Raw genomic sequence first — 51,049 nt, 5'->3', positions numbered from 1 at the left:
AGGCAGGCGCCTCACCCTTGTCGGTCTTCTTCACCGGTGCCGCCGCATTGAGCTGCGTGCGCAGCGAAAGCAGCGCGTCGAGCTCGCAGTCGAGCGTCAGGTAGAAATGCGGGATGGTGGTCTTGGCCTCGACCAGGCGCCGCGCAATGGTCTTGCGCATATTGTCGTGCGGGACGAGTTCGTAAGAGCCTTGCTCGAACAGCTTCAGCACCTGATCGTCCGACATTGCCTTAACAGCTGGAGCAGATGCGGCAGGAGCTTCGGGAGCGACCGCCGGAGCCTCCCTGGCGCCGCCCTTGGCAATCGCCGCATCGATGTCCGCCTTGACCACACGGCCATGCGGGCCGGTGCCTGATATGGCTGAAAGGATGAGACCCGCCTCGCGCGCCAAGCGGCGAGCCAACGGTGTCGCGCGTGCGCCCGACGGCGATTGGCCGATCTCCCCCCTTGTGGGGGAGATGCCCGGCAGGGCGGAGGGGGGCGCCTCGCTCCCGGCAGTTGAAAGGACATCGTGCTTCGTCGCGAGGGGGGAGACTGGCGCCGCGTCCTGCTTGGTCCCATAAGCCTCGCCGTCGGCATAGATCCAGGCGACCGGCGCGCCGACCGGAATATCGACGCCTTCCTTGCCGGTCACGTCGCGAAGCACGCCACTGGCAGGCGCATCGATCTCCATCGCGGCCTTGTCGGTCTCGATCTCGAACAGCACGTCGCCCTTCTTGACCTGAGCGCCTTCCTCGGCGAACCAGCGCGAAATCTGTCCGGTCGCCATGTCCATGTCGACCTTGGGAAGAATGACTTCGGTCGGCATGTCTCAGCGAACCCCTTTCACGAGGTCGCGCGCGGCGATGATGATGTCGGGAACCTGCGGCACCGTGGCCTTTTCCAGCTCCGGATTGTAGGGGATCGGCGTTTCCGCGCCGCCCAGTCGCACGATCGGCGCATCGAGATAATCGAACGCCTCGCTCTCGGCGATCATGGCGCTGACCTCGGCGCCGATGCCCAGCGTCTTGACGGCTTCGTAGACGCACATCAGCCGCGACGTCTTCTTGACGCTGTCGATGACGGTCTGCTTGTCCATCGGCCGGATGGTCCGGAGGTCGACGACTTCGACGTCGATGCCTTCGGCCTCCAGCGTGGCGGCGGCGTCAAGCGCCTTCTGCACCATGATCGAGGTGGCGACGATGGTGAGGTCGCGGCCCTCGCGGCGGATGTCGGCCTTGCCGATCGGCACGGTGTAATAGCCTTCCGGCACCAGCCCCTTCATCTTGTAGAGCAGCTTGTGCTCGAAGATCATGACCGGATCGGGATCGGCGACAGCAGCCAGAAGCATGCCCTTGGCATCATAGGGTGTCGCCGGCTGGATGACCTTCAGTCCCGGCACATGGCCGAGCCAGGCTTCCAGGCTCTGGCTGTGCTGCGCGGCGGCCCCCGTGCCGGAGCCGGCAGGGAAGCGCATGACGACAGGCACTGAAACCTCGCCGCCCAGCATGAAGCGCATCTTGGCGGCCTGGTTGACGATCTGCTCCATGGCGAGCGTGGCGAAATCCGAAAACTGGAATTCGAAGATCGGCCGCATGCCGGTGACGGCAGCGCCGACTGCGACGCCAGCACCACCCAGTTCCGAGATTGGCGTGTCCAGCACCCGGTCCGCGCCGTAACGATCGACCAGGTCGCCAGTGACCTGGAAGGCGCCGCCATAGACGCCGATATCCTCGCCCATCAGGAAGACGCGCTCGTCCATGTCCATGGCGATCGCCATAGCTTCCTGGATCGCCTGGGCGTAGCTCAGTTCACGCACCATCGCGTCCATCACGCCTGCTCCGTATACACGTAATTTCCGGTCTCGCTGACGTCGGGCGAGGGGCTCGCCTTGGCGAACTCGATGCCGTTGGCGATCTCTTGCGCCACCGCGTCGCGGATGGCTTCGATGCCCTTGTCGTCGATGAAACCGAATTCCCGCAACTCGTTCTCGAACAGCGTGATCGGGTCGCGGTTCGACATCCAGTCCTCGATCTCTTCCTTGGTGCGGTAGCGGTTGCGGTCGCTCTTGGAGTGACCGCGATGGCGGTAGGTCTTGGACTCGATCAGCGTCGGCCCCTCGCCCGCGCGTGCCCGCTCGACCGCCTTGTACGAAGCCTCGGCGACTTCGGAGAAGATATTGCCGTTGACGATGACGCCGGGCATCGAATAGGCGGCGGCACGGTCGGCGATGTTCTTGACGGCAGTGGACCGGGCCGTCGATGTCGACATGCCGTAGCCATTGTTCTCGCAGACGAAAATGACAGGCAGCTTCCAGACCGCCGCCATATTGAGCGCCTCGTGGAAGGCGCCCTCATTGTTGGCGCCGTCGCCGAAGAAGGAGACGACCACCTTGCCGGTCTTCATCATCTTGGAGGACAGCGCGGCGCCAACCGCGATCGGAATGCCGCCGCCGACAATGCCGTTGGCGCCGAGATTGCCCTTGGCGACATCGGCGATGTGCATCGAACCGCCGCGGCCCTTGCAGTAGCCCGTGGTCTTGCCGAAGAACTCGGCGAACATGCGCTTCACTTCCGCGCCCTTGGCGATGCAATGGCCATGGCCTCGATGCGTCGAGGTGATCTGGTCATCCTCGCCAAGCGGCATGCAGATGCCCATGGCGCTGGCCTCCTGGCCGATCGATAGATGCATGGTGCCGTGGATGAGGCCGCGCGTGTAGCTTTCCTCCGCGCCCTCTTCAAAGCGGCGGATGAGGTACATCTTGTAGAGCACCTGCTTCAACTGCTCGGCGCTGTACTGGCGATAGACGAAAGGCAGGTTGGCGCGGCTGTCCGCGACGGCTTTGCTGGCTCCGGCCATGATCACGCCTCCACGGTTCCGTAGACGAGCTTGTCCTGGCGGGCGCGCAGTTCGGCGATCTTCGAGCCCGGAGCCGGGGTGGCATTGGCGTAGGTGATCAACTCACCCTTCTTGATCGGCGCCGTCACCGAACCGCCCTGCAGCAGGCCGCAGGGAATGGCCCTGACGGCATGCGCTTCCGGCGCTGTCATGATCCAGGCGCGATAGCAATATTCGCCGATCGCATCGAGCTTCTCGCCTGGCTGCATGTCCTTCTTGGCAACCGCGGCCACTTCGGCCACCGGCTTGTCCAGCGGCACCATGTCGGCCTTGCCGTAGAGCACGACGCGGGCGCAGGTCAGAGGCACTTCGAGCGAGGTCAGGTGATAGGGGCGGTGGAAGGTGAAGTACGGGCCCTTGCCCATCTTCAGGTCTTCCATGCGCTCCGAGATGCGCGGGTGGGACATGTCGGCGACGACGAAGACGCCCGGCGCGACGCCCTTGCCGATCGAATAGTCGACGACGCCGACCCTGGACAGCACGCCGCCATCCTTCTGCGGCACCAGGACCTTGTTCAACTCGCCAAGCGTCGCCGCAGGGCCATGCATGCCAGCCTTGTCCGGCACCAGTCCGGTGGCATTGGCGATCGCCGCCATCTCGACCATGGTCTTCGAGCCGTCGACGAACTCGACCAGCATGCGCACGTTCATGTGCCGGCGCCTGGCCTCTTCCTCATAGGCGGGCGGCGTGGCGTCGATGTTGAGCGGATTGTTCTTGCCCTTGCCGGCGGCGACGATCGGATGGCCCATCGCCGAGACGAATTCGATCAGCTCCATGCAGGAGGACGGCTCGTCGCCGGCGCCCAGCGAATAGGTGACGCCGAGCCGGTCGGCTTCGCTCCTCAGATAGGCGCCGATGGTGACGTCGGCCTCGACATTCATCATCACCAGATGCTTGCCATGCTCCATGGCGCGCAAACCGATCTCGGCGCCGACGGCGGGAACGCCGGTGGCATCGATGACGACGTCGATAAGATCATTGTTGATGACCAGGCTGGCGTCATTGGTGACCGCCACCTTGCCGGCTTCCATGGCAGCCGTCATCGCCGAAGCGTTCGACACTTCGCGCGCATGGCCGGTTTCCTGGAAGGCAATGTCCACCGCCTTGCTGGCGGCAGGCAGGTTCAGCTCGGAGATCGCGCCGATCTCGATGCCCGACATGTGGGCGACACGGGTGACGATGTCGGTTCCCATCTCGCCCGACCCGATCAGGCCGATGCGGATCGGCTTGCCCGATTTGCCGCGTTCCTCGAGATCGCGAGCAAGGCCCGTCAACGAAACATTGGAAGCCATACCGCTCATCCTCCCATAATGCAGGCTTGTTCAATTGCCTGACGGGTATTGAACATCTGTATTTCTGTCAAGACTAATGTCCAAAATCTGCGTGTTTTTGCAGCACTTTCACAATGCGTGCAGCACAGCAGAAAAAGCCGGTGGAGAGCCGGCAAACCGCGTAATTCCACATTGCCGTGACGAGACTGCACGCAATGGCGGCGCGCGTGCGTCCCGTCCCATGGCGCACAGGATACTTGTTAGGAGCCGTTACCCTGCGTAAAAGCGTTGGCAGTGAACATGCATCGGTTAGGGGCTTCCGATGAACGTGCAACAACGGGTTGGACCTGTGGCAGTGCCAGGCGATGGCCCGGCCCATGCGATTGCCGGCATCTTCGCCACGGAGTTGGGCGTACCGGCAGTCGGCTCCGACGACAATTTCTTCGATCTCGGCGGCGATTCGCTGATGGCGGAGACTTTGGTGCTTGCCGTGCAGAAGCGGTTCGGCGTCAAATTGCAGACCTCGGTCCTGCTCGAAGCCCAGACACCGCGCGAATTCGGCCGCTTGATCGCGTCGCTGGTACCGGAGCATCCGGCCCGCGAACTGATCGTGCCGGTGTCCGGCAGCGTCGGCCAGGAGCCGATCGCGATGATCCACGGCATCACCGGCTCGGCCTTGTTCGCCAATCGCTTCAGCAGGCGTCTGAAAGACAGATACGCGTCCGGCACGACGGGCGATCCAGAGGCCTACACGCAGTCGCATGAGGCGCTCGCCAGGCGCATCGCGGCGCGCCGCGGGGTGGTGGAGGGAACCGCCAAGCGATTCCTGACGCCGATGGCCCTGTCATACTCGGCAATGCGCCACCAGGTCCTGGGCTATCTGCTTTACGGCGCAATACTTGCAGCAATGAAGGGAATGGCGTGCAATGCGCGAAAGATCGCAACAAACATATCAACCCCGTGCAGAACCCGGATGGCGTTTTAGCGCTACGATGTCGCGATTGATAGCGGCCGCGACCAGATCAGGTTGAAATACAGCATGCGTGTACGGACCAGCCGGTGGTCGCGAATTCTCGCGGTTCAAGACCAGGGTTGTGGGAAGATGGGCTTCGTCTTATGAGCAGGCATCCGATTTTGGAGCAATGGCGAAGTTTGCATGAGCTGGAAGCCGGCCAAGGGCCTTGTTGATCTGCTGAACCACAACTGGCCTGTCAGAAAGGTCAAGGCTTTTCGCAACGCATTGATTGAGCGTGATTTTCGCGCGCGCGGCATTCCCAAAGGCCTGAAATTCGCCGAGGAGTTGCGGCAAACCGGCTCCCAGCGCTTCTGCTTTGTCATTGCCTTCAATACGCCCTGGGTCATCGATGCGCTCACCCGCGCCTGGCATTTGTATTCCTCGGGAATGACGCTGGTCGTCGTTGACAATTCATCCGATCGATCAGCCAGGGTGCGTATTGCGGACATCTGCCGGGAGCGAAAAGTCACTTATTTCGGTTTGCCTCGGAATCGGGAAGGCCATCCCAACCGGTCGCACGGGATTTCCATGAACTGGATCTTCCACAACGTCGTTCGGCCATTGCGGCCGGAGCTTTTCGGATTTCTGGATCACGACTGCTTTCCGATCGCCCGCGTGGACATTCCCGCAATGATGGAGGGAAAAGTCGTCTACGGCTCAAAGCGCCCAGCGCAAGCGGACCCTGAAGCCTGGTTCATGTGGGCTGGGTTCTGCTTCTTCCGCTTCAGCGCCGTGCAAGGACTGGACCTGGACTTCACACCGCGTTTTGTCAGCGGAATGGACACCGGCGGCGGAAACTGGACGCTGCTGTATCGCGGGCTTGCTGAGAACGATGTTTCGGATGCGCAGAAGACGGCAGCCGATCTCGACTTTGGTGGGATAGAGGCGGACCATCGCATGCTGGGCGGCGCTTTTTTTCACATCGGCGGCGCCTCGCACAGAAAACTGGTCATGACCCGGGAGTACCGGCGGCTGATCTCGGACCATGTGTGGGAGACCCACCTCGGCGGCGGCGAAAGCCGCCTCGTCAAGGACCCTTGACCGGCTCGGGCTGGCCGGCCCCAAAATCGTGGAAATGCACCACCACCCCATCCGCGTCGATGAAGATGACGGCATAGGCTGGCGGCTCATGGCCCAGCCGCCAGCTGTCCGAAAAATCCAGTGCGCTCTGGTGGTTGGTGCTGCGCAGTGTGCTGACTGGTATGCCGCGCCAACTGCCGGCGATCAGCCGATGGACATGGCCGGCGAAGATGTGGCCGACATTGCCGTGGCGCCGGAGAATGTCATGCAAGGCATCGGCGTCGGCGAGCCTGACCTCGTCAAGCACCGGCATGTGGATCCGGAACGGCGGATGGTGCATGAAGAGGAAAACCGGCCGGTCGCGCGCTTCCTGCAGCTTCTCGTCGAGCCAGTCGAGACGGGCCGCGCACAGCCTGCCCTCGACATGTCCGGCGTCCAGCGTGTCGAGCAGGATCAGGCGGCCATCGCTGCCATCGAAGACGCTCTGGACGAACCCGCGTCCGGCCGGCGCTTCCGGGAACATCTCGAGAAAAAGCGCCCTGTCGTCGTGGTTGCCGAGCATCAACCGGCAAGGCGGCACGAACCCCGCCAGCGTCTGCCTCAATGCCGCATAGGCGGCGCGCTCGCCATCATTGGTCAGGTCGCCTGATACCACCACCAGATCGACATCGGCATGACTTCTGCCGATATCGGCCAGGCAAGCCTCCAGCCGGGCGAGCGGATCGGAGCCATGGAGACGGCCACCCGGCGCCATCAGATGCGGATCGGAGAGCTGGATGATTTTCATTGGCCCGCGCACTGCCTTCCTGCCGCCGCCTGGCGTCGGCCTGAAGCCGGTATGTTTCGACCAGCTCTACTGTGCCGTCCAGCCACCGTCCATCGGCAAGGTCGTGCCGGTGATCTGCTTGGCCGCATCCGAACACAGGAACAATGCCAGTGCCGCAAGCTCTTCCACGGTGACGAATTCCTTGGTCGGCTGTGCGGCCAGCAGCACGTCGTGCTTGACCTGCTCCTCGGTCATGCCGCGCGCCTTCATCGTATCGGGGATCTGCTTTTCGACCAGCGGCGTCCAGACATAGCCGGGCGCGATCGCGTTCACGGTGATGCCGTTCTGGGCGACTTCCAGGGCCACCGTCTTGGTCAGGCCCGATATGCCATGCTTGGCCGAGACATAGGCCGACTTGAACGGCGAGGCGACCAGTGCGTGCGCCGAGGCCGTGTTGATGATGCGGCCCCATTTGCGGCTTTTCATGCCCGGCACCACCGCCTTGATGGCGTAGAAGGCGGCAAGCAGGTTGATGCGGATGATGGCTTCCCACTTGTCGTCGGGGAACTCCTCGATCGGCGCCACATGCTGGATGCCGGCATTGTTGACCAGGATGTCGAGGCTGCCGAACGCCTCTTCCGCGTCGTGGATCATGGCGGTGACCGCGGCGCCATCCATCATGTTGGCGTCGGAATAGCGGCACCTGACGCCGAAATCCTTCTCGATGCCGACTCGCTCCTGCTCGATGGCAGCGGCGTCGCCAAGGCCATTGATGGTGACGTTGGCACCCTCGGCGGCAAAGGCGCGGGCGATCGCGAGGCCGATGCCGCTGGTCGAGCCGGTGACAAGCGCATTCTTCGAAGACAGGGAACCCATGGGGAGATCTCGCAAGAGGTGGGAGGGAGTGGTGTTGAGGCAGATAGTTTGTGCGGCGCAACAAGACAATGCCACGGCCATGTGTCGGCTCGATTACAGCCCCGCGACCGCCTTTGCCGGCTTCGTGAAAGGGCGTCTTGGCGATGACACGGCATTGTCATGCTGCCATGCAACATATTTCCCAGCGCATTCGCGCGGGGTCATTTTCGAACGTTGGGGGCACCTGGATGGAAATCGCCGATGTCGTGAAGCGCGCCTATGCGATGCCGCTCACCAATCCCTCCTTCCCGCCCGGCCCTTATCGTTTCTTCGACCGCGAATACATCATCATCACCTACCGCACGACACGCGAGGCGCTTGAGGCCGTCGTGCCGGCGCCATTGGAGATCGATGAGCCGCTGGTCAAATACGAATTCATCCGCATGCCGGACTCGACCGGCTTCGGCGACTACACCGAGACCGGTCAGGTCATTCCCGTACGCCATAAGGGCCAGCACGGCGGCTATGTCCATTCCATGTATCTCGACGACGACGCGCCGATCGCCGGGGGCCGTGAGCTGTGGGGGTTTCCGAAAAAGCTCGCCAACCCCAAGATCGTCCATGAAGGCGAGGTGATCGTCGGCACGCTGCACTATGGCAGCGTTCTGTGCGCCACCGGCACGATGGGCTACAAACATCGGGAAGCCGATCACGATTCCGTGCTCGCTTCGCTCGCCGCCCCCAATTTCCTGATCAAGATCATCCCGCATGTCGACGGCACGCCGCGCATCTGCGAACTGGTCCGCTACTACCTTACCGACATCACGCTGAAGGAAGCCTGGACCGCGCCGGCCGCGCTCGATCTGCGGCCCCATGTCATGGCCGACGTGGCGAAGCTGCCCGTGATCGACATCGTGTCGGCGGTTCACTTCAAGGCGGACCTCACGCTCGGCCTGGGCGAAGCCGTACATGATTACCTCGCTGACCACAGCCGATCCGCTGCCAGCGCAACCCAGCTGGAGAAAGTCCGTGCTTGAGCGTACCCGCAACAAGGCAGCAGCCGCCACCATCGAGGAAATCACGGCGCAGTATGACCGTATCGCGCTGGTCTTCCAAGGCGGCGGTGCGCTCGGCGCCTATCAGGCAGGGGTCTATCAGGCGCTGGCCGATGCCGGCTGCGAACCGAGCTGGCTATCCGGCGTCTCGATCGGCGCCATCAACGCCGCGATCATCGCCGGCAATGAACCGAGCCGCCGGTTGCAGCGGCTGGAACAGTTCTGGCAGACGATTTCTGGCCGCAAGATCTGGTCCTACACGCCCGAAGGCGACATCTACCGCGACATCCGCAACCAAACCTCGTCGTTGATGACGATGACAATGGGCCAGCCCGGTTTCTTCAAGCCGCGCAATCCCAATCCCTGGTTCCAGCTGTCGGGGGCAGAAGGCGCCACCAGCTTCTACGACACCGCCGAGTTGAAGGACACGCTGGAGAGCCTGATCGATTTCGATGTGCTGAACGACGGCAAGAAGCGGCTGAGTGTCGGCGCGGTCAATGTCAGGACCGGTAACTTCGTCTATTTCGACACCGAGAAGGTGCGGATCGCGCCGGAGCACATCATGGCCAGCGGCGCGCTGCCACCGGCCTTCCCCTCGATCCGCATCGAGGGCGAATATTACTGGGATGGCGGCATCGTCTCCAACACGCCGCTGCAATATCTGCTCGACCAGGAAGAGGACCGTTCCTCGCTGGTGTTCCAGGTCGATCTGTTCAGCGCTCGCGGCGTGCTGCCGCGCGGCATGGCCGACGTGCTGTCGCGCCACAAGGACATCATGTATTCGAGCCGCACGCGGCAGAACACCGACAATTTCGAGCGCATCCATGCGCTGAAGATGAAGCTGCTCGATGCGCTGAAGCGCGTGCCGCCGGAGCAGCTCAAGGAAGGCGAGAAGGAGCTGATCGCCGACTATTCCAACGCCGGCGTCGTCAACATCGTCCACCTGATCTACCAGCACAAGGGCTACGAGGGTCACGCCAAGGACTATGAGTTTTCAGGCACCTCGATGCGCGAGCATTGGGAGATGGGCCTCGAGGACACCGAGCGCACGCTGCGTCACAAGAAATGGCTGATGCTGCCGACCAATGCCGATGGCGTCACCATCCACGACCTGCATCGCGAAGATCCGACTTGATACTTGCACCCGCCACAAGCTGAGCAATCTCGGGAAAATGCATAGCGGTCGCTCGGCTGGAAGCCCGTAAACTGTGAAGCTCTGCTTCATAGGCCATCAACATTATCGCGGATAGCCGCTCGCGGAGAGCGGGCTTACATCTGGGCGCCAGCAGAATGCGCTGGGCTCAATGGAGTACCGCCGATGGCCGCCGAAGCCGTTTCCCCTGCTGTCGTTCCATCGCGTGACGCCTGGCGCGGCCTGCTGTGGTTTGTGCCGCTCACGGCGCTGTGGCTACTCTTGATCTATCGTTGGCCGGCGATCCCGGACAGCGGCGTTCCGACCACGTTCCACCAGCTCGCGGCTCACGGGCTCGTCGCTCTGGGATTGTGGCTCGGCCTCGAACATACGAGCCTGACGCCCGGTCAACGTCGCGCGACCTGGTTGGCGATCATGATCGCGGACACGCTGTGGTTCGCCGTCGCTTGGAGCGCCGCGATCAATGGCGTCTTCCAACAGGACGCCACGGCTTTGCCGGCGTTGCCATCGGCCATCTTCCTGCCGGTGGTCATCGGCGCGCCGCTGTTGCTGTTCTCTGGGCGGATCGGGCAGGTGCTCGATGCGATGCCAGCGAGCTGGCTCGTCGCGGTTCAGCTCTACCGCGTATTCGGCAGTTGGGCTCTCGCGGCGTGGCTGCATGGTGCGCTGCCCGGCGTGTTCGCAGTGCCAGCAGGCATCGGAGACATGCTGACAGGACTGCTCGCGTTGCCGGCGGCGATCGCGGTGGCGACCGGCACAGCCGGAGGCGGGAGGGCGGCAACTCTCTGGAACGTCCTTGGCCTTGCCGATTTCGCTGTCGCGATCACCATGGGCATAATCACCTCGCCCGGCCCGTGGCAGTTGATCGTTCCGGATGTGCTGAGCATCGGCGCTGGCGATTATCCGGGGGTGCTAACCCCTGCTTTCGTGGTGCCGAGTTCAATCCTGCTGCATGTGTTGTCGCTGCGCCAGCTGCGCCGCCGTAGCCGGGCGGAAGTTGCGCGGCGGCAGGAGTGAGGCTGGAGCCGGCCAACGATTCCATCGAAAGCTGAACCGTTCGAAGCGGCGCGTTCGCTTGGGAAGGCGCACGCTCTGACTCTTCGCAGGATGGGCCGACAAAGAGAAACGGCGCCGCAGGTGGCGCCGTTCTTTTGAGGGTCTGGCGCTCAGAACACCTGACGGAAGACGATGAACAGCGCGAAGGCGAGCGCGATCGAGCACGGCAGGGTCAGCACCCAGGCGAGCAGCAGATTGCGCACCGTCGACCATTGCAGGCCCGAGCCGTTCGCCGCCATCGTGCCGGCGACGCCCGATGACAGCACATGGGTCGTCGACACCGGCAGACCCAGACGGTCGGCCATGCCGATGGTGACCATGGCGACGAGTTCCGCGGCAGCGCCCTGGCCATAGGTCAGGTGGCTCTTGCCGATCTTCTCGCCGACCGTGACGACAATGCGTTTCCAGCCGACCATCGTGCCCAGGCCGAGCGCCAAGGCGACCGCGACCTTCACCCAGATCGGGATGAACTTCGTCGCGTTGTCGACGGCCTTGTGATAGTCGGTGACCGCCTTGAGATCGGCGGCCTCCATCGGCAGCAACTGCTTCTTGTCGATCAGTTTCAGCGCCTCGCCGATCAGATAGATGTCGTTGCGGGCGTTGCTGACCAGATCGGTCGGCACATTGTCGACCGAAGCGTAAGGCTGCAGCTCGGCCGTTGTGCTGTGGATGTAGGTCTGCAACGCAACCGTCGTCTTGTCGCTCCAGGTCCGGGTGCGCACGGCATCCTGCACCGCTGCCTTGGCGTCCTTCGCATCGGCGACGGTGACACCGGGCTTCACATATTTGCCCAGCGCGGTCTCCACGTTAACCGAAGCCGACTTGTAGGCTTCGAGATAGTTGATGTCAGGCGTACGGTTCAGCGCATAGGCCGTCGGCACGACGCCGATCAGGATCCGCATGATCAGGCCCATGCCCTTCTGGCCGTCATTGGAGCCATGCGCGAAGCTGACGCCGGTGCAGGTGAAGATCAGCAGCGCCCGGATCCACCAGGGCGGCGGGGCATTGCCCTTCGGCGCCTCATAGAGCGCCGGATTGCGGACGAGAAGCTTCATCGCATAGAGCAGGATGGCGGCGGCGAAGAAGCCGATGATCGGTGATACCAGCAAGGTCACGCCAACATTGGTTGCCTGCGACCAGTCGACGCCGCTGGTGGCGCTGCCGGCGGGTGCCATGAACTGGTTGGCGAGGCCGACGCCGATGATCGAGCCGACCATCGTGTGCGAGCTGGACGCCGGCAGGCCGAGGAACCAGGTGCCGAGGTTCCACAGGATCGCGGCCACCAGCAATGCGAACACCATGGCGAAGCCGGAGGAGGAGCCGACCTGCAGGATCAGCTCGACCGGCAGCAGCGACAGGATGCCGAAGGCAACCGCGCCGCTGGAGGTGAGAACGCCGAGAAAATTGAAGGCGCCGGACCAGATGACGGCGAATTCCGCCGGCAGCGAGCGCGTGTAGATGACGGTCGCAACCGCATTGGCGGTGTCATGGAAACCGTTGACGAATTCGAAGCCGAGCGCGATCAGCAAGGCGATGCCGAGCAGGATCCACGGCACCGTCTTGGCCACCGCCAGGTCCTGGCTCAGCGCGTAGCCAACATAGACCACGCCGACCAGCACCAGCACCCCGAAGGCCGGCAGGAACCACTTCGCGCCGCCAGAACTATCCAGCGGATGATCTGGTCTCGGAATGCCCGCCTCACTAGAAACTATGTCCACCATGTCCCACTCCTATTGCATTGCAGCAAAGAACTGGAAAAGACGCTATGTCCGGACGATGAACCCTGTGTGACGTGGGGCGAGGCTCTGCCTTCGACGCACGGTCCCTTTCAAGCGGGCCCGGAGCGTGTCTTCAGGATCGCCGAGAACAGCGGATCGAAGGCACGGCTGATCGGCGCCGCCGCCGCGCCCAGCGCGATCGACCAGGGGTCGGTGGTGCCGAGTTGCAGCCGCGGCAAGGTCCGGCCTGGCCGGTCGGCGATCGACGGCAGCAGCGGATGCATCGCCTCGACAAGCCGGCGCGCCAGCGCTTCCGGCGCGCCGCTGGTCAGGATCACTGTCTGTGGGTCGAAGATGGTTTCGATCAGATGCACGCTCCAGCGCAGGTCGTGCGCCGCCCCGTCGATCCAGCGCATGATCTTCACGTCACCCGACGCGGCCAGCGCGCCGATCTTTCCGTAGAGGTCCTCGTCAGCGGGATCGAGACCAAGATGCTGGTAAAGCGAGGCCAGCGACGCGCGATGTTCGAGCGGTGTCGAGCCCGGACCGGCCGGCGACAGCAAGGCCATGCCGATTTCGCCGGCGTTGCCATGGCCGCCGCTGTACAACTCGCCGTTGAGGATCAGTCCGGCGCCGATCCCATAGCCGACATAGAGGCACACCGCGTGGTCGACGCCATGCGCGGCACCCACGATGCGCTCCGCCGTCGCGCAGGCCGCGGCGTCGTTCTGCAGGCCGACATTCAGGCCCGTGCCCTTGGCCAGCGTGTCCAGCAGCGGAAACTTCTGCCAGGCCGGCATCATCCATTTGTCATCCGAATTCTTCAGGCCGAACGGGCCGGGCATGGCGACGCCGAGACCGACGAGGCGTTTCTCCGACTGCGAGGAGATGCCGGCCAGCTCGCGCCGGACGCCATCGATCAGGCCCAGGATCACCTCGACGCCCTTTGACGGCTCATCAAAGGGCAGGTTCGCCTCGGCGCGCGCCAGCACACTGCCCATCAGGTCGACCGCGACCGCCCGCGTCAGGTAACGGTCGATCTGCAGGCCGATGGCGAAGGCGCCTTCGGGCACCAGCCTGTAGGGGGTCGACGGCTGGCCCCTGCCCTTGCGCACCGCATCGAGCGCCACGACAAGTCCATCGCTTTCCAGGTCCTCGACGATGTTGGATACCGCCTGCTTGGTGAGCTGCGTCGCCCGCGCCAGATCGGCCCGCGACAGCGCGCCATTGAGACGCAGCGCCTCGATCATGACGCGGCGATTATGCGCGCTGGTGCCCTCCTGGTTGGTGCCGCTTTTGGCGCGGATCGGGCTGATGTCGTCCATCGGCGTTTCCCCTCTTGACTCCATTAGAATATTGATCGACTAATTAAGTCAAGCGAGTTGACTTAATGTAAGCCGGGCGCCGCAAAACAAGATGGTCAGGCTCCCAGCCTGTCGCCACGGGCAGCCGGTGATGATCAGGTCGCGCGACATGGATCCGGGAAGACGATGCCAAACGCATGCACCGCCGACCCGTCAACGCCGGAATGGGAGAAGAAAATGCTTAAGACAATCACCAAGACACTGGTCGGCGCCGTCTTTGCCGGAGGACTGTTCGTCCCCCACGCATTCGCCGAAACGACGCTCAACGCGCTGTTCATGGCGCAGGCCGCCTACAGCGAGGCCGACGTGCGCGCCATGACGGATGCCTTCACCAAGGCCAATCCGGACGTCAAGGTCAATCTCGAATTCGTCCCCTATGAGGGCCTGCACGACAAGACCGTGCTCGCTCAAGGGTCGGGCGGCGGTTATGACGTCGTCCTGTTCGACGTCATCTGGCCGGCCGAATACGCCACCAACAAGGTGCTGGTCGATGTGTCTTCGAAGATCACCGACGACATGAAGAAGGGCGTGCTGCCGGGCGCCTGGACCACCGTCCAGTATGACGGCAAGTCCTATGGCATGCCCTGGATCCTCGACACCAAATACCTGTTCTACAACAAGGACATCCTTGAAAAGGCCGGCATCAAGACCCCGCCGAAGACCTGGGAAGAACTCGGCGCACAGGCCAAGATGATCCAGGACAAGGGCCTGCTGAAGACGCCGATCGCGTGGAGCTGGTCGCAGGCCGAGGCCGCGATCTGCGACTACACCACGCTGGTCAGCGCCTATGGCGGCGACTTCCTCAAGGACGGCAAGCCCGACTTCCAGAATGGCGGCGGCCTGCTGGCGCTGAAATACATGGTCGACAGCTACAAGTCGGGTCTCACCAATCCCAATTCCAAGGAATTCCTGGAAGAGGACGTTCGCAAGGTCTTCGAAAACGGCGACGCCGCCTTCGCGCTGAACTGGACCTACATGTACAACATGGCCAACGACCCGAAGGACTCGAAGGTGGCCGGCAAGGTCGGCGTCGTGCCGGCGCCGGGCGTTGCCGGCACAAGCGAAGTGTCGGCCGTCAACGGCTCGATGGGCCTCGGCGTCACCGCGGTCTCCAAGCACCCGGACGAGGCCTGGAAGTACATCACCTTCATGACCTCGCAAGCCACGCAGAACCAATACGCCAAGCTCTCTTTGCCGATCTGGGCCTCGTCCTATGACGACCCGGCCGTCACCAAGGGCCAGGAGGAGCTGATCGCCGCCGCCAAGCTCGGTCTGGCAGCCATGTATCCGCGTCCGACCACGCCGAAATACCAGGAGCTGTCGACCGCGCTGCAGCAGGCCATCCAGGAATCGCTGCTCGGCACATCTTCGCCGGAAGATGCCCTGAAGACCGCCGCGCAGAACAGCGGCCTTTGAGACAAGCTAGTCGTTCAATACGGGCGACACTACAGCGTCGCGTCCCTTATGACGCGCAAAAGACGCTGTAGCACTTTCTATCTTGCGCATGATCCTTTCCGGAAATCGGCCTCCGATTTCCGGGGTCATGCGCGAGTGCCGCCCGTGCTATGTCCGGATCACAGATGAAAGAAGAGAGGCTGCTCCGATGTCGAGCACCTGGATGACGACCCGCGCATGGCTCTTGATGCTGCCTTTGCTCGTGGTCATGGTCGCCGTCATCGGCTGGCCGCTGGTCGACACGGTCGGCCTTTCCTTCACCGACGCCAAGCTGGTCGGCACGGGCGGCGATTTCGTCGGCTTCGACAATTATTACAACATGCTGTCGAGCTCGAATTTCTCGCGCACGCTGGTGACCACGACATTGTTCGCGGTCATCTCTGTTGCCGCCGAAATGGTGATCGGCGTCCTCGCCGCCCTTCTGCTCAATCAGGAATTTCGCGGCCGGGCCATCCTGCGCGCCCTGATGATCCTGCCCTGGGCATTGCCGACCGTGGTCAACGCCACGCTGTGGCGGCTGATCTACAATCCCGAATATGGCGCGCTCAATGCCGCGCTGACGCAACTGCATCTCATCGACGCCTACCGATCCTGGCTCGGCGAGCCGGGAACGGCGCTGGCGGCCCTGATCGTCGCCGATTGCTGGAAGAATTTTCCGCTGGTGGCGCTGATCGCGCTCGCCGCTCTCCAAGCCGTGCCGCGCGACATCACCGCCGCCTCGCTCGTCGATGGCGCGGGACCTTTCAACCGCTTTCGCTTCGTCATCCTGCCCTATCTCGCCGGGCCGCTGATGGTGGCGCTGGTGCTGCGCACCATCGAGGCCTTCAAGGTTTTCGACATCATCTGGGTGATGACCCGCGGCGGGCCTGCAAACACCACGCGAACGCTCTCGATCCTCGTCTACCAGGAAGCCTTCTCCTTCCAGCGCGCCGGCTCGGGCGCGTCGCTGGCGCTGATCGTCACCTTGCTCGTCACGCTGCTCGCCGTCGCCTATGCGGCACTGGTGCGAAAGACCGCCGGGAGCGCCGCCTGATGGAACGCAGGAGCCCCGCCTTCACCGTCTTCATTTATGCCTGCGCGCTGCTGCTCGCCGTAATCATCCTGGCGCCCATCGCCTGGCTGTTCATCATGAGCATCTCGCCGGCCGCCGATCTTGCCGCCAAGCCGCTGCGCTGGTGGCCGCAGGCAGCCGACTTCTCCCGCTACCGACAATTGCTGTCGACGGCCGAAAACAGCGCCGGTGCCGCCTTCACCTCATCGCTGCGCAACAGCCTGGAGATATCAGGCATGGCGACGCTGGCGGCACTCGCCTTGGCCATCCCCGCCGGCTGGGCGGTATCGCGAACGCCCGCGATCGGCTGGTCGCTGTCGATGGTCATCGCCACCTACATGCTACCGCCGGTGGCGCTGGCCGTGCCGCTCTATATGGGCCTGTCGCATCTCGGCCTGCTCAACAATGTCTTCGGCCTGGCGCTGGTCTATCTCACCATCCTGGCGCCCTTCACCACCTGGCTGATGAAATCCGGCTTCGATTCCATCCCGCGTGAGATCGAGGCGGCGGCGATGATCGACGGCGCCGGCCTGTTCCAGACATTGCGCATCATCACATTGCCGCTGGCGGCACCGGTTATGGCGACATCGGCGCTGTTCGCCGTGCTGCTGGCATGGGACGAATTCTTCTACGCGCTGCTGTTCACCTCCGACCAGCGCGCCAAGACCTTGACCGTCGCCATCGCCGATTTGGCCGGCGGCCGTGTTTCCGACTACGGCCTGATCGCAACCGCCGGCGTGCTGGCGGCCTTGCCGCCGGTGCTGATCGGCCTTGTCATGCAGCGGGCGCTGATCTCGGGCCTGACCAGCGGCGGTGTGAAAGGATGATGATGATGACTGCAGATAAGGAACGGCCGGCCGGATTGGTCGCCATCGACCGCGAAATGACGCGCCAGCATGCGGATGCGATCGCTTCGTTCCGGCAGAACACGGCCGAGGCGAAGAAGGCCGCCGCTTCCATCAAGCGAACCGGTCGTCTGCTCCTCCTTGGCATGGGGGGCTCGCATGCTGTCGGCCGTGCCGTCGAGCCGCTCTATCGCGGGCTCGGCATCGATGCGCTGGCGCTGCCGCTCTCCGAACAGCTTGGCCAGCCGCTGCCGCTCACCGGCCGCACCGTGATCGTGACCTCGCAATCGGGCGAAAGCGCCGAGGTCGTCAGATGGTTTTCGCGGGCCGGCGGCAGCTCGGACATTTTCGGCCTGACGCTCGAAGGCGGTTCATTTCTCGCCCGCACCGCGCCTTGCCTGGTCGGCGCCGGCGGCACTGAGCTGGCTTTCGCCGCCACACGCAGCCTGACCGTGACCCTGGCCCTGCATCTGGCCATCCTGGCGGCTCTGGGTGAGGATCCGGCCCCTGCCCTTGCCATGCTCGAGGCTCCGCAGGATCGCGACATTGCCCCCGCACTTGCCATGCTTGGCAAGGTGGACACGATCGTCACCTCCGGCCGCCGCCTGCAGGGCGTGGCCGAAGCCCTGGCGCTTGGCCTGACCGAACTGTCGCGGCTGCCCTGCTTTTCGCTGGAAGGCGGCCAGTTGCGTCACGGGCCGATGGAGATGCTCGGCCCCAAAATCGGCGTCATACTGTTTCGCGGCAACGACCCCACGTCGGAGCTGGTGACCGCCATGGCCCTTTCAGTGATCGAGGCCGGCGCGCCGCTGGTCATTTTCGACGCGTCCGGGCAAGCGCCTGTCGCCGGTGCCGTCACGCTCTCGTTCAGACCCGCTTCAGGGATGGCCGCTGTCTTCACCATGCTGCCGGTGGCGCAGCGCCTCATGATCGCCTTCGCCGACAGCCGCGTCGACAATGCCGGCACGCCCGTGCGCACCACCAAGATCACCAGGAGCGAGTGATGCGTCCGCTTGCGGTGATCGGCAACGTCAATGTCGACCTGATTGTCGGCCCGGTCGCGCCATGGCCGAAGGCGGGAACCGAGACCGTCGTCGATCATGACGAATTGCGCGTCGGCGGCCAGGCCGGCAACACCGGGCTCGCCTGGCAAGCGCTGGGCGTCGATTTCGCCATTGCCGCCAATGTCGGTGACGACCAGTTCGGCCATTGGCTTCGCGAGGCGTTCGGCGCCCGTGCCGAGAAATGGCCGGTCCGTCCCGAAGGCACGACCTTGTCGGTCGGCATGACCCATCCCGATGGCGAGCGGACTTTCTTGACCACGCGCGGCCACCTGCCCCGCTTCAGCCTCGGCGATGTCTTGTCCGTTCTCGACGGCAGCGCGCTCTCCGGCGGCTACGCACTGCTCTCCGGCTCCTTCCTGACCGAGGACCTCACGCGCGACTACAACGCATTTTTCGACTGGGCCGACAGCCACGGCATATCCGTGGCGCTCGACACAGGCTGGCCGATCGATGGCTGGACCGAGGCCAATTGCGCCGCGACAAGGGCGTGGCTCTCGCGCTGCGCGCTGGCGCTGTTCAACGAAGTCGAGACGGTGACCCTGGCGGGATTGCCGAGTCCTGAGGACGCGGCGCGTGAAATCCGATCCAGCATGAGGCAAGGCGCGACCTTCGTCGTCAAGCGCGGGCCGCAGGGCGCCATCGCCATCGGCCCGGATAACACTCTTGTCCAAGCCGCCGCGCCCGATGTCCGTGTCGTCGACACGATCGGCGCAGGCGACGTCTTCAATGCCGCCTTCCTGGCCGCTTTGGCGCAGGAACAGCCGCTGTCCGCCTGCCTCCGCGCCGCGACCTATGTCGCCTCACGCGCCATTTCCACCTTGCCCCGCACCTATGGCGGGCCGATGCAGTCTGGGGAATCCATGCATGAGCGCGCTTGAAATCCGCGGCATCCGCAAAAGCTACGGCAGTGTCGAAACGCTGAAAGGCATCGACATCGCGCTGCAGAGCGGTGAATTCCTGGTGCTGCTGGGCTCGTCCGGCTGTGGAAAGTCGACGCTTCTCAACATCATCGCCGGCCTTGCCGAGGCGACCAGCGGCGATGTGCGGATCGGCGACCGCTCGATCCTCGGCGTCCATCCCAAGAACCGCGATATCGCCATGGTCTTCCAGTCCTACGCGCTCTATCCGAACCTGACCGTGCGCCGCAACATCGGCTTCGGGCTGGAGATGCGCGGCGTCGCCGCTGACGAGCGCGACAGGGCCGTGAACGAAGCGGCGAGACTGCTGCAGATCGAGGCGTTGCTCGACCGCAAGCCGAGCCAGCTTTCCGGTGGTCAGCGCCAGCGCGTCGCCATCGGCCGGGCGCTGGTGCGCAAGCCGCAGGTCTTCCTCTTCGACGAGCCGTTGTCCAATCTCGATGCCAAGCTGCGCCTGGAGATGCGCACCGAATTGAAGCGTCTGCACCAGATGCTGCAGACGACCGTCGTCTACGTTACCCACGACCAGATCGAGGCGATGACGCTGGCCAGCCGCATCGCCGTCATGCGTGACGGCAGGATCGAGCAGCTCGGCACGCCGGAAGAGATCTACAACGAGCCGGCAACACTCTATGTCGCCGGCTTCGTCGGCGCGCCGTCGATGAATATGCTGCAGGCCACCGTCACCGGCGGCAAGCTGGCCATTGCCGAATCCGATGTACGGATCTCCTTGCCGGCACGCTATGCGAACGCGGCTCGTGAAGGCGCACAAATGGTCGTCGGCATCAGGCCGGAAGCGCTTCGTGTGGCGACCGGAGCCGCCTCGGATCCGTCATTGCCGGTGGAGATCGAGGTCGTCGAACTGACCGGCCCCGAACTGGTCACCACGGCCCGGATCGGCACGCAGCGGCTGACGGCTTGCCTGCCGCCGCGAGCCCAGGTCGCCAAGGGGGAAAAGCGCAGCCTCACCTTCGACGAGGCCGCGCTTCGCTTGTTCGACCCCTCGACGGGCAAAGCCCTGCCGGCGACGGGTCTCGAACGGAAGGTGTCCCACTGACACGCCGAGGGCATCTGGCTTAGACAGGTGGTACCATTCGGCTACCACCCGATGTGTGTGCCATCGAAGGTCTGGAATGAGCCGCTGGCCGCAAGCGTTGCGTTGTCGATGATCGTGCGCAGGCCGCGCGCACTGTCCTCGACCGCCAGCACCGCCTGATCGCCCCCCATATCAGTCTTCACCCAGCCCGGATGCAGTGACAACACCGTTATCCCGTCAACGCGCAAATCCTGCGCCAGTTGAGCGCTTGCCATGTTGAGCGCTGCCTTGGAGCAGCGATAGGCATAGTCGTCATCGTAATCATCAATCAGCCCCTCGGTCATCGACCCGGCACGGCTGCCGATATTGGCGATGACCCCCATGCGTCCCACGACCAGGTTCGGTCGCAGCGCCCGCGCCAGCAGCAGCGGGCCGAGCGCGTTGGTCCGCATGACCTTCAGGAATTCGTCCGGGGCGAATCTGTACAGGCCAGGGTTTCCGCTGCGGATGGCGGCGTTGTTGACAAGCACGTCCAGCGGCCTGCCACCAAGACGCGTGGCAAGATCCAGAATTGAAGCCGGATCGGCGACGTCGAGGGGGTGGAACTCGATGCGACCCTCGAAAGCTTGGGCCGGATGTGCGCGCCCGCAAGCGATCACCTGCCAGCCTTGTTGGGCGTATTGCCGCGCGAGTTCGCGGCCGAGCCCGCGCGCGGCGCCGGTTATCAGCACAGTCCGGTCGCCTTGCCCTTCTCTAGCCAAGTCAGGCGCTCTTCGCGACGGGCGCGGTCTCCTGCCGGGCGATCATTGCGTAGACGTCCCCGGAATACTTGATGTGGCGCTGCTGCGTGGCGAAATCGACATGGGTGATGCCGAAGGGCGTCGTATAGCCATAGGCCCATTCGAAATTGTCGGTCAGCGTCCAGGCGAAATAGCCGCGCACCGGCACGCCCTCGGCCGCCGCCTTGGCCACCTGCTCGAGATGGTCGACATAGTAGGTGGCGCGCAGATCATCCCAGACATGCCCGTCCTTGCCGACGGTTTCCGGCGTCGTGGCGACGCCATTCTCGGAAATGTAGATCGCCGGCGGCGCATAGCGGTCGTTCACGTAGCGCAGGATGTCGTACATGCAGCGCGGCCAGATCTCGTAGTCGACCGCCGAATAAATGCCTTCCGGCTGTACCCGCCGGTAGCTCAGCGGCGCCAGTTCGTCACCCGCCGCGATCACCGAGCGGCGGTAGATATTGATGCCGAGATAGTCGAGTGGCGCGGCGATGATCTCGTTGTCTTGTGCGTGGATCGGCGGCAACAGATCGCCGTAAAGCGCCAGCATGTCCTCCGGATACGCACCCTTGAAGACGGCGTCGAGAAACCAGCGGTTCTGGGCGCCGTCGAAGCGCCGTGTCGCGGCGACATCGCGCGGCTCGTCGCTGGCGGCCTCCGCGACGTTGAGATCGAAGACGATGCCGACGCTAGCATCCGCCACCTCGGCCCGGACGACCGGAACGGCCAGGCCATGCGCCAGCAAGGCATGATGACTGGCAGCCACGCCGCCCTTCACTCCGTCCCGGAATCCTGGCGCGTCCTCGCCGGTCGCGTGTCCCGACCAGCAGAACGTCCACGGTTCGTTGAGCGTCGTCCATTTCCTGACACGGTCGCCGAAGTTGCGGGCGGCAAGCCCGGCATAATCGGCGAAGGCGGCGGCTGTTTCCCGGTTGTACCAGCCGCCACGATCCTGCAGTGCCTGCGGCAGGTCCCAATGGTAGAGCGTTGCATAGGGCTCGATACCGGCTTCGAGCAGATCATCGATCAGCCGGTCATAGAAGGCGATGCCCTTGGCGTTGACCTCGCCACGACCTTCGGGAAGAAGCCGCGTCCATGCCAAGGAAAAGCGGTAGGCGCCAAGGCCGAGCGCCTTGAGCACGGCGATATCCTCCTTCCAGCGATGATAGTGATCGCAGGCGACATCGCCGCTCGAGCCGTCCACGATCGCACCCGGAATGCGGCAGAACCGGTCCCAGATGCTTTCGCCCTTGCCGTCGGCATCAGGCGAGCCCTCGATCTGGTAAGCCGCGGTCGCGGCGCCGAACACGAAGCCCCGGGGAAAGACCAGCCCGGAGGCGCGGGCTTCGAGGGCCCGGCGAGCGTTATCGATGCTTGATGTCATATTTTCTCTCGATGGTGCTGACGAGGCTTGCCGCGGCCAGCGTCAGGAAAATGTAGAAGATGGCGGCTGAGTTGTAGGGCGCGAACGGCAGGAAACTTGCCGATTGGAATTCCCGCATGCGCTGCGTGATGTCGCGGATCGACAGGATCGACAAGAGCGACGTGTCCTTGAGGATGGCGATCAGCTCGTTGCCTAGCGGCGGGATGATGATGCGGAAGGCCTGCGGCAGCACGACCAGCCGGGCGGTGCGCCAGCCGTTGAGGCCGAGACTGTGCGCCGCCTCGATCTGGCCCGCCGGGATTGCATTGATGCCGGAGCGGAAGATCTCGGCGAGATAGGCGGAATAGGCGAGCGCCATGGCGGCGATGCCGCGCACCAGGTTCGGCGGATCGACCACGCCCTGCGTCGCGTCCTTGAGCGCTCCGGCGAGCGGCAAGCCGACATAGAGCACGATGACCAGCATCGGGATGCCGCGGATCGTGTCGACGATGAATTCCGACCCGATGGACAGTGGATGCCTGCGGTGGATATGGCCGCCGAAAGTCAGCAGGCCGAGCACGATCGCCAGCACCGCGATCGTGATGCCGAACGCCTTGTCGCGGTCGTTCAACGCCTCCGTTCGCCACAGCACCTGCAGTCCGTCCGCCGCGATCGCGGCCGGAACGAGCGCGGCACTGACATCCGGGATCTTGCCGATCGCGTCGATCGCCTCCCGCGCGCCCCGAAAGGTGCGCAGCGGCACCTCGTTGTTGTCGGGGCCGCCCGGAAATTGCCCATAGCGGACCGCACCGAGTATGCCGGACGGCGTGCCGGACGTGACCGCGACCTTCCCGGCGAGAGAACCGACGAGCACGTAGCTGTCGCGCGGCTGAAGCAGGAACCACGTTGCGGCGCAAACCATGAGGGTGGTTGCCGCGATGCAGGTCAGGTCGGCCCGCCAGCTGTATTTGAGCTTGAGGAGCCCGACCCAGAGCAGCCCCATCATTGCCGCCAGTATGTAGGCCGCGATGGCGGCGCGGATCGTCGTGGCGACACCCGCGGCGAATGCGATATGCGCGAAAAGCAGGATAAAGACCAAGCCGACGCCATTCACCGCCGCAAGCGCCAAGCGCGCAAAACGCTGCATCGGGTTGCCGGTCTCACGACCGGCGCCGATGAAGAACATACCGAGCGCCACGATCGTCACGCCCAGATAGGCGCGCAACAGCATAGCGGCCTGACCGCGCACCATGAGGTCGGCGGCATCCGTCAATCGCCGTGGCGTGACGCCCTGAACCACCAGGTCGGAGGTGAAAGGATCGACCGCGTTTGCCACGACCGATGCCGCGAAAGGATGGACCAGGCCGGTTGTCGCGAGCACCATGGCGGTGGCAAGGCTGATCCCGGCGGCAACGACCGCGAGGCGCGGCGATCTGGACGAGGCGCGCGAGAACACAACCACGGCAAGGCCGGCGATAAACGCGACGGCAAGCGCCAGGAAGCCCGGCACGAAGGCTGACGAGCCATTCTCCACGCCGAGGATGGCGCGAAGCGAGCGCTGGTAGTTAACCGACGAAGCAAAGAGATAGACGATGAACGGCAACGCCGCGACGATGATCAGATTGCTGGGCCGCAGGCGCATGAGAAGCTGCATCCGGTCCCGTCCTCCCGTTCCCATGGCTCCGGCGCCAGGCGCCGGAGCCGAAGTCCTTCAAGCGGCTATTTTGCGCCCCAGTATTTGGCGATCAGCGCGTCGAGGCTGCCGTCGGCCTTGATCGCCTTCAGCCCTTCATTGAACGCGGCGATGTTCTCGTCGCCCTTGCGGAAGACCAGCCCGAGAGGATCGGACTGGAGATTCCTGATCGGCACGACCAGCTCGCCGGCGAATTCCTTTTCATAGGCGGCGGCATTGGCGCCGTTGATGACAACGCCGTCGACGTCCTTGTTCTTCAGCGCGATGACCGAGGCCGCGAAACTGTCGTAAGCGACCACATTGTCCTTGCCGACAATGCTTTCAGCGACCTGCGCGTCGGTGGTGTTGGCCTGCGCCGAGAGCTTCTTGCCTTTCGCCTTGAAGTCATCGAGGGATAGACCCTCGTCTTCCACCCGCATGAGCACGGCCTGGCTGTTGACGATGTAAGGGTCGGAGAAATCCATCGCCTTCTTGCGTTCGTCGGTGATGGAGACGCCGGAGGCGACCAGGTCGAAACTGCCCTGGTCGAGGGCGGCGAAGATGCCGTCCCAGCCGGTGGTGACGAATTCGGCCTTGCAGTTGATCTTGCCGCAGACCGCCTTCAGGACGTCGACGTCGAAGCCGACGATCTGGCCGGTCGCCGTGTCGACGCTTTCCATCGGCGGCGAGGTGGTGTCGGAACCGACCTTCAGAACCTTGCCGCCCAGGTCGGCGGCGCTGGTAGCGCTGGCTGTCAGCAGCGCAAGCGCAAGCCCGATCAGGATTTTCTTCATGCTCTTCCTCCCATTTTGATGGTTAACTGCGGTTTCGCCCGCCTAGATTGTCCGGCTGCCGGCCGATGAGTTCGGGTCTCGACACCAGGGCGAGTTCCGCCGGGTCCTCGCCCGCCATGCGCCGCAGCAGAAACTCGCCGAGCTTGCGGCCGAGAAGCTCGATCGGCTGGTAGAACGTCGTGATCGGCGGAGTGAAATAGGCGCTGACGTTGATGTCGTCATAGGCGATGACGTCGACATCCACCCCGACGCGCCGTTCAAGGCTGCCCAGCGCCGACAGGACGCCGAGCGTGGTGGATTCGTTGATGCAGACCAGGGCGGTGGGCGGATTGGGCAGGCCAAGAAGCCTGAGCGCGCTGTCGCGGCCGAAGCGTGTGGACAGGTCGCCGTCGGCCACGAGGTCGATCGACGCGGCAAGACCCGCCTCGTGAAAGGCCCGCGAAAATCCGTCGATCCTGTCCAGGGCATAGGAAAGACGCCGATCCGCGTTGATCAGGGCGATACGCTCATGTCCGCCCGCGATCAGCCGCGCCGTGGCGGTGAACGCCGCCCATTCATTGTCGACATCGACATGGGCGTAGACGAGGGGCTTGCGGCAACGGCCAAGTGACACGAATGGAAAGCCGCTTTCGACCAGCATGTCGATACGGGGATCATCGGCCAGCACGCCGGAAAAGATCAGGCCGTCGGCCGCGCTCTGGTCGACGATGCGGCGGGCGATGTCGAAGGCATCGCCAAAGCTCCGGAAGCCGTGCACGGACAGCTGATAGTCGCTGTCTTCCAGCGCCTGGCTTATGCCGCTCAGGATCTGCGTGTATTCGACACCGTCCCATTCATAGCCGACGGCGGACGTTATCGGCATCAGCACCGCGGCCCGATAGGTCTTGCCTGTCCTCAGCGCCATGCCCCGCGCATTCGCCTGATAGCCCAGTTCCCGCGCGGCGGCGACGATGGCATCCCTTGTCGGCCGCGCGACGACCGGCGATCCCCGCAGCGCCTTGGAAATGGTGGCGATCGAATAGCCGGTGTGGGCGGCCAACGTCTTGATCGTTGGCGAAAACTCTCGGCGTTCGGGTTCTCTGTTCTCTGCCATCAACGGCGACCAATTCCTCAGGTCGGCATCCGTATCATCGGATAAAAACGTTTTCAAGAAGAATAAAAACGTTTTTATCCGACCATCATGGCCAAGAGCGGTGGAGGCGGCAATGCGTCGAGGTCGCGCATCACCCCCTTTCACATCGGCGAGCATCGCCGGGCGCGGACCTGGGGCACCCGGTTCGCCGGCAGGTGTCAGCGCGCCGGCGGCGCGTACATCAGGCCGCCGGCGTTCCACAGCGCATTGATGCCGCGCGCGATTTTCAGCTGGCTGGACTGGCCGAGATTGCGTTCGAACATCTCGCCGTAATTGCCGACCTTGGCGACGATATTGTAGGCGAATGCGGGGTCGAGCCCGAGCTGTTTGCCATTGTCGCCCTCGACGCCGAGGAACCGGCGGATCGTCGGATTCTGCGACTTCAGCGAGGCTTCCGCATTGGCCTGCGTGATGCCGTCCTCTTCCGCCTCGATCAGCGTAAACAGCGTCCAGCGCACGATGTCGAACCACTTGTCGTCGCCCTTGCGCACGGCTGGGCCGAGCGGCTCCTTCGAGATGATGTCCGGCAGCACCGTGAACGCGGCGGGATCGGTCAGCTTCAGGCGCTGCGCATAGAGCGCCGAGGCGTCCGTGGTGTAGACATCGCAGCGGCCGCTATCGAACGCCTTGATGATGCTGTCGGCGGAATCGATGACGACCGCCTCGTATTTCATCTGGTGCGCGGTGAAGTAGTCGGCGACGTTCTGCTCGGTCGTCGTGCCTTGTTCGGCGCAGATCGTGGCGCCTGAGAGCTTCAGCGCGCTGTCCACGCCGAGATCCTTGCGCACCATGAAGCCCTGGCCGTCATAATAGGCGGCGCCGACGAAATGGATGCCCATGCCGGTGTCGCGCGACAAGGACCAGGTCGACTGTCGCGACAGGACGTCGACGGTGCCGGCCTGCAGCGCCGTGAAGCGCTCCTTGGTCGACAGCGGCACGTAACTCACCTTGTCGGGGTCGCCGAAGACGGCGGCCGAGACCGCGCGGCAGAAATCGATATCGAAGCCGCTCCATTTGCCCTGGTCGTCGGGCGCCGAAAAGCCCGCGACGCCCTGGCTGACGCCGCAGATGATCGATCCCCTTTGCTTGACGATGTCGAATGTGTCCGCCTTGGCCGGCAAAGTGGCCGATGCGAGCAAGAGCGCGCTGACGATTGCATGTTTCATGGTTTCCTCCCTTGATGAGGCAAAGCCTCTCCTCCCGCCGGCACGTGACGCGCCGGACGTTCCTGAAATCGTTGATCCTGAATTCCGCCCGCGCGCCTCCTTGCGCGGTGTCGTCCTAAGCCCGTTCCGCCAGAACCGCGGCCAACGTCTCATCGAGAACGCCGACCAGATGATCTGCATTAGCCCTGCTGAAGATCATCGGCGGGCGCATCTTCAGCACATTGTCATGCGGCCCTTCGGTGCCGATCAGTACGCCGCGTGCCCGAACCCCGTCGTTGATGCGGCGGGCAAGGGCGGTCGCAGGTTTCTTGCTCTTGCGGTCCTCGACCAGTTCGATACCGAGGAACAGCCCCTGGCCGCGCACGTCGCCGATGATCTCGTAGCGGGCCTGCAGCGCCTTGAAGCGCGCCATGAGATAGTCGCCGATCTCCAGCGCATTGCGCCTCAGCCCGTCGCGCTCGATGACGTCGAGCACCGCGAGCCCGGCCGTGCACGACACCGGATTGCCGCCGAAGGTGTTGAAATACTCCATGCCGTTGTTGAACGAGGCTGATATCTCCGTGGTCGTCACCACGGCCGCCATCGGGTGGCCGTTGCCGATCGGCTTGCCCATGGTGACGATGTCGGGCGTCACCCCCTGGGTTTCGAAAGCCCACCAATGGCTGCCGACACGGCCAAAGCCTACCTGCACCTCGTCGGCGACGCAGATGCCGCCGGCGGCACGCACCATCGCGTAGACTTCCCTGAGATATCCCTCGGGCAGGAACACCTGGCCGGCGACGCTGGGGATCGATTCCGCCAGGAACAGGCCGGGCGCGCGGCCTTGTCTCGCCATATCGGCGATCTGCTCGGTGACGCTCTCGGCAAACCGCTTTGCATGCTCGCCCTCAGGCCACTCCGCCGGAGCATGGTAACTGTCCGGAATGACCGCTTCGAACACATGCGCCGGGCGCCCCTTGCCGCCTTTGCGCTTGTATTTGTAAGGGCTGAGGTCGATCAGTTCCTGCGTCGTGCCGTGATAGGCCCAGTCGAGCACAATCGCCTCGCTGCGCCCGGTATGGGTCCGCGCCATGCGCAGCATCAGGCTGTTGGCCTCGCTGCCCGAGCAGGCGAAGGACGCCACCGACAGGCCGGCGGGCAGCGTCGCCGTCAGCCGCTCGGCATAGGTGACGATCGCATCGTGCAGATAACGGGTGTTGGTGTTGAGCTTGGCCGCCTGCCTCGCGATCGCCTCGACCACATCGGGATGCGCATGGCCAAGGTGGCAGACATTGTTGAAGCAGTCGAGATAGGCGCGGCCGCGATCGTCGATCAGCCAGGCGCCTTCGCCGCGCACGAACTTGATCGGCTCGGAATAGGAGATGGAGAGATTGGGCAGCAGTGACGCCTTGCGTGCGGCGACGATCTCTGGACGCGACCGGCCGCTCTGGCGGAAGGTTTCGGGCGGAATGCCGGCAAGGTCCGCGGCATCGGGAAACAATTCCTTCCACACGTCGAGATAGCGCTCCTCGCCGACCCCAAGGATGTCGCGCGCGGCAAGGCTCGTATTCGTCGATATCTGGAAATGCAGATGCGGCGCCCAGCCGCCATTTTCCGCCGGCGTACCCATCTCGCCGACAAGCGCGCCGGCTTCAAGCCGGTCGCCCGCCTTCAGCCGCCGCCCAGCCTCATGCGCCATGTGCCCCCACAGCGTGACGAAAGGCGGGCAGCCCGGCGGCACATGCTCCAGCGCCACGAGACAGCCATAGCCGAGCGGATCCTCCTCGATCTCGACGCTCCTGACGGTCGCGGCGAGCGGCGTGTAGAGCCGTGTGCCCGCCGGCATGAAAAGATCGAGGCCGAGATGATTAGCGCGGCGCGCGCCTTCGACGAAACGCGACTCGAAAATGTCGCTGGTATAGACGGTGCGAGCCTCGCCCCAGGGACCGATGCCGAGCGCGACGCCATGTTCGGCACAATAGGCATCCCACCATTCGGTCGCCTTGTCGGGCTGCTGTGTCGCCGACGTCACCGTCATCGGATTTTGCGGATCGCCATAGGGCACGAGCGCCTTGGCAAGCGTCGCCGGGTGACGGTCGAGGATCGGCAGAAGTTGCGTGCGGTTGGCCGCGATCCAGCCTGTCACGGCGCGCGCTCCGGAGGCGACTTCGAAGCCGCAGGCATGGCGCAGGATCGCCGTCGCGAAGCGCCGGTTCATCCTGCCCAGACGACGCAACAGCCGCCAGGCCGGTGCTTCCGAGATCGACAGGTAGGGATTGTCGGCTGTGCGGTCCTTGCGTGCCGCCGACAGCGTCACCGAGGTGACGAGACGCATCGCAATGAGATCGAAGAGCAGGTCGAGTTCTTCCTCACGCAATGGATACTCGGCATGGAAGCCGGCGGCGAGACGGGCGGCGGCGCCGATCGGATCCTCTGCATCGAGGATGGCATAGGCGCAGGCGACGGCAACCTCGGCGATGAGCACGCTGTGCAGCGCATCGCCGAAATCGATCAGCCCGGCGACACGCTCGGGCCTTTCGAGATCGACGAGCACGTTCCAGTCATTGGCATCATTGTGAATGACTTGCGTTCGCAATGCCGACAGCCGGGGCGCCACCTCGGCATCGAAATGATCGAGGAACCGCTCTAGCAAGGCGCGGTCCTGTTCGTCGTCAATGTGGTGAAGGCGTTGCCGCGCGGCACCTGCCTGGCGAATGTCCCAGTCGAAAGAGCGCAATGCGCCGGGATGGATGAAGCCTTGCAGGGCACGATCGAGCCGGCCAAGCGCGCCGCCCAGGCTTTCCAGCAGCGCCGGACTGGGCGTGCTCTCGGCCAGCGGCCGTCCGGGAAGCCATGACACCAGGCGCACGGCATGATCTTCGCCGCCCGGCACTTTTGTATGGGCGAGCGAAGCGCCCCGCCCCGTCTTCCTGAGACGCGGCACGGCGAGGTCCGGACTATGGCGCTCCAGATGATCGAACAACGCGGTCTGGAATTCACTTTCGACGAGCGGCTCGCTGGCGTTGACGATCTTCAGGATCCAGAGCGATTGGTCTGGCGCGGTCAGCTTGAAATTCCGGTCGCGTTCGCTGTCGAGCGGTGTGACGCTGCCGGCAATGCCGAAGTGCCGCGTTGCGATATCGACGACCTCGGTCTGCGAGATTTGAGGCGCTGGGTATGAGACGTTGGTCATCAGGCAATCCGGATCTGATTTGTCAAAGCTTGGCATGGGCCAGAAAATCGGGCATCCGGCAAAGCGTCGGTTATACCGGCACAATGACCGCATTGACCGGCACATTGACGGAACCGTATGGAGCGCGCGCAATGAAGGAACTGGACGCCAAGGACAGGGACATTCTCGGCATCCTGTCGAAGGAGGCGCGCATCCCGCTGAAAACGCTTGCGGGGCGCATCGGCCTGTCGCGCAGCGCGACGAGCGAACGGGTTGCCTCGCTGGAAAAGAGCGGCGTTATCAGAGGGTATCGGGCCGATATCGGCCAACTGGACCCAGGGTTGATCCGCGCCTTTCTGCTGGTAACGCTCATCCGCACGCCGTCGATCGGCATTCTCGACCAGCTGGCGCGCTATCCGGAGGTCCGGCGGGTATCATCAGTCAGCGGCCAGCTCGATCTCATCGTCGAGGTCGAAGTACCGTCGATCGACCGCCTCAACACACTGCGCGACCTCGTTGCCACTCTCGGCGGCGTCGAGGACCTGACAACCGCGATCGTCCTGCGCCGGGATATCGAACGCGCCGTCGACTGAACGACGGCTGCGGCGGCGTCCTTCGCCGGCCAGGCAGCCTATTTGGCGATATCGAGAAGTGAGGATACCAAAAGCTCGCGTTCGTCCTTCGACAGCACGTCGGAATCGAACAGGTTCATGCTGCGCAGTCCTTCGATGGCGAGATAGCAGACCAGCAGCGATTTGAGGTCCGGCGTCTCGCCTTTCAGGCGCTCGAAAAGCTGCCGCTTGAATGTCTTTATCGGCGTCATAAAATCGGGATCCTCGGCGATCGCCGAAAAGATCCAGGATGCGGACGGCTGCTTTTCCTCGCAATCCTCCGCTGACAGCTTGATATAGACGGCGAGGGGATTTTTGTCGTTGTCGTTGCTGTTCGCCGATTCCAGCGCTTGCTCGAAATCGCGTAGATAACCTTCGACAAGGCCCTGCATCAATTTGGCCTTGGTGGGAAAATTGTAGAGCAGTCCGCCCTTCGACACGCCGGCGCGGCTGGCGACGGCATCAAGCGACAGGCTACCAGGCCCGGATTCCCGGGCAACATCAGCCGCCGCGGCGAGAATCTTCTCGCGCGAATTCGGTCGTTGGGCTCTCATGGCGCCTCCCTAAGCAAGCTTAGGCCCAATTGACAAGACCGTCCAGACGGTACAGTAAGACCGCCATTATTTGAAATCGGGACCTGCGGTCGATATGTGTCCCGATGTCCGCGCTTCGCGCCGGATTTCGACTGAGGGGACTTCCTTGTTCAAGCGCATACTCCGTATCTTTCTCATTATTGTGGTCCTTGCCGTGCTCGTCATCGTGGTCGGCGGCATCGTCGGCTTCAACTTCCTGCGCGACAACGGCATCAAGCAGTATTTCGCCACCATGAAGCCGCCGGCGGCGACCGTGTCGACGACCATCGCCAAGCCGTCGAACTGGACGCCGGGCGTCGAGGCCATAGGTACTGTCAGCGCGGTGCGTGGCGTCGACCTGACCGTCGAAACCGCCGGCATCGTCAAGGAGATCCTCTTCCATGCCAACCAGAAGGTTGCGGATGGCGCGGTCCTGCTGCAGCTCGATGATGCCGTCGAGCGGGCCGATCTCGAAGCGACGAAGGCGCAAGTGGCGCTCGTCGAGACGGCGCTGACGCGCGCCGTCGAACTGCAGAAGCGCGGCGTTAATGCGGAAGCTACGCTCGACACAGCGCGGGCGACGGCATCGGCCACCGCCGCGCAGGTGAACAAGCTGCAGGCGGTGCTTGACCAGAAGCAGCTGAGGGCGCCGTTCAGCGGCACGGTGGGCATCCCCAAGATCGATCTCGGCCAGTACCTAGCGACCGGCACGTCCGTGGTAACCTTGCAGGATCTGGACACGATGCGGGTCGACTTCTCGGTTCCCGAACAGCAGCTGCCGTTGCTCCAGATCGGCCAGACCGTTCGGCTTGGCCAGGGCGGCGGCGACATGCCTTTCGCCGGCAAAATCCGTGGCATCGACCCCAAGATCGACCCGTCCAGCCGGCTGGTGAACATCCGGGCGGAAGTCGCCAATCCCGAAGGCAGATTGACCCCTGGCCAGTTCGTGCAGGTGCGTGTCGAGCTGCCCGAGGAGCAGGACGTGCTGTCACTGCCGCAGACGGCGCTGACCACCAGCCTCTATGGCGACTACATCTTCGTGGTGCAGCCGGCCAAACCCGCCGGGGCGGCCCCGGCACAGCCAGCCAAGCCGGAGGAAAAGCCAGCCGCGGCGGCCACCGACAAGCCGGCGGATGCCAAGCCTGCGGACGCCAAGCCGGCGGACGCGATGAAACCGGCAGCCGAAGCCCTGAAGCCGGCTGCTGAAGCCAAGCCCGCAGACGCAGCCAAGCCAGCGGACAAGGCCGCTTCCGACGCCGCCAAGCCGGCCGATCCGGCCAAGCCGGCGGCGGAAGCCGACAAGCCGGCGCTGGTCCTGTCACAGGTCTTCGTCAAGCCCGGCCGCCGCAATCAGGGCATGGTCGAGATCGTCGAGGGTCTGAAGGCCGGCGACGAGGTCGTCACCGCGGGTCAGAACCGGCTCTTCAACGGCATGTCCGTCAACGTCGACAACACGATCGATCCGACCAAATCGGCGAACAAGCAGGCCGACCAGCAATGAGCTTTTCCGATCTCTTCATCCGCCGGCCCGTCCTTTCGACGGTCCTTGCCTGCATGATCCTGCTGCTCGGGTTCCAGGGTATCTTCAACCTGTCGATCCGGCAGTATCCAAAGGTCGACGAAACGGCGATCACCATCACGACGGCCTATCCGGGCGCCAGCGCCGACCTGATCCAGGGCTTCATCTCCGCCCCGATCGCGCGCGCCGTCGCCTCGACCGAGAACATCGACTACGTCACCTCGTCCAGCCGTCCGTCCTCCAGCACCGTGACGGTGCAGATGAAGCTCGGCTCCAATCCCGACGTGGCGCTGACCGAAGTGCTGTCCAAGGTCCAGGGCGTGCGCGGCACCTTGCCGGACGCCTCCAAGGACCCGGTGATCGTCAAGGGTACCGGTCAACAGTTCGCGATGATGTACATCTCGATGCAGAATCCGAACATGACCAAGGAGCAGCTGACCGAATATATCGAGCGCGTCATCAGGCCCCGCATGTCGACGGTCGAAGGCGTCGCCGACGTGCAGATCTTCGGCGCCCAGGAATACTCGATGCGCGTCTGGATCGACCCGGTCAGGCTCGCCGCCCGCGGCGTGACGGCTGCCGAGGTGCTGACGGCGATCAACAACTCCAACTTCCTGTCGGCGCCCGGCAACACCCAGAACGAATATGTCGTCTCTTCTATCACGGTGCGCTCGACGCTGCAGACGCCCGAGGCGTTCGCGGCTCTACCGCTACGTTCGACCGACGGCAACGTAGTGCGCCTGCGCGATGTGGCTCGCGTCGAACTCGCCGCCGCCAACACCGACACAAGGGTCTCCTTCAACGGCAAGCCCGGCACCTTCCTCGCCATCTTCCCAACCCCGGCGGCCAATCCGCTGACCACCGCGGCCGCGCTCACCAAGCTCGTCCCGCAGATTCAGGAGACGCTGCCCAAAGGCATGACGATCGAGGTCGTCTACGACGCGACCGGTCAGATCAGCGCCTCGATCGACGAGGTGTTCAAGACCATCGGCGAGGCGGTTGCCATCGTCGTCGTCGTCATCCTGCTGTTCCTCGGTTCGTTCCGCTCGGTGATGATGCCGATCATCACCATCCCGCTGTCGCTGATCGGCGTCTGCTTCCTTTTGTTCGCGGTGGGCTATTCGATCAATCTTCTGTCGCTGCTGGCCATGGTGCTGGCGATCGGCCTTGTCGTCGACGACGCCATCGTGGTGGTGGAAAACATCCACCGCCACATGGAAGAAGACCACATGCCGCCCATGCAAGCGGCCTTCAGCGGCATGCGCGAGATCGCGTCGGCCATCGTCGCCATGACCATGACGCTGGCCGCCGTGTTCGCGCCGCTGGCCTTCACCGGCGGCCTGACCGGCGCCCTGTTCCGCGAATTCGCGGTGACGCTTGCCGGATCCGTGGTGCTGTCTGGCGTCATTGCCATCACCATTACGCCGATGATGTCGGCGCGCCTCCTGAAGCCCGGCAATGCCGGCCGCTTCCAGCGCATCGTCGACGGCACCTTCTCGCGTGTCGAGCACGTCTATGAGCGCGCCGTCACGGGGTCTTTGAACTATCGCCCGCTGACGCTGCTCATAGTGCTGGCGCTTGTCGGCGTGACCGGCTTCATGTTCACCAAGACCTCGACGGAACTGGCGCCGGAAGAAGATCAGGGCTTCCTGCTCTCGCTGGTGACGGGGCCGCGCTATGCGACCTCCGATTACACCGAGACCTACGTCAACCAGATCCTGGGCCTGGTGAAGGATATCCCCGAAACACGGGCGCAGTTCTCCGCCGTCGCGTTCGGCGGCACGACCAACAGCGCCTTCGTCGGTTTTGCCTTCAAGGATTGGGCGGAGCGGAAGCGCAATTCGAAGGAACTGCAGGCCGACATTACGGCTCGTATCGCCAAGGTGGCGGGTGTCCAGGCCTTTGTCTTCGCGCCGCCGACGCTACCAGGCTCCGGCGGCGGCTTGCCGATCTCCATGGTGGTGCGCTCGACCGGCGATTCCGCTCAGGTGTTCGAGGAAGCCGAGAAGATCAAGAACAAGGCGCAGGCCTCGGGCCGCTTCATCGTCGTCCAGAATTCGATGGCCTATGATGCGCCGCAGGTGACGGTGACCATCGACCGCGACCGCGCCGCCGCCCTCAACCTGCCTATCGCCGATATCGGCCGCACGCTGACGCTGCTGGTCGGCGGCGCTGAAGTGGCGCAGTTCGACCGCGACTCCAACAGCTACGACATCATTCCGCAGGTGCCGCAGGAATTCCGCGACAATCCCGAAAAGCTCGGCCAATACTTCGTACGCAGCGTGACGGGCGAGATGGTGCCGCTGTCGGCCGTGGTGACGATTTCGAACAATGCCTCGCCGGCGGCCATCGAGCAGTTCAACCAGTTGAATTCGTCGACGATCTCGGCGCTGCCGCTGCCCGGTGTCACAACCGGCGACGGTTTGAAAGTCCTCGAGGACATTGCGAAGGAGAGCCTGCCCGACACCTTCTTCATCGACTATTCCGGCCAGTCCCGGCAGGAGAAGGAACAGGGCAACACGATCCTGATCGCTTTCGGCGCGGCCGTCATTGTCATCTATCTGGTGCTGGCGGCGCAGTTTGAAAGCTTCCGCGATCCGCTGATCATCATGATGGCGGTGCCATTGTCGATCTTCGGCGCGATCGTGCCGCTCAATTTGGGCCTCGGCACGCTCAACATCTACACCCAGGTCGGACTGATCACGCTGATCGGCCTGATCACCAAGCACGGCATTCTGCTGGTCGAATTCGCCAACCAGCAGCGAGAACTGCATGGCATGCGGCGGCGTGACGCCATCATCGCCTCGGCCAAGGTGCGCCTGCGGCCGATCCTCATGACGACGGCCGCGATGGCGCTGGGCGTGGTGCCGCTGATCGTTTCCAGCGGTGCCGGTGCCGCGGCCCGCTATTCGATGGGCCTCGTCATCTTCACCGGCATCCTGGTCGGCACCATGTTCACGCTGTTCGTCGTGCCCATGTTCTACACCTTCATCGCCAGCAAGGACCTGCCGCATCTGGCGGAAAAGCCGGATCCGAAGCTGATGCCGGCGCTGCCGAGCTGACGCACAGGACGCAAGAAACAAAAAGAGGCCGGAATTTTTCCGGCCTCTTTTTTTGGCGGTCGCTCCAGCAGCTCCGGCATATGGCCGAGCGCGGCAACCTGCCTGCTACTTGACGATGACGATGCTGGTGTTGGCCGGCCCGAAGGTCTCGACAAGCTGGTAGAAATCGGCGGCATTGTCCGGATGCAGCCGCACGCAGCCATGCGAGGCCGGCTGGCCGAGGCGCTTGATGGCATAGGTGGCATGAACCGCGTAGCCACCGCTGAAAAAGACCGAATGCGGCATCGGCGCGTTGTCGTACTTTTTCGAATACCACATCTCGTGCATGCGCGTCGGCTTGAACGAGCCGGTCGGCGTCACATGCGCCCTGTCGCCGGTGGAAACCTTCCAGGCGAAGGTCGGCCGGCCGTCGACCGAGACTTCCATGACCTGCTGCGACAGCGAAACGCGTGCCACGACGGTGTTGGCGGCATGGGCGGCGTTTGCGCCGAACAGAAGCACGCTGCCCATGAACGCGGCGGCGGTGATGTTGATGAGCTTTGCGGAAATGGCGGTGTGCATGACGTCTCCTCTCTCTGCCGAACAGGCCGGCTCCAATTCGATGGGTGGCTTATCCCTCCCGCATGTTTCGGTGATATTTCGCGAAATACGCGTTTGTGTTTCGAATTTGTTTCCCCTGGTTAACAGAGCAATCGGTATCGTCGGCAACTGTCCCATCCGAAACACGTGGTCAGGATGACGTACATAGGTATTCATACCGAAACGAAAGTTCGACTTGCCGCTATATGAAAGGATGGAGGCGAATTTCGAAACCAAACTGCAACAAAGCGCGGCTTTTGGCGGCATGATCCGGATACGGACGGGAGGCAAAAGTTGACGCAACGAAAGCAGACGGCAACGACCATGGGAACGAAAACGAACACGCGGTCCTGGCTCTTCAGGATCAGCATCGCGGCGGCGGCCATCGGCGGCGTCGGCAGCATTGCCGGCCGCCCGGCGGCGAAGCTGGCAGCGATGAGTTCGAGCGAGATTTCGACCCTGCACGTCGCTCTGTTTTGCGCCACGGTCTGGATTGTTTCCAGCCTGCGCATCGCCCGGTTGAAGGCCCTCTGGCGGGTTGGCCTTCGGCTGCTGGTTTTGCGCGGCCCCTCCGGCAACTTGCTGCCGAGAGGACCGAAGGCCCGCGCCGCGACGGGGGGCTCCGTGGGCGGCGCGGGCACTTCGGGAGTTTCCTGAAGCGACCCGCGACACCGGCATTTTTTGGGGAATTCCGACGATGAAAACGAAATTCGCAGCTTCCGTGCTTTCCGCGCTGCTCTATGCGCAGGGTCTGCTCGGCTTTGCCGCACTCGCCAGCGTGCTCCTCAAGGAACGCGCTCACGCAAGCGAGTTCGTCGCCGGCGGCGACATGGCCTCGGGTCCGTCATTGCTGGTGGTGCGCTGAACCTCGCGCGCATCGGCGCGGAAATGGAAGGGCCGATGCTGATCCGGGGAACAAGCGGGAAAAGGCAGCCGTCAGTCGGCGAACTGCCGCGGCGGATCGAACCTGTAGCCGGCGCCGCGTATGGTGGTGATGGTCTCGGTATCGAGCTTGCGGCGCAGTCGCACGATGCGCGAGTCGATCGAGCGATCGAAGGCGTCGGCATTCTCGGCCGGCGCCGCCGCGATAATGTCGTCACGCGTCAGCACCTTGCGCGGGCTCGCCAGGAACAGCCTGAGCAGCGCCACCTGGCCGGGCGAGAGCTGCTCCTGCGTACCGGAGCGATGCATGACGATCGCCGATCTCAGATCGACGGTCGCGTTCTCCAGCACGATCAGTTCCTGGGTGCCCCTGCCACGCCGCGAAAGCAGGCCGCCGACACGCGCGGCGAGTTCCCTGACATTGAGCGGACTTTCGACGACGTCGGCGGCGCCAAGCTCGAGCGCCAGCACCTTGTCGAGGAGATCGGCCGGCCGGCATATCAGGATGAAATCCGGTCCATGTTCGCCGCCCCCGCCTTGGCCGCCATAACGCCTGAGCAGATCCCGCCCTTCCGCCTGGCTGAGGCTGTCCCCGACGACGACGACATCGATGCCTCTGCCCTCCAGCAGCGATTCCGCCTCCCAGGGCTGCCGCGCCTGACGCACGTCATGGCCGCGCCGCTCAAGATGGTCGGCAAGCTCGGTCGCCACGACCTCGGCGACGGAAACAAGCGCGATGACGGCTCGTGCGGCCATGTTTTCCAACCGTTCCCTGGCAACCGGATATGAGTGCTGGACATCATGTTTATACCCAATCTACTTTCCACTGAAAGTGGGAGCGAGAGCATCGTGCGGGCAAGAATTGTCATCGTCGAGGACGAGCCCGACCTGAGGGACGCGGTCGCCGAATATCTCGGCGCCGCGGGCTATGATGTGGCGACCGCGGAAACCGCGGCCGCCGCGCGCAGCCTGATCGAGACGCAGCCCTTCCATCTGGCCATCCTCGACATCGCCATGCCTGGCGAGGATGGCCTGTCGCTCGGCCGCTGGCTGCGCTCGAAAATGCCGATCGGCATCATCTATGCGACCGCCGCCGGCACCGCGCTCGACCGCATCGTCGGGCTGGAACTCGGCGCCGACGACTATATCGTCAAGCCGTATGAACTGCGCGAGGTGCTGGCCAGGGTGCGCAGCGTGCTGCGCCGTGTCCCGCAGCCGATAGTGCCGCAGGACAGGAAAGCCAGGACCGACCGCCGCTCCGTCGCCTTCGGCCCCTTCCAGGCCGATCTCGACGGCAGGCTGGTCACCGGCGCCAACGGCACTGTGATCGACATGGCCAAGAGCGAATTCGACGTGCTGGAGGTTTTCCTGACCCGCGCCAACCGGCTCTTGACCCGGGCTGCGATCTCCGAGGCGATCGGCTTCACCGAGGATCCGGAATCATCGCGCGCCGTCGACATCCGCATCATGCGTCTGCGCAAGAAGATCGAGACGGACCCGGCCAATCCGAAATTCCTGCGCACGGTACGCGGCGAAGGCTATATCTTCTCGCTGCCGACCGGCGACGGCAACTGAGCGTCAGACCCACGGGGGTTCCGCTCCACGGCCGTTGCCAGCCGATCGATGGCGTGACTCTGGAATAGCGGTTGACAATGACGGGCGACACGGCAAGCACGGATATGCAGGGTTTCAGGCAAGGCGCGGCGATGGCGGCCGTGCGTGTCGTGCGCCGGCTGCGCGAGGCAGGCGACTGGCAGCGCGAAATGGACGGCGTATTGGAAACGCTGTGCCACGCCATGGAATGCCAGCGCGGCATCCTGTTCCGCTTGCGCGAACTGCCCGGCCAGGGTTTCGCTCAGTCGGTCGCCGCCTATTGGATCGACCCCGATTTTGGCGGCGAACTGGCCTCACCGACCGTCATCATGCAGTCGATCGTCAATTCGGATCCGCTGCTGGAGCGGCTGGCCGAGGATGAGCGGCAAGGCAAGATATTCGCCGGGCATACGCGTGATCTCTCGGGGTTCCTGAGGGCCGATTTCGAAAAGCAGAACATCAAGTCGTTCCTGTCGGTGTCGGTCTTCGCGCACGGCCATCTCTGGGGCACGCTCGCCGTCAATGATTGCGTCGAGGAGCGTGAATGGACCGATGAGGAAGAGGCGACGCTGCACATCATCGCGCTCGCCATCGGCGACGCCATCGAACACTCCCCTTCCGACGCCCATGCCAGCGAGGTGATCCGCCGCACCATGCTGCAGGCCTCGCTCGACGCCATCATCGTCATCGACGAGGCCGGATCGATCATCGAATTCAATCCGGCCGCGGAAAAGATGTTCGGCTTCCAGCGCAGCGAAATCCTCGGCAAGGACCTGCTCGATACCGTCGTTCCGGAATATTACCGCAAGGGCTATTCCTCGGGCGCCGACTACATGTCCGGCCGCGGCGCGCCCATGGTCGGCCAGCGGCTCGAGACGGTGACGCAGAATGCCGCCGGCGAGGTCTTTCCGATCGAGCTGACGGCGACCGAGATGCGGGTCGCCGACCGCCGGCTGATCTTCGGCTCCATCCGCGACCTGCGCGAGAGGCTGCGCGCCGAGGAGGAGATCAACCGGCAGCGCGAGAAGCTGCACCAGAACGAGAAGATGGCGGCGATGGGCTCGCTGCTCGCGGGCGTCTCACACGAACTCAACAACCCGCTGGCCGTGGTGGTCGCGCAATCGACGCTGCTGCATGAATTCGCAAGCGATCCGCAGACCAAGGTGCGCGCCGAAAAAGTGCGCGCCGCCGCCGAGCGCTGCGGGCGCATCGTCAAGAGCTTCCTGTCGATGGTCCGCCTCCATCCGGCGGCGCAGGCCGAGACCGATCTCAACCAGGTGATCCGCGCCGCTCTCGAAGTGACCGCCTATGGCGCGCGCTCGAGCGGCATCATCATCGATACCGATTTCGCACCGGGTCCCTTGCTGGCCATGGCCGACGCCGACCACGTGACGCAGGTGGCGGCCAATTTCCTCATCAACAGCCAGCACGCCCTGGCTGGCGTCGCCGGCGATCGGCTGATCAAGGTGCGGAGCTTCCGTGGCGACCGGGGCAATCCCGGCTTCTCGGTCGAGGACAACGGCCCCGGCATTCCCGAAGCCATCCGCTCCCGCATCTTCGAATCCTATTTCACCACCAAGCCGGTCGGTGTCGGCACCGGCATCGGCCTGTCGATTTCGAAATCCATCATCGAGCGGCACAATGGCAATGTCTGGTTCGAGGAAGTGCAGCCGAGAGGCGCGCGTTTCGTCGTCCAGTTGCCCGCTATCTCGGCAGGCATGATCGCAGCTGGCGAAAGCCAGCCGCGATCGAGCGGCCTGCGCCATGCCCTGATCATCGATGACGAGCCTGACGTCGCCGGGTCCTTGTCCGACATTCTCGAATTGATGGGCATCAAGTCGCGGATCGCGCCGGTCTGGGAATCGAGCGCCGCCACCTTGAGCGGCCACATGCCGCCTGACATCGTCTTTTCGGATCTGCGCATGCCCGGCACATCAGGCATTTCGATCTACCGCGAACTGCTCGCCGAGCGCCCCGACCTGGCGCGGCGCTTCGTGCTGGTCACCGGCGACCTCATCGGCGCGAAGGCGGAAATCGAGGCGTTGCCGGCGCAGCAGCGGCCCCAGATCCTCGAAAAACCGTTCAGCACGCTGGATGTACGCAGCGTGCTTTCGACCATTGCCGAGCAGGCCGCGTTGAAAGCATAAAAAGAGGCCCCCGGCCGACGTGCGGCGGGAGCCGAGGAGAGCGCTGGAGGTGCGCTCGGGGAGGTCAGGGTATGATCCCCAAACGGGAACCTGTTTTCGGAATCATGCCCAGGCAGAAACCCGGAGACAAAAATCAGAAGATGTTCGGCGTGCTGGTCACCGGCACGGCGTTGGCGATCATGCGGATCGCGCGGACCTTGTGCGTTCCGGACTGCTGGGCGATGGCGCGCAGGCAATCCACGCTCTCGGCGCCCCAGGCTTGCCCCTTGCAGGCGAAATCGATCGCTGGCATCGGCAGGCGGGCGGTCGTGGTTGTGGTCGGCGCACCTTCGATGACGTTGGCAGGCGGATTCAACGAAGCGAAGGCCGGACCGACCGTCGGCGTGAACGCCATGCCGGCGAAGGCGCAAGCAGCCAGCGCCATGAACATTGCCATCGGGTGGTCGCTGGCACGCTGGCGAAGGGCCAGCTTCGGGCGGCGGTCAGCGCGCTCTGGAGCCTGAAAGCGGTTGCCGCTGGTGATCTGGACTTTCGCATGCATCATCTTCCCCTTCGTTGATTTTCTTTTTGCGATAAAACGAATTTAATCGCGCTCTGTAACGGCGCAAAGGTGACGAGAGCGCGGCAATGTAACCGGATTGAAACATCCATGCGGGCAGAAACGGTCAAAATCGGTCATTGGCTATTTTGACCTGAGTGGCGGGTTGCCCTCCGTGCGCCGCCGGGGCTTTCTTGCCAGCGCAATACCTTGTCGAGGGGCGCGATTTGCAGCGTGAACCGGCGACAGGGCGGAGGTTGTGGAAGTCCGGCTAACACCCGGATTTTCCGGGGTTTTCGGGGCCCGCGGCGGAGCCGGATGCCGTTGGAACCTGGGCTTACATTTCCGATACGGAATCTGCGTATTTCCACAAGCCATTGCATTTCAATGCAAAATATGATTATATTGAATGCATATTCAATAAAAAGAAGAGACGGTTCATGAACCCGCACCTCCGTGACGTGGCAATCCCGAACGATTGGGACCGGCGGGGATTACCGGGCTGGAGTTACCATTCCGCCGCCCTTCTAGAACTGGAGAAGGAGTATGTTTTCCGCAATCATTGGCAGATCGCCGGACATGTCTGCGACATACCGAATGCCGGTGATTATCTCACCATGGATGTCATTGGCGAGCGCGCTCTGATCGTACGCGGCAAGGACGGCGTCGTGCGCGGCTTCAACAACATGTGCCGCCACCGCGGCAGCCGCGTCGTGGCCGACAGCCAGGGCAATTGCAAGAACGCGCTGGTCTGCCCGTTCCATGGCTGGGTCTACAACCTCGACGGTACGTTGCGCGGCGCCGCCCGGCCGCGCTCCTTCCCCGATCTCGACAAGACCGAGTTCGGCCTGATGCCGCTCGATCTCGAAGTCTGGATGGGCTTCATCTTCATCCGCTTCCGCAATGGCGGGCCACAGCCCTCGGTCGCCGAGCTGTTGAAGCCGATCGAACCCGAATTCGCACACTACAAGGCCGCCGACATGGTGCCCTCCTGGGGCATCTGGACCCAGAAGACACCGGTCAACTGGAAGTCGGTGCGCGACGTCGACAATGAAGGCTATCACGTCGCCATGGCGCATCCGGCCCTGCAGGATCTCTATGGCGCCACCTATTTCGACGAGCCCTTCATCAACGGCGTCTCGCGCTCCTTCGCCACCTACAACCCGCATGCCGGCCGCCGCTGGAGCGTCAGGAACTACGTCAAGATCGCGCCGGAGCCGACGCATCTGCCGGACCATCTCAGGAAGGCCTGGGTCTATTATGGCATCTTCCCCAACGCCGTTCTGTCGGTGATGCCGGAATCGGTGCAGTTCTACCAGGAGTTCCCGCTGTCGACGGGTGAGACCCTGCTGCGTGGCGCCATCTATCGCTACCGCGATGAAAGTCGCGAGCAGGCCGCTGCCCGCTACCTCTCCTTCCGTATCGATCGTGACACCATGTCGGAAGATGTGCAGCTCTCGGTCTGGTCGAACGAATCCATGCTGTCCGAGGCCTTCGAGGGGTTTTACCTCTCCGACCTCGAATATGGCGTACGCACGCACCACGACCACCTGCGCAAGCAGATTCCGGTGCTGGGCCTGGAGACCGCGCCAGAGGAAAAGGACATGTGGAATCTGAACGACGCGCTGCGGTCGCGAGGGTAGAAGCTGCCAATCATCCCCGCCACACGCCTTCTTTCCTGAGATCATCCATCGTGCGTGAAATGCCTTCGCGCAAGATGCCAACCATGTCGTCGATCTGCTCGCGCGTGATGATCAGTGGCGGCGACATCACGCACATGTTGATCAGTGGCCGCACCAGCAGGCCAAGTTCGTGGCAGTGGGCGTCGATGCGCTTGCCGACATCCTTGTCGAGTTGCAGTGGATCCTTGCTTTCGCGGTCGGCGACGCATTCCACGCAGCCCATCAGCCCCACGCCGCGCACCTCGCCGACCAGCGGCAGCTCTTCCAACGTCTTCAACCGCGCCTGGAAATAGGGCGCGACCGCCTGCGTGTGGGCAAGCACGCTTTCCTCCAGCAGGTCGAGATTCTTCAAGGCCACCGCGCAGCCGACGGGATGGCTGGTGTAGGTCAGGCCATGGCCGAACAGCGCATCGGGATGGTTGGACCGGCGCAGGTTTTCCAGCAGCCGCTCCGAGATGATGACGCCGCCGAGCGGGAAATAGCCTGAGGTGACGCCCTTGGCGAAGGTGATCATGTCCGGATCGATGCCGAACACATCGCCCGAGGCAAAGACATGGCCAAGCCGGCCGAAGCCCGTCACCACCTCGTCGGAGACGTAGAGGATGTCGTTGCCACGGCAGATCTCGCGGATACGCTTGAGATAGCCATCGGGCGGCACGACGACGCCGCCGGAAGCCTGCACCGGTTCGCCGACGAAGGCGCCTATTCTGTCGGCGCCGACGCGCGCCACCGTGTCGCGGAACTGGTCGACGAGGAAATCGGTGAAGGCGGCAAGGCTCATCCCTTGCGGGCGCCTGAACGGATCGGGCGAGGACAGCTTGACCACCAATTCGTCGGCGCCGTCCATCCAGTCGCGATCGCGCGGACGGCCATTGAGCGAGGCCGACAGATAGGTCGAGCCATGATAGGCGCCGCCTCGGCTCAGGATGAGCTTCTTTTCCGGCCGGCCACGCACATTGTTGTAGAACTGCATGAAGCGCAGCGCCGTCTCGACGGCCGAGGAACCGCCCGTGGTGTAGAAGACATGGCTGAGTTCGCCTGGGGCATGGCCGGCGATGCGTTTGGCAAGCTCCGCCGATGGCGCGTTCATCGTGTACCAAGGCGTGTTGTAGGACAGCGCCATCGCCTGATCGTACATCACCCTGGCGAGTTCCTCTCGACGATGGCCGACATTGACGCACCACATGCCGGCAGGCCCATCGATCAGCCGCTTGCCGGTGCTGTCGGTGATGTAGATGCCATCGCCCTCACCGATCAGCGCGCGCGCCTCCGAACCGACGGAACCGGCATAAGGCCAGGGCTGGATGAGATGACGCCTGGCCAGTTCGGCCGCATCGTCGTTGCCAGGGCCAGCCGTTTCGCGTGCCTTCAGATCTCTCAGAGCCGCCATCATCGCCTCCACATCATCCCTCGAATTTCCCGGGCATCAATCCGGTCCGCCATGGCCGAAATCGTCGCCCTGCTCACCCGATTTTGAATGTCCGTTCAATCAACATTGCAGAATTAGCGCTTGATTTCAATCCGCGGATGCGCGCATGATGAAAGAAAGCCGGCAAGGGGAACAATAGCCGGCGCCAGCCCAATGGGATGCCGTATGGCGGGACAGTCCAGGCCAGCAACCGAGATCGCACCCGGAGCCCTGCCCCCCGGTGCCCTGCAATGACTGTGGCTGCGGAAGGGTCGCCCCGTTGCGCATGACGCGGGCCAGACGAAATGCCCTTCTGCGATCCGAGCCCGTACAGGGCTTTGCCCTGATCAGCCCGACCTTCCTCTACGCGCTGATCCTGTTGGTCCTGCCGATCATGGTGGTCATCGCCCATTCATTCTGGACGCAGCATTACCTGACGATCGACCGCACCTTCACGCTGGAGAACTACCGCGTCGCGCTGACCGAGCCGATCTACCGCGATCTGTTGTGGCGCTCGCTCTACATCTCACTGACGGTCAGCCTGTTCACCGTCGTCCTCGCCTATCCGATCGCCTACTTCATTTCCTTCCATGGCGGCCGTCACAAGAGCCTGTGGCTGTTCCTCATCACCATACCGTTCTGGACCAGCTATCTCTTGCGCGTGATGTCGTGGAAGGTCATCCTGGGCTATAACGGCGTCTTGAATTCCGGCCTGATGGGCCTCGGCATCATCGACGAACCGTCGACAGCCCTGCTCTACAATTCGAGCGCCGTCATCATCACCCTCACCCATGCCTGGGCGGCCTTCGCCATTCTGCCGATCTTCGTTTCGCTGGAGAAGGTCGACCGCACGCTGGTCGAAGCGGCCACCGATCTTGGCGATGGTCCCTTGCGCTCGTTCCTGCGCGTGACCTTGCCGCTGTCGGCGCCAGGCATCATTTCCGCGGCGCTGATCGTCATGATCCCGACGGTCGGCGACTATGTCACGCCAAAGCTCGTCGGCGGCAAGGACGGCGTCATGATCGCCAACGCTATCCAGGCGCAGTTCGGCAAGGCCGCCAACTGGCCGCTCGGCGCCGCACTTTCCGTCACCACCATGCTGATCGTCTCCCTGATGGCGGGCGCCACGGTGCTGATCATCCGCACCTTGCAGAGGATGGCGCGATGAGGGCGCGCTTCCTGCCGGGCGGCTGGCTGTCGGCCTATGCGTTCCTCTACATCGTCTTCCTCTATCTGCCTGTCATCTTCCTGCCGATCTTCTCGATCAACACGGCGGCGACGCCGAAATTCCCGCTGACCGGCTTCACCCTGCAATGGTACGAAGACCTGCCGCGCACACCGGCGCTGCTCGACGCCGCCTGGAACAGCCTGATCGTCGGCGTCTCGGCGGCCATCCTCTCCACCGTACTCGGCATCCTCGCCGCCCGATCGATCACCCGCTACCGCTATCCCGGCCGCCGCGCCATCAACGGGCTGATCATGGCGCCGCTTGTGCTGCCCGAAGTCATCGTTGCCATCTCCATGCTGCTGGTGATGCTGCAGCTTGGTTTGAGCTTGTCACTGTTCACCGTCGTGCTTGGCCACGTCCTGGTCTGCATTCCCTATTCGATGACGGTGCTGACCTCCGGCTTCGAAGGTTTCGACCGCAGCCTCGAGGAAGCCTCCGCCGATCTCGGCGAAAGCGCCTTCGGCACCTTCCGGCGCGTGACGTTGCCCATGGTGGCGCCGGCGATCATTTCCAGCCTGCTGGTCTGCTTCACCATCTCGCTGGACGAGTTCATCATCGCCTTCTTCCTGACAGGCACCGAGGCGACACTGCCGATCTACATCTGGGGCCAGTTGCGTTTCGCGTCGAAGCTGCCCGGCGTGCTGGCGCTGGGCACGCTGCTTTTGGTCGCCTCCTTCCTGCTGATGACGATCGCCGAAATCCTGCGTCGCCGCGCGGCCAGACGTACCCAGAACGAGGGAGGCCTCTATGCCTGAGCAGCCGCGGATCGAGCGCCCTCACGCGGACAGGATCCAATCCGAAAGGCCGATGATCGAGATCCGCAACGTCACTCGCAGCTACGGAGCGTTCAAGGCGCTGGACGACGCCTCCCTGACCATCAGGGAAGGCGAGTTCTTCTCGCTGCTCGGACCCTCCGGTTGCGGCAAGACCACGCTTTTGCGCATGATCGCCGGCTTCGACAATCCGACCAGCGGTTCGATCGCGGTCGGCGGCCAGCCCATGGAAGGCATCCCGGCCAACCGCCGGCCGACCAACATGGTGTTCCAGAGCTACGCGATCTTCCCGCACCTCAATGTCGAGCAGAACGTCGCCTACGGGCTGAAGCGGTTGAAGCTGCAGGGCGGCGAGGAGAAGCGCCGGGTTGAGGAAGCATTGGCGCAGGTCTCGCTCACCGGCCTCGGCAAGCGGCTTGCCACCGAGCTTTCCGGCGGCCAGCGCCAGCGCGTCGCGCTTGCCCGTGCCCTGGTGATGCGGCCAAAAGTTCTGCTGCTCGACGAGCCGCTGTCGGCGCTTGACAAGAAGCTGCGCGAGCAGATGCAAGTCGAGTTGCGCCGGCTGCAGCAGGCGGTCGGCATCACTTTCGTGCTCGTCACCCACGACCAGTATGAGGCGCTCGCCATGTCCGACCGCATCGCCGTGATGTTCGGCGGCAAGATCGCGCAGGTCGCCTCGCCAAAGGAAATCTACCAGCGTCCGGTCAACCGCCAGGTCGCCGACTTTCTTGGCGGCATGAATTTCGTCAAGGCCGAGATCGTCGAGGAGAATGGCGCCTCGCTGATCGTCGACACGCTCGGATTCGGCCGCATCAAGACCGACAAGCCCAAGGCCTTCGTTCGCAATGGCGGCGCCGCCACGCTCGGCATCCGACCGGAACGGCTGCGCGTGCTATGGGACAACGCGACAGCCAAATTCGAGGTCGCCGGCAAGGTGGTCGAGCGCCACTATTTCGGCGAGATCACCCATCTGATCGTCGAAATCCCGGGCCTGGAAAAGCCGTTGTCGGTGACAGAGACCAACGATTTCGGCGCCGACGATATCCCGGTCGGCACCCCGATCCGCCTCGCCTATGATCCCGAAGCCCTGGTCGCGATGGCCGACTGAACATCGGCGATGATCCTGCGCGCCGCAATGCGCCCGGCCACAATCGCGCCTTCGACATAGCCCGGGAATGACGGCGACAATTCCGACGAAGCGAAATGCAGCGGCGGCGCACCGGCAAGAATGGTGCGTTCGGCATCCCTCGCCGTCACGTCGATGATCAGGTCGCTATAGGCACCGCCGCTCCAGCCATCGTGCGTCCAGTCGCGGCGGCTGAAATCGAGACTGTCCGCGGCCTCCGGACCGAGCGCCTCCACAAGCCTCATCGTCACCTGCGCCCGCAGGTCCGCCTCGCCGAGTTTGTGCCAGCGCAGCGCCAGCGGCCCGCCGGCGAAGACGACAAGCGCCGCATGATCGGGATCCTTGCTGGCGTCGCAGGCAAACAGCCCCGGCAGATCCCGCCACATCACCATCCCGCTCAAATCCCGCTCGCGCCAGAATGGCCTGGGATAGCGCACTAGGATCTTGATCACGGCGCCGCTTTCCCAGGCGCCGAGCGCCCTGTCCAAGGCTGCTGGCAGGACGGGCGTGAAATCGAGCTTCGCGGCTGTCGCCGGCGGCACGGCCACCAGAACGGCGCGCGCTTCGATCACGCCATTGCTCGAGACAACACGAACCCCTGGCGGACCATATTCGATGCGGGTGACCGGTTCACCGAGCCTCACCCGGCCGCCGAAATCCCTAGCCAGATCGTCGGCCACCGACTGCATGGTCTCGCGCAGGGAATATTGCAGCTCCGGCACCTCATTGGTGATGCGCCGGTCATTGTCGATCAGGTACCAGAGCGGCACCTTCTCCAGGGCCAGGCACCACAGGCCTTCGATCATCGACCGGAAGGCCGCCTTGGCGTCAGCCGTGTCGTTCTGGCCTTCGAGCCAGTCGGCAACGGTCAGGCCCTCGATCGCGGGATCGTTGGGCTCGATCCTGTTCATGCGTTCGCGGATCGCCATCGAGGCATGATAGGTGCGCTCGGCTCTCGGGGCCGACATCGCCGGATGGGTGATGAAATCGCCCTCGACGTAGGTCTCGACGAAGGTCTTGGCGCGGACCCGGGCCAGTTCCATCAGCTGCGGCATGTCCTCGCACAGGAACTGGCCGCCGCTGTCGATGCGCTCGCCAAGTCCGTTTCGCACCGCCTCGACGCGGCCGCCGACACGATCGCGGGCTTCCACCAGCACGAAATCGACGCCGGCGCGCTTCAATTCGATCGCGGCCGAGAGGCCGGTGAAGCCAGCCCCGACGATGACGACGCCGGTCCTTTCGGTCTTGTCGCTCAATAGCCGGCCTTGATCTTCTCGAACTCGGCGACCATGCGCCGCTTCAACTCCGGCGCGACGGGCTGCTGGAACAAGGTCTTGTCGAGGAACTTGTCGAGATTGTCGAAGCCGCGGTCGGCCAGCACCTTGTGGTCGATCGCAGCCATCCCGGCGCCATTGCCGTGGCCGTAGCCGAAGGTCTTGACCATATAGTCCGACACGCCGGGCGCATTGACGGCGCTGAGGAAATCATAGGCCTCGTCGAGCTTGCCTGGCGCATCCTTCATCAGCACGTAGCCGCACACCCAGGTCGAAATCCCTTCGTTGGTCTCGCGGTTCATGGCGATCGGCAGCCCCTGTCCCTTCAGCGTCACGAAGGTCTCGTTCCAGCCCCAGACGAGGTCGACCTCGTTGCCGATAAAGGCCTGGTTGAGGTCGGTGTCGTCGGTCCAGTAGAAACGGATGTTCTTGTGCACGTCACGCAGGAAAGCGGACGCCTGCTTGAACTGGTCGTCGGTCATCTTGGTCCAGTCCTTGAGACCGATGACTAGGCTCGCCAGCGCATAGGCGTCATCGACATTGTCGCCGATGGTGACGCGGCCCTTGAACCGCGGATCGGCGAAAATCTTGAGCGACTGTGCCTGTTGGGCCGTCACCTTGTCGGTGCGGTAGAGCAGCGAGGTGTTGCCCCAGTCGAATGGCATGAACCAAGCCTTGCCGTCGGCGGTGACGGCGAGATCCTTCATCGCCATGATACCTGGATTGAGATCCTTCCAGCCAGCGATCCGGGACGTGTCGAGCGGCTGCAGCAGGCCGGCCTCGCGCCACTTCACCACGCTTTGCGAGCAGGGATGCGCGACATCGGCCTTGAAGCCTGCGCGCATCTTCTCGAAGGCCTCGTCCTCGTCGCCGAAGAAAGCAAAGGTCGGCTCGGCGCCGTATTTGGTCGTGTACGCCGGATGCAGCAGCGGATCCTCATAGCCCGACCAGTCGAATACGACGAGGTTACCGCCGCCTTCGGCGAGCGCGTAAACCGCGCCGGCGCCAACCATGCAGGCGGCGGCGACAACAAGACGGCGAAGCGCGGAATTCATGGTGCGAAAACTCCCCCATCGCGAAAGATGCCGAGAGCGAGGTTAGGAGAATTCCCAAGCTTTGGCGAGGCCGCGAATTCGATGGAGCAACCACTTCGGACCAACTTGCGGCCGGGACCGGCAATCATTGAAGTCAGCGCTGCCCCTCATCGCCCTGCCGGACACTTCTCCCCGTATAGCGACGGGGAGAAGAAGGCTGCCCGCAGTGCCGGCACTCTTCCTGCAACGTCGGCGATTGGCGAAACCGGCGACGACAGCGCCCCTCTCCCCGTCACTATACGGGGAGAGGATGCCGGTGTCCGAACCGGATAGATAGGTAACAGAATGGACCGATAGCATGGGTGACAGTTTTCTTGTCCGCCGGGAGGACCGGCGATGGTTTGGCGAGAAACTGGGATCATGGACGAGCGGCTACGGTTTGT

44 protein-coding genes are annotated in these 51,049 nt (G+C 63.7%); 22 read left to right on the top strand and 22 right to left on the bottom strand.

What is annotated here, in order from left to right; all coding sequences use genetic code 11:
* The 4 genes from EN808_RS33985 to EN808_RS33970 form a co-directional block, all read right to left on the bottom strand.
* Positions 1-808 (bottom strand): biotin/lipoyl-containing protein (locus tag EN808_RS33985; protein ID WP_135918151.1); only part of this gene is annotated, 808 nt, incomplete at its 3' end.
* Between the two features lie 3 nt (positions 809-811).
* On the bottom strand, positions 812-1,810 hold the full coding sequence (locus EN808_RS33980; RefSeq protein WP_127872165.1) for an alpha-ketoacid dehydrogenase subunit beta: 999 nt from the start codon (positions 1,808-1,810) through the stop codon (positions 812-814).
* Positions 1,810-2,838 (bottom strand): thiamine pyrophosphate-dependent dehydrogenase E1 component subunit alpha, encoded by a 1,029-nt coding sequence (locus EN808_RS33975; RefSeq protein WP_135918150.1) that lies wholly within the window; start codon positions 2,836-2,838, stop codon positions 1,810-1,812. The genes EN808_RS33980 and EN808_RS33975 overlap by 1 nt, the downstream gene beginning before the upstream one ends.
* Before the next feature lie 2 nt (positions 2,839-2,840).
* Positions 2,841-4,169 (bottom strand): NAD(P)H-dependent oxidoreductase, encoded by a 1,329-nt coding sequence (locus tag EN808_RS33970; protein WP_135918149.1) that lies wholly within the window; start codon positions 4,167-4,169, stop codon positions 2,841-2,843.
* A gap of 301 nt (positions 4,170-4,470) precedes the next feature.
* Between EN808_RS33970 and EN808_RS37420 the strand changes: the two genes are divergently transcribed.
* The gene (locus EN808_RS37420; RefSeq protein ID WP_281041863.1) at positions 4,471-5,133 is read left to right on the top strand and encodes an acyl carrier protein; all 663 of its coding nucleotides are present in this window, start codon (positions 4,471-4,473) and stop codon (positions 5,131-5,133) included.
* Positions 5,134-5,304: 171 nt separating this feature from the next.
* Positions 5,305-6,204: a hypothetical protein gene (locus tag EN808_RS33960; RefSeq protein ID WP_135918148.1), complete on the top strand. Its 900-nt coding sequence runs from the start codon at positions 5,305-5,307 to the stop codon at positions 6,202-6,204.
* On the opposite strand, the gene EN808_RS33955 is transcribed toward EN808_RS33960, so the two are convergent.
* Entirely contained in the window at positions 6,191-6,970 is a 780-nt protein-coding gene (locus EN808_RS33955) for a phosphodiesterase (protein ID WP_135918147.1), read from the bottom strand. The two genes, EN808_RS33960 and EN808_RS33955, sit on opposite strands and share 14 nt — an antisense overlap.
* 66 nt (positions 6,971-7,036) lie before the next feature.
* Positions 7,037-7,825 (bottom strand): 3-hydroxybutyrate dehydrogenase, encoded by a 789-nt coding sequence (locus EN808_RS33950; RefSeq protein WP_127280246.1) that lies wholly within the window; start codon positions 7,823-7,825, stop codon positions 7,037-7,039.
* A gap of 227 nt (positions 7,826-8,052) precedes the next feature.
* Here EN808_RS33950 and EN808_RS33945 point away from each other — a divergent pair, with 227 nt between their 5' ends.
* The 3 genes from EN808_RS33945 to EN808_RS33935 all read left to right on the top strand — a co-directional run bounded on the left by EN808_RS33945 (position 8,053) and on the right by EN808_RS33935 (position 11,029).
* Complete coding sequence (locus EN808_RS33945) at positions 8,053-8,841, top strand: acetoacetate decarboxylase (protein ID WP_135918146.1); 789 nt, start codon at positions 8,053-8,055, stop codon at positions 8,839-8,841.
* The gene (locus EN808_RS33940; protein ID WP_127280248.1) at positions 8,834-9,994 is read left to right on the top strand and encodes a patatin-like phospholipase family protein; all 1,161 of its coding nucleotides are present in this window, start codon (positions 8,834-8,836) and stop codon (positions 9,992-9,994) included. The genes EN808_RS33945 and EN808_RS33940 overlap by 8 nt, the downstream gene beginning before the upstream one ends.
* A 183-nt stretch (positions 9,995-10,177) precedes the next feature.
* Positions 10,178-11,029: an MFS transporter gene (locus tag EN808_RS33935; RefSeq protein WP_135918145.1), complete on the top strand. Its 852-nt coding sequence runs from the start codon at positions 10,178-10,180 to the stop codon at positions 11,027-11,029.
* A gap of 149 nt (positions 11,030-11,178) precedes the next feature.
* Here EN808_RS33935 and EN808_RS33930 read toward each other — a convergent pair whose 3' ends face one another.
* On the bottom strand, positions 11,179-12,789 hold the full coding sequence (locus tag EN808_RS33930) for an inorganic phosphate transporter (RefSeq protein WP_135918144.1): 1,611 nt from the start codon (positions 12,787-12,789) through the stop codon (positions 11,179-11,181).
* A 107-nt stretch (positions 12,790-12,896) separates the two neighbouring features.
* Positions 12,897-14,111 carry an ROK family transcriptional regulator gene (locus EN808_RS33925; RefSeq protein WP_135918143.1) on the bottom strand — a complete coding sequence of 405 codons (1,215 nt, stop codon included), beginning with the start codon at positions 14,109-14,111 and terminating at the stop codon, positions 12,897-12,899.
* Positions 14,112-14,327: 216 nt separating this feature from the next.
* On the opposite strand from EN808_RS33925, the gene EN808_RS33920 reads away from it, so the two are divergent.
* From EN808_RS33920 to ugpC, 6 genes are all read left to right on the top strand, one after another.
* Entirely contained in the window at positions 14,328-15,566 is a 1,239-nt protein-coding gene (locus EN808_RS33920; RefSeq protein ID WP_127872018.1) for an extracellular solute-binding protein, read from the top strand.
* Positions 15,567-15,753: 187 nt separating this feature from the next.
* On the top strand, positions 15,754-16,638 hold the full coding sequence (locus tag EN808_RS33915; protein WP_135918142.1) for a sugar ABC transporter permease: 885 nt from the start codon (positions 15,754-15,756) through the stop codon (positions 16,636-16,638).
* Complete coding sequence (locus EN808_RS33910; RefSeq protein WP_135918141.1) at positions 16,638-17,483, top strand: carbohydrate ABC transporter permease; 846 nt, start codon at positions 16,638-16,640, stop codon at positions 17,481-17,483. Before EN808_RS33915 ends, EN808_RS33910 begins: the two co-directional genes overlap by 1 nt.
* Positions 17,483-18,505 carry an SIS domain-containing protein gene (locus EN808_RS33905; protein ID WP_135918140.1) on the top strand — a complete coding sequence of 341 codons (1,023 nt, stop codon included), beginning with the start codon at positions 17,483-17,485 and terminating at the stop codon, positions 18,503-18,505. Before EN808_RS33910 ends, EN808_RS33905 begins: the two co-directional genes overlap by 1 nt.
* On the top strand, positions 18,505-19,443 hold the full coding sequence (locus tag EN808_RS33900; protein ID WP_135918139.1) for a PfkB family carbohydrate kinase: 939 nt from the start codon (positions 18,505-18,507) through the stop codon (positions 19,441-19,443). The genes EN808_RS33905 and EN808_RS33900 overlap by 1 nt, the downstream gene beginning before the upstream one ends.
* Positions 19,430-20,539, top strand: a complete 1,110-nt coding sequence (ugpC, locus tag EN808_RS33895; protein ID WP_135918138.1) for a sn-glycerol-3-phosphate ABC transporter ATP-binding protein UgpC — start codon at positions 19,430-19,432, stop codon at positions 20,537-20,539. Before EN808_RS33900 ends, ugpC begins: the two co-directional genes overlap by 14 nt.
* Before the next feature lie 41 nt (positions 20,540-20,580).
* Here ugpC and EN808_RS33890 read toward each other — a convergent pair whose 3' ends face one another.
* The 7 genes from EN808_RS33890 to EN808_RS33860 all read right to left on the bottom strand — a co-directional run bounded on the left by EN808_RS33890 (position 20,581) and on the right by EN808_RS33860 (position 30,599).
* Positions 20,581-21,249 carry an SDR family oxidoreductase gene (locus EN808_RS33890; protein WP_135918137.1) on the bottom strand — a complete coding sequence of 223 codons (669 nt, stop codon included), beginning with the start codon at positions 21,247-21,249 and terminating at the stop codon, positions 20,581-20,583.
* A gap of 31 nt (positions 21,250-21,280) precedes the next feature.
* Entirely contained in the window at positions 21,281-22,684 is a 1,404-nt protein-coding gene (locus tag EN808_RS33885) for a GH1 family beta-glucosidase (protein WP_135918136.1), read from the bottom strand.
* Entirely contained in the window at positions 22,665-24,317 is a 1,653-nt protein-coding gene (locus tag EN808_RS33880) for an amino acid ABC transporter permease (protein WP_135918135.1), read from the bottom strand. The genes EN808_RS33885 and EN808_RS33880 overlap by 20 nt, the downstream gene beginning before the upstream one ends.
* A gap of 65 nt (positions 24,318-24,382) precedes the next feature.
* Positions 24,383-25,129, bottom strand: a complete 747-nt coding sequence (locus EN808_RS33875) for a transporter substrate-binding domain-containing protein (RefSeq protein ID WP_135918134.1) — start codon at positions 25,127-25,129, stop codon at positions 24,383-24,385.
* Between the two features lie 22 nt (positions 25,130-25,151).
* A complete protein-coding gene (locus EN808_RS33870; RefSeq protein WP_135918133.1) occupies positions 25,152-26,222 on the bottom strand; it encodes a LacI family transcriptional regulator in 1,071 nt (356 codons plus the stop codon).
* 197 nt (positions 26,223-26,419) lie between these two features.
* A complete protein-coding gene (locus EN808_RS33865) occupies positions 26,420-27,427 on the bottom strand; it encodes an amino acid ABC transporter substrate-binding protein (RefSeq protein ID WP_135918132.1) in 1,008 nt (335 codons plus the stop codon).
* 115 nt (positions 27,428-27,542) lie between these two features.
* Entirely contained in the window at positions 27,543-30,599 is a 3,057-nt protein-coding gene (locus EN808_RS33860) for an aminotransferase class III-fold pyridoxal phosphate-dependent enzyme (protein ID WP_135918131.1), read from the bottom strand.
* A gap of 131 nt (positions 30,600-30,730) precedes the next feature.
* Here EN808_RS33860 and EN808_RS33855 point away from each other — a divergent pair, with 131 nt between their 5' ends.
* Positions 30,731-31,171: an Lrp/AsnC family transcriptional regulator gene (locus EN808_RS33855; protein ID WP_127278763.1), complete on the top strand. Its 441-nt coding sequence runs from the start codon at positions 30,731-30,733 to the stop codon at positions 31,169-31,171.
* A 38-nt stretch (positions 31,172-31,209) separates the two neighbouring features.
* Here the strand turns inward: EN808_RS33855 and EN808_RS33850 are convergent, their stop codons facing one another.
* Complete coding sequence (locus tag EN808_RS33850) at positions 31,210-31,743, bottom strand: TetR/AcrR family transcriptional regulator (RefSeq protein WP_127278764.1); 534 nt, start codon at positions 31,741-31,743, stop codon at positions 31,210-31,212.
* A 145-nt stretch (positions 31,744-31,888) separates the two neighbouring features.
* Here EN808_RS33850 and EN808_RS33845 point away from each other — a divergent pair, with 145 nt between their 5' ends.
* Together EN808_RS33845 and EN808_RS33840 are read left to right on the top strand one after the other, a co-directional pair.
* A complete protein-coding gene (locus EN808_RS33845; RefSeq protein ID WP_127872032.1) occupies positions 31,889-33,262 on the top strand; it encodes an efflux RND transporter periplasmic adaptor subunit in 1,374 nt (457 codons plus the stop codon).
* Positions 33,259-36,342 carry an efflux RND transporter permease subunit gene (locus EN808_RS33840; protein ID WP_135863051.1) on the top strand — a complete coding sequence of 1,028 codons (3,084 nt, stop codon included), beginning with the start codon at positions 33,259-33,261 and terminating at the stop codon, positions 36,340-36,342. Before EN808_RS33845 ends, EN808_RS33840 begins: the two co-directional genes overlap by 4 nt.
* A 105-nt stretch (positions 36,343-36,447) precedes the next feature.
* Here EN808_RS33840 and EN808_RS33835 read toward each other — a convergent pair whose 3' ends face one another.
* Positions 36,448-36,903, bottom strand: coding sequence for a L,D-transpeptidase (locus EN808_RS33835; RefSeq protein ID WP_127275743.1), 456 nt, complete (start codon positions 36,901-36,903; stop codon positions 36,448-36,450).
* 342 nt (positions 36,904-37,245) lie between these two features.
* Between EN808_RS33835 and EN808_RS33830 the strand changes: the two genes are divergently transcribed.
* The gene (locus EN808_RS33830; RefSeq protein WP_127275744.1) at positions 37,246-37,578 is read left to right on the top strand and encodes a hypothetical protein; all 333 of its coding nucleotides are present in this window, start codon (positions 37,246-37,248) and stop codon (positions 37,576-37,578) included.
* 40 nt (positions 37,579-37,618) lie between these two features.
* A complete protein-coding gene (locus EN808_RS33825) occupies positions 37,619-37,786 on the top strand; it encodes a hypothetical protein (RefSeq protein WP_127275745.1) in 168 nt (55 codons plus the stop codon).
* A gap of 71 nt (positions 37,787-37,857) precedes the next feature.
* On the opposite strand, the gene EN808_RS33820 is transcribed toward EN808_RS33825, so the two are convergent.
* Positions 37,858-38,559 carry a response regulator transcription factor gene (locus tag EN808_RS33820; protein ID WP_127275746.1) on the bottom strand — a complete coding sequence of 234 codons (702 nt, stop codon included), beginning with the start codon at positions 38,557-38,559 and terminating at the stop codon, positions 37,858-37,860.
* 45 nt (positions 38,560-38,604) lie between these two features.
* Here EN808_RS33820 and EN808_RS33815 point away from each other — a divergent pair, with 45 nt between their 5' ends.
* Together EN808_RS33815 and EN808_RS33810 are read left to right on the top strand one after the other, a co-directional pair.
* On the top strand, positions 38,605-39,378 hold the full coding sequence (locus EN808_RS33815) for a response regulator transcription factor (protein WP_189524232.1): 774 nt from the start codon (positions 38,605-38,607) through the stop codon (positions 39,376-39,378).
* Between the two features lie 77 nt (positions 39,379-39,455).
* Positions 39,456-41,543 carry a PAS domain S-box protein gene (locus tag EN808_RS33810; RefSeq protein WP_167531408.1) on the top strand — a complete coding sequence of 696 codons (2,088 nt, stop codon included), beginning with the start codon at positions 39,456-39,458 and terminating at the stop codon, positions 41,541-41,543.
* 133 nt (positions 41,544-41,676) lie between these two features.
* Here the strand turns inward: EN808_RS33810 and EN808_RS33805 are convergent, their stop codons facing one another.
* Positions 41,677-42,084, bottom strand: a complete 408-nt coding sequence (locus tag EN808_RS33805) for a hypothetical protein (RefSeq protein WP_127872167.1) — start codon at positions 42,082-42,084, stop codon at positions 41,677-41,679.
* Between the two features lie 437 nt (positions 42,085-42,521).
* Here EN808_RS33805 and EN808_RS33800 point away from each other — a divergent pair, with 437 nt between their 5' ends.
* Positions 42,522-43,724 carry an aromatic ring-hydroxylating dioxygenase subunit alpha gene (locus tag EN808_RS33800; RefSeq protein WP_135918130.1) on the top strand — a complete coding sequence of 401 codons (1,203 nt, stop codon included), beginning with the start codon at positions 42,522-42,524 and terminating at the stop codon, positions 43,722-43,724.
* A 10-nt stretch (positions 43,725-43,734) separates the two neighbouring features.
* Here EN808_RS33800 and EN808_RS33795 read toward each other — a convergent pair whose 3' ends face one another.
* The gene (locus EN808_RS33795) at positions 43,735-45,153 is read right to left on the bottom strand and encodes an aminotransferase (RefSeq protein WP_127275749.1); all 1,419 of its coding nucleotides are present in this window, start codon (positions 45,151-45,153) and stop codon (positions 43,735-43,737) included.
* A gap of 304 nt (positions 45,154-45,457) precedes the next feature.
* On the opposite strand from EN808_RS33795, the gene EN808_RS33790 reads away from it, so the two are divergent.
* Genes EN808_RS33790 through EN808_RS33780 form a run of 3 tightly spaced genes read left to right on the top strand, consistent with a single transcriptional unit; the run spans position 45,458 to position 48,280 of the window.
* On the top strand, positions 45,458-46,339 hold the full coding sequence (locus EN808_RS33790) for an ABC transporter permease (RefSeq protein ID WP_135918129.1): 882 nt from the start codon (positions 45,458-45,460) through the stop codon (positions 46,337-46,339).
* On the top strand, positions 46,336-47,154 hold the full coding sequence (locus tag EN808_RS33785; protein ID WP_135918128.1) for an ABC transporter permease: 819 nt from the start codon (positions 46,336-46,338) through the stop codon (positions 47,152-47,154). The genes EN808_RS33790 and EN808_RS33785 overlap by 4 nt, the downstream gene beginning before the upstream one ends.
* Before the next feature lie 52 nt (positions 47,155-47,206).
* Positions 47,207-48,280: an ABC transporter ATP-binding protein gene (locus EN808_RS33780; protein ID WP_135918127.1), complete on the top strand. Its 1,074-nt coding sequence runs from the start codon at positions 47,207-47,209 to the stop codon at positions 48,278-48,280.
* Here the strand turns inward: EN808_RS33780 and EN808_RS33775 are convergent.
* Entirely contained in the window at positions 48,244-49,554 is a 1,311-nt protein-coding gene (locus tag EN808_RS33775) for a flavin monoamine oxidase family protein (protein WP_135918126.1), read from the bottom strand. The genes EN808_RS33780 and EN808_RS33775 overlap by 37 nt on opposite strands.
* Positions 49,551-50,627 carry an extracellular solute-binding protein gene (locus EN808_RS33770; RefSeq protein WP_135918125.1) on the bottom strand — a complete coding sequence of 359 codons (1,077 nt, stop codon included), beginning with the start codon at positions 50,625-50,627 and terminating at the stop codon, positions 49,551-49,553. Before EN808_RS33770 ends, EN808_RS33775 begins: the two co-directional genes overlap by 4 nt.
* Between the last annotated feature and the right edge of the window lie 422 nt (positions 50,628-51,049).

The organism is Mesorhizobium sp. M8A.F.Ca.ET.165.01.1.1, assembly GCF_004792065.1.
GTDB lineage: Bacteria > Pseudomonadota > Alphaproteobacteria > Rhizobiales > Rhizobiaceae > Mesorhizobium.
The sequence above is the reverse complement of the archived record's forward strand: the minus strand, read 5'-3'. Positions and strand labels throughout refer to the sequence as shown.

Bases quoted from the DNA above. Each gene is read 5' to 3' on its own strand.
- EN808_RS33980 (WP_127872165.1), bottom strand. From the start codon at position 1,810: ATGGACGCGATGGTGCGTGAACTGAGCTACGCCCAGGCGATCCAGGAA.
- EN808_RS33975 (WP_135918150.1), bottom strand. From the start codon at position 2,838: ATGGCCGGAGCCAGCAAAGCCGTCGCGGACAGCCGCGCCAACCTGCCT.
- EN808_RS33970 (WP_135918149.1), bottom strand. From the start codon at position 4,169: ATGGCTTCCAATGTTTCGTTGACGGGCCTTGCTCGCGATCTCGAGGAA.
- EN808_RS37420 (WP_281041863.1), top strand. From the start codon at position 4,471: ATGAACGTGCAACAACGGGTTGGACCTGTGGCAGTGCCAGGCGATGGC.
- EN808_RS33960 (WP_135918148.1), top strand. From the start codon at position 5,305: ATGAGCTGGAAGCCGGCCAAGGGCCTTGTTGATCTGCTGAACCACAAC.
- EN808_RS33955 (WP_135918147.1), bottom strand. From the start codon at position 6,970: ATGAAAATCATCCAGCTCTCCGATCCGCATCTGATGGCGCCGGGTGGC.
- EN808_RS33950 (WP_127280246.1), bottom strand. From the start codon at position 7,825: ATGGGTTCCCTGTCTTCGAAGAATGCGCTTGTCACCGGCTCGACCAGC.
- EN808_RS33945 (WP_135918146.1), top strand. From the start codon at position 8,053: ATGGAAATCGCCGATGTCGTGAAGCGCGCCTATGCGATGCCGCTCACC.
- EN808_RS33935 (WP_135918145.1), top strand. From the start codon at position 10,178: ATGGCCGCCGAAGCCGTTTCCCCTGCTGTCGTTCCATCGCGTGACGCC.
- EN808_RS33930 (WP_135918144.1), bottom strand. From the start codon at position 12,789: ATGGTGGACATAGTTTCTAGTGAGGCGGGCATTCCGAGACCAGATCAT.
- EN808_RS33925 (WP_135918143.1), bottom strand. From the start codon at position 14,111: ATGGACGACATCAGCCCGATCCGCGCCAAAAGCGGCACCAACCAGGAG.
- EN808_RS33920 (WP_127872018.1), top strand. From the start codon at position 14,328: ATGCTTAAGACAATCACCAAGACACTGGTCGGCGCCGTCTTTGCCGGA.
- EN808_RS33915 (WP_135918142.1), top strand. From the start codon at position 15,754: ATGTCGAGCACCTGGATGACGACCCGCGCATGGCTCTTGATGCTGCCT.
- EN808_RS33910 (WP_135918141.1), top strand. From the start codon at position 16,638: ATGGAACGCAGGAGCCCCGCCTTCACCGTCTTCATTTATGCCTGCGCG.
- EN808_RS33905 (WP_135918140.1), top strand. From the start codon at position 17,483: ATGATGATGACTGCAGATAAGGAACGGCCGGCCGGATTGGTCGCCATC.
- EN808_RS33900 (WP_135918139.1), top strand. From the start codon at position 18,505: ATGCGTCCGCTTGCGGTGATCGGCAACGTCAATGTCGACCTGATTGTC.
- ugpC (WP_135918138.1), top strand. From the start codon at position 19,430: ATGAGCGCGCTTGAAATCCGCGGCATCCGCAAAAGCTACGGCAGTGTC.
- EN808_RS33885 (WP_135918136.1), bottom strand. From the start codon at position 22,684: ATGACATCAAGCATCGATAACGCTCGCCGGGCCCTCGAAGCCCGCGCC.
- EN808_RS33880 (WP_135918135.1), bottom strand. From the start codon at position 24,317: ATGCAGCTTCTCATGCGCCTGCGGCCCAGCAATCTGATCATCGTCGCG.
- EN808_RS33875 (WP_135918134.1), bottom strand. From the start codon at position 25,129: ATGAAGAAAATCCTGATCGGGCTTGCGCTTGCGCTGCTGACAGCCAGC.
- EN808_RS33870 (WP_135918133.1), bottom strand. From the start codon at position 26,222: ATGGCAGAGAACAGAGAACCCGAACGCCGAGAGTTTTCGCCAACGATC.
- EN808_RS33865 (WP_135918132.1), bottom strand. From the start codon at position 27,427: ATGAAACATGCAATCGTCAGCGCGCTCTTGCTCGCATCGGCCACTTTG.
- EN808_RS33860 (WP_135918131.1), bottom strand. From the start codon at position 30,599: ATGACCAACGTCTCATACCCAGCGCCTCAAATCTCGCAGACCGAGGTC.
- EN808_RS33855 (WP_127278763.1), top strand. From the start codon at position 30,731: ATGAAGGAACTGGACGCCAAGGACAGGGACATTCTCGGCATCCTGTCG.
- EN808_RS33850 (WP_127278764.1), bottom strand. From the start codon at position 31,743: ATGAGAGCCCAACGACCGAATTCGCGCGAGAAGATTCTCGCCGCGGCG.
- EN808_RS33840 (WP_135863051.1), top strand. From the start codon at position 33,259: ATGAGCTTTTCCGATCTCTTCATCCGCCGGCCCGTCCTTTCGACGGTC.
- EN808_RS33835 (WP_127275743.1), bottom strand. From the start codon at position 36,903: ATGCACACCGCCATTTCCGCAAAGCTCATCAACATCACCGCCGCCGCG.
- EN808_RS33830 (WP_127275744.1), top strand. From the start codon at position 37,246: ATGGGAACGAAAACGAACACGCGGTCCTGGCTCTTCAGGATCAGCATC.
- EN808_RS33825 (WP_127275745.1), top strand. From the start codon at position 37,619: ATGAAAACGAAATTCGCAGCTTCCGTGCTTTCCGCGCTGCTCTATGCG.
- EN808_RS33820 (WP_127275746.1), bottom strand. From the start codon at position 38,559: ATGGCCGCACGAGCCGTCATCGCGCTTGTTTCCGTCGCCGAGGTCGTG.
- EN808_RS33815 (WP_189524232.1), top strand. From the start codon at position 38,605: ATGTTTATACCCAATCTACTTTCCACTGAAAGTGGGAGCGAGAGCATC.
- EN808_RS33810 (WP_167531408.1), top strand. From the start codon at position 39,456: ATGACGGGCGACACGGCAAGCACGGATATGCAGGGTTTCAGGCAAGGC.
- EN808_RS33805 (WP_127872167.1), bottom strand. From the start codon at position 42,084: ATGCATGCGAAAGTCCAGATCACCAGCGGCAACCGCTTTCAGGCTCCA.
- EN808_RS33800 (WP_135918130.1), top strand. From the start codon at position 42,522: ATGAACCCGCACCTCCGTGACGTGGCAATCCCGAACGATTGGGACCGG.
- EN808_RS33795 (WP_127275749.1), bottom strand. From the start codon at position 45,153: ATGGCGGCTCTGAGAGATCTGAAGGCACGCGAAACGGCTGGCCCTGGC.
- EN808_RS33790 (WP_135918129.1), top strand. From the start codon at position 45,458: ATGACGCGGGCCAGACGAAATGCCCTTCTGCGATCCGAGCCCGTACAG.
- EN808_RS33785 (WP_135918128.1), top strand. From the start codon at position 46,336: ATGAGGGCGCGCTTCCTGCCGGGCGGCTGGCTGTCGGCCTATGCGTTC.
- EN808_RS33780 (WP_135918127.1), top strand. From the start codon at position 47,207: ATGATCGAGATCCGCAACGTCACTCGCAGCTACGGAGCGTTCAAGGCG.
- EN808_RS33770 (WP_135918125.1), bottom strand. From the start codon at position 50,627: ATGAATTCCGCGCTTCGCCGTCTTGTTGTCGCCGCCGCCTGCATGGTT.